The sequence below is a fragment of the Candidatus Methylacidiphilales bacterium genome (genome assembly GCA_033875315.1).
GTDB lineage: Bacteria > Verrucomicrobiota > Verrucomicrobiia > Methylacidiphilales > CAZTYG01 > JANRJG01.
Genome location: JANRJG010000012.1, coordinates 1 through 57443, shown reverse-complemented (window position 1 = coordinate 57443; position 57443 = coordinate 1). Strand labels below are relative to the sequence as shown.

Annotated in this window: 54 protein-coding genes and 1 pseudogene (1 of these 55 running past the window's edge); 24 read left to right on the top strand and 31 right to left on the bottom strand. The window is 62.0% G+C overall.

Annotation, left to right across the window (positions count from 1 at the left end; genetic code table 11):
• From accD to SFU85_04425, 3 genes are all read right to left on the bottom strand, one after another.
• On the bottom strand, positions 1-688 hold the 5' portion of the coding sequence (gene accD / locus SFU85_04435; protein ID MDX6766019.1) for an acetyl-CoA carboxylase, carboxyltransferase subunit beta. The gene continues 164 nt to the left of window position 1, outside the view; 688 of the gene's 852 nt are visible here — the first part of the coding sequence; the start codon lies at positions 686-688; its stop codon lies off the left edge, out of view.
• 204 nt (positions 689-892) lie between these two features.
• Positions 893-1384 carry a hypothetical protein gene (locus SFU85_04430; protein ID MDX6766018.1) on the bottom strand — a complete coding sequence of 164 codons (492 nt, stop codon included), beginning with the start codon at positions 1382-1384 and terminating at the stop codon, positions 893-895.
• Positions 1381-2241: a CPBP family intramembrane glutamic endopeptidase gene (locus SFU85_04425; GenBank protein ID MDX6766017.1), complete on the bottom strand. Its 861-nt coding sequence runs from the start codon at positions 2239-2241 to the stop codon at positions 1381-1383. Before SFU85_04425 ends, SFU85_04430 begins: the two co-directional genes overlap by 4 nt.
• A gap of 149 nt (positions 2242-2390) precedes the next feature.
• Here SFU85_04425 and SFU85_04420 point away from each other — a divergent pair, with 149 nt between their 5' ends.
• A complete protein-coding gene (locus SFU85_04420; GenBank protein ID MDX6766016.1) occupies positions 2391-3362 on the top strand; it encodes an acetyl-CoA carboxylase carboxyltransferase subunit alpha in 972 nt (323 codons plus the stop codon).
• Between the two features lie 15 nt (positions 3363-3377).
• On the opposite strand, the gene SFU85_04415 is transcribed toward SFU85_04420, so the two are convergent.
• Positions 3378-3623, bottom strand: a complete 246-nt coding sequence (locus SFU85_04415; protein MDX6766015.1) for a hypothetical protein — start codon at positions 3621-3623, stop codon at positions 3378-3380.
• Complete coding sequence (locus tag SFU85_04410; GenBank protein ID MDX6766014.1) at positions 3623-4159, bottom strand: UvrB/UvrC motif-containing protein; 537 nt, start codon at positions 4157-4159, stop codon at positions 3623-3625. Before SFU85_04410 ends, SFU85_04415 begins: the two co-directional genes overlap by 1 nt.
• A gap of 80 nt (positions 4160-4239) precedes the next feature.
• On the opposite strand from SFU85_04410, the gene rpmG reads away from it, so the two are divergent.
• Positions 4240-4404, top strand: coding sequence for a 50S ribosomal protein L33 (gene rpmG / locus SFU85_04405; protein MDX6766013.1), 165 nt, complete (start codon positions 4240-4242; stop codon positions 4402-4404).
• A gap of 252 nt (positions 4405-4656) precedes the next feature.
• Here the strand turns inward: rpmG and SFU85_04400 are convergent, their stop codons facing one another.
• The 4 genes from SFU85_04400 to SFU85_04385 all read right to left on the bottom strand — a co-directional run bounded on the left by SFU85_04400 (position 4657) and on the right by SFU85_04385 (position 7929).
• Complete coding sequence (locus SFU85_04400) at positions 4657-5703, bottom strand: LacI family DNA-binding transcriptional regulator (GenBank protein ID MDX6766012.1); 1047 nt, start codon at positions 5701-5703, stop codon at positions 4657-4659.
• A gap of 14 nt (positions 5704-5717) precedes the next feature.
• A complete protein-coding gene (locus SFU85_04395) occupies positions 5718-6182 on the bottom strand; it encodes a PTS sugar transporter subunit IIA (protein MDX6766011.1) in 465 nt (154 codons plus the stop codon).
• 92 nt (positions 6183-6274) lie between these two features.
• Positions 6275-7141, bottom strand: coding sequence for an NAD(+)/NADH kinase (locus SFU85_04390; protein ID MDX6766010.1), 867 nt, complete (start codon positions 7139-7141; stop codon positions 6275-6277).
• A complete protein-coding gene (locus SFU85_04385; protein MDX6766009.1) occupies positions 7138-7929 on the bottom strand; it encodes a TlyA family RNA methyltransferase in 792 nt (263 codons plus the stop codon). The genes SFU85_04390 and SFU85_04385 overlap by 4 nt, the downstream gene beginning before the upstream one ends.
• A 153-nt stretch (positions 7930-8082) precedes the next feature.
• On the opposite strand from SFU85_04385, the gene gltB reads away from it, so the two are divergent.
• The 4 genes from gltB (at position 8083) to SFU85_04365 (ending at position 14344) form a co-directional block, all read left to right on the top strand.
• The gene (gltB, locus tag SFU85_04380) at positions 8083-12621 is read left to right on the top strand and encodes a glutamate synthase large subunit (GenBank protein ID MDX6766008.1); all 4539 of its coding nucleotides are present in this window, start codon (positions 8083-8085) and stop codon (positions 12619-12621) included.
• 42 nt (positions 12622-12663) lie between these two features.
• Complete coding sequence (locus tag SFU85_04375; GenBank protein MDX6766007.1) at positions 12664-13068, top strand: ACT domain-containing protein; 405 nt, start codon at positions 12664-12666, stop codon at positions 13066-13068.
• Between the two features lie 193 nt (positions 13069-13261).
• Positions 13262-13516, top strand: a complete 255-nt coding sequence (locus tag SFU85_04370; GenBank protein ID MDX6766006.1) for a hypothetical protein — start codon at positions 13262-13264, stop codon at positions 13514-13516.
• Between the two features lie 144 nt (positions 13517-13660).
• Positions 13661-14344: a lipid-binding SYLF domain-containing protein gene (locus tag SFU85_04365; protein MDX6766005.1), complete on the top strand. Its 684-nt coding sequence runs from the start codon at positions 13661-13663 to the stop codon at positions 14342-14344.
• Positions 14345-14842: 498 nt separating this feature from the next.
• Here the strand turns inward: SFU85_04365 and SFU85_04360 are convergent, their stop codons facing one another.
• Complete coding sequence (locus tag SFU85_04360; protein ID MDX6766004.1) at positions 14843-15838, bottom strand: L-threonylcarbamoyladenylate synthase; 996 nt, start codon at positions 15836-15838, stop codon at positions 14843-14845.
• A gap of 178 nt (positions 15839-16016) precedes the next feature.
• Between SFU85_04360 and nadC the strand changes: the two genes are divergently transcribed.
• The 3 genes from nadC (at position 16017) to SFU85_04345 (ending at position 19254) form a co-directional block, all read left to right on the top strand.
• Positions 16017-16880 (top strand): carboxylating nicotinate-nucleotide diphosphorylase, encoded by an 864-nt coding sequence (gene nadC, locus SFU85_04355; GenBank protein ID MDX6766003.1) that lies wholly within the window; start codon positions 16017-16019, stop codon positions 16878-16880.
• Entirely contained in the window at positions 16877-18178 is a 1302-nt protein-coding gene (locus tag SFU85_04350; protein ID MDX6766002.1) for a dicarboxylate/amino acid:cation symporter, read from the top strand. Before nadC ends, SFU85_04350 begins: the two co-directional genes overlap by 4 nt.
• Positions 18179-18429: 251 nt before the next feature.
• Positions 18430-19254 (top strand): glycoside hydrolase family protein, encoded by an 825-nt coding sequence (locus SFU85_04345; GenBank protein MDX6766001.1) that lies wholly within the window; start codon positions 18430-18432, stop codon positions 19252-19254.
• A gap of 402 nt (positions 19255-19656) precedes the next feature.
• Here the strand turns inward: SFU85_04345 and thrS are convergent, their stop codons facing one another.
• Positions 19657-21483 (bottom strand): threonine--tRNA ligase, encoded by a 1827-nt coding sequence (thrS, locus tag SFU85_04340; GenBank protein ID MDX6766000.1) that lies wholly within the window; start codon positions 21481-21483, stop codon positions 19657-19659.
• 50 nt (positions 21484-21533) lie between these two features.
• Positions 21534-23012 (bottom strand): cysteine--tRNA ligase, encoded by a 1479-nt coding sequence (gene cysS, locus SFU85_04335; protein ID MDX6765999.1) that lies wholly within the window; start codon positions 23010-23012, stop codon positions 21534-21536.
• 24 nt (positions 23013-23036) lie between these two features.
• Between cysS and hemB the strand changes: the two genes are divergently transcribed.
• The 3 genes from hemB to odhB all read left to right on the top strand — a co-directional run bounded on the left by hemB (position 23037) and on the right by odhB (position 28262).
• A complete protein-coding gene (gene hemB, locus SFU85_04330; protein MDX6765998.1) occupies positions 23037-24035 on the top strand; it encodes a porphobilinogen synthase in 999 nt (332 codons plus the stop codon).
• A 130-nt stretch (positions 24036-24165) separates the two neighbouring features.
• Positions 24166-26988 carry a 2-oxoglutarate dehydrogenase E1 component gene (locus tag SFU85_04325; protein ID MDX6765997.1) on the top strand — a complete coding sequence of 941 codons (2823 nt, stop codon included), beginning with the start codon at positions 24166-24168 and terminating at the stop codon, positions 26986-26988.
• 38 nt (positions 26989-27026) lie between these two features.
• On the top strand, positions 27027-28262 hold the full coding sequence (odhB, locus tag SFU85_04320) for a 2-oxoglutarate dehydrogenase complex dihydrolipoyllysine-residue succinyltransferase (protein ID MDX6765996.1): 1236 nt from the start codon (positions 27027-27029) through the stop codon (positions 28260-28262).
• A 243-nt stretch (positions 28263-28505) separates the two neighbouring features.
• Here odhB and rlmN read toward each other — a convergent pair whose 3' ends face one another.
• Positions 28506-29549 (bottom strand): 23S rRNA (adenine(2503)-C(2))-methyltransferase RlmN, encoded by a 1044-nt coding sequence (rlmN, locus tag SFU85_04315; GenBank protein MDX6765995.1) that lies wholly within the window; start codon positions 29547-29549, stop codon positions 28506-28508.
• A gap of 118 nt (positions 29550-29667) precedes the next feature.
• On the opposite strand from rlmN, the gene SFU85_04310 reads away from it, so the two are divergent.
• The 4 genes from SFU85_04310 (at position 29668) to SFU85_04295 (ending at position 33717) form a co-directional block, all read left to right on the top strand.
• Positions 29668-30540, top strand: coding sequence for an RluA family pseudouridine synthase (locus SFU85_04310; GenBank protein MDX6765994.1), 873 nt, complete (start codon positions 29668-29670; stop codon positions 30538-30540).
• Between the two features lie 41 nt (positions 30541-30581).
• Positions 30582-31013, top strand: coding sequence for a hypothetical protein (locus SFU85_04305; protein ID MDX6765993.1), 432 nt, complete (start codon positions 30582-30584; stop codon positions 31011-31013).
• Between the two features lie 100 nt (positions 31014-31113).
• Entirely contained in the window at positions 31114-31599 is a 486-nt protein-coding gene (locus SFU85_04300) for a YajQ family cyclic di-GMP-binding protein (GenBank protein ID MDX6765992.1), read from the top strand.
• An 18-nt stretch (positions 31600-31617) separates the two neighbouring features.
• A complete protein-coding gene (locus tag SFU85_04295) occupies positions 31618-33717 on the top strand; it encodes an adenylate/guanylate cyclase domain-containing protein (GenBank protein ID MDX6765991.1) in 2100 nt (699 codons plus the stop codon).
• Positions 33718-33951: 234 nt separating this feature from the next.
• On the opposite strand, the gene SFU85_04290 is transcribed toward SFU85_04295, so the two are convergent.
• The 7 genes and pseudogenes from SFU85_04290 to ffh all read right to left on the bottom strand — a co-directional run bounded on the left by SFU85_04290 (position 33952) and on the right by ffh (position 38276).
• Positions 33952-34371: a YraN family protein gene (locus SFU85_04290; protein MDX6765990.1), complete on the bottom strand. Its 420-nt coding sequence runs from the start codon at positions 34369-34371 to the stop codon at positions 33952-33954.
• Positions 34331-34966 carry a ribonuclease HII gene (locus SFU85_04285; protein ID MDX6765989.1) on the bottom strand — a complete coding sequence of 212 codons (636 nt, stop codon included), beginning with the start codon at positions 34964-34966 and terminating at the stop codon, positions 34331-34333. Before SFU85_04285 ends, SFU85_04290 begins: the two co-directional genes overlap by 41 nt.
• Before the next feature lie 423 nt (positions 34967-35389).
• Positions 35390-35698 (bottom strand): annotated as a pseudogene (rplS, locus tag SFU85_04280) (50S ribosomal protein L19).
• Position 35699: 1 nt separating this feature from the next.
• A complete protein-coding gene (gene trmD, locus SFU85_04275; GenBank protein MDX6765988.1) occupies positions 35700-36398 on the bottom strand; it encodes a tRNA (guanosine(37)-N1)-methyltransferase TrmD in 699 nt (232 codons plus the stop codon).
• A gap of 11 nt (positions 36399-36409) precedes the next feature.
• On the bottom strand, positions 36410-36652 hold the full coding sequence (locus SFU85_04270) for a KH domain-containing protein (GenBank protein ID MDX6765987.1): 243 nt from the start codon (positions 36650-36652) through the stop codon (positions 36410-36412).
• Positions 36653-36675: 23 nt separating this feature from the next.
• Positions 36676-36924 carry a 30S ribosomal protein S16 gene (gene rpsP, locus SFU85_04265; GenBank protein MDX6765986.1) on the bottom strand — a complete coding sequence of 83 codons (249 nt, stop codon included), beginning with the start codon at positions 36922-36924 and terminating at the stop codon, positions 36676-36678.
• A 32-nt stretch (positions 36925-36956) separates the two neighbouring features.
• Positions 36957-38276 (bottom strand): signal recognition particle protein, encoded by a 1320-nt coding sequence (gene ffh / locus SFU85_04260; GenBank protein MDX6765985.1) that lies wholly within the window; start codon positions 38274-38276, stop codon positions 36957-36959.
• 98 nt (positions 38277-38374) lie between these two features.
• Between ffh and SFU85_04255 the strand changes: the two genes are divergently transcribed.
• From SFU85_04255 to dcd, 7 genes are all read left to right on the top strand, one after another.
• Entirely contained in the window at positions 38375-39592 is a 1218-nt protein-coding gene (locus tag SFU85_04255; protein MDX6765984.1) for an LptF/LptG family permease, read from the top strand.
• 83 nt (positions 39593-39675) lie between these two features.
• Positions 39676-42417, top strand: coding sequence for a valine--tRNA ligase (locus SFU85_04250; GenBank protein ID MDX6765983.1), 2742 nt, complete (start codon positions 39676-39678; stop codon positions 42415-42417).
• 306 nt (positions 42418-42723) lie between these two features.
• Complete coding sequence (locus tag SFU85_04245) at positions 42724-43098, top strand: hypothetical protein (GenBank protein MDX6765982.1); 375 nt, start codon at positions 42724-42726, stop codon at positions 43096-43098.
• Positions 43099-43399: 301 nt separating this feature from the next.
• Positions 43400-44233 carry a hypothetical protein gene (locus SFU85_04240; protein ID MDX6765981.1) on the top strand — a complete coding sequence of 278 codons (834 nt, stop codon included), beginning with the start codon at positions 43400-43402 and terminating at the stop codon, positions 44231-44233.
• A 79-nt stretch (positions 44234-44312) separates the two neighbouring features.
• Positions 44313-45761, top strand: coding sequence for an exosortase/archaeosortase family protein (locus SFU85_04235; GenBank protein ID MDX6765980.1), 1449 nt, complete (start codon positions 44313-44315; stop codon positions 45759-45761).
• Positions 45758-46123, top strand: a complete 366-nt coding sequence (locus tag SFU85_04230; protein ID MDX6765979.1) for a hypothetical protein — start codon at positions 45758-45760, stop codon at positions 46121-46123. Before SFU85_04235 ends, SFU85_04230 begins: the two co-directional genes overlap by 4 nt.
• A gap of 248 nt (positions 46124-46371) precedes the next feature.
• Positions 46372-46956 (top strand): dCTP deaminase, encoded by a 585-nt coding sequence (dcd, locus tag SFU85_04225; GenBank protein MDX6765978.1) that lies wholly within the window; start codon positions 46372-46374, stop codon positions 46954-46956.
• A 460-nt stretch (positions 46957-47416) separates the two neighbouring features.
• On the opposite strand, the gene SFU85_04220 is transcribed toward dcd, so the two are convergent.
• From SFU85_04220 to SFU85_04180, 9 genes are all read right to left on the bottom strand, one after another.
• The gene (locus SFU85_04220; protein MDX6765977.1) at positions 47417-48436 is read right to left on the bottom strand and encodes a hypothetical protein; all 1020 of its coding nucleotides are present in this window, start codon (positions 48434-48436) and stop codon (positions 47417-47419) included.
• 3 nt (positions 48437-48439) lie between these two features.
• Positions 48440-49510, bottom strand: a complete 1071-nt coding sequence (locus SFU85_04215) for a GTP-binding protein (protein MDX6765976.1) — start codon at positions 49508-49510, stop codon at positions 48440-48442.
• Positions 49511-49591: 81 nt separating this feature from the next.
• The gene (locus tag SFU85_04210) at positions 49592-50155 is read right to left on the bottom strand and encodes a DUF3299 domain-containing protein (protein ID MDX6765975.1); all 564 of its coding nucleotides are present in this window, start codon (positions 50153-50155) and stop codon (positions 49592-49594) included.
• Positions 50156-50221: 66 nt separating this feature from the next.
• A complete protein-coding gene (locus tag SFU85_04205; GenBank protein ID MDX6765974.1) occupies positions 50222-50839 on the bottom strand; it encodes a DUF3299 domain-containing protein in 618 nt (205 codons plus the stop codon).
• 18 nt (positions 50840-50857) lie between these two features.
• On the bottom strand, positions 50858-52123 hold the full coding sequence (locus SFU85_04200) for an FtsX-like permease family protein (GenBank protein ID MDX6765973.1): 1266 nt from the start codon (positions 52121-52123) through the stop codon (positions 50858-50860).
• Positions 52120-52848, bottom strand: a complete 729-nt coding sequence (locus tag SFU85_04195) for an ATP-binding cassette domain-containing protein (protein MDX6765972.1) — start codon at positions 52846-52848, stop codon at positions 52120-52122. Before SFU85_04195 ends, SFU85_04200 begins: the two co-directional genes overlap by 4 nt.
• Before the next feature lies 1 nt (position 52849).
• Positions 52850-53359 (bottom strand): DUF2796 domain-containing protein, encoded by a 510-nt coding sequence (locus SFU85_04190; GenBank protein MDX6765971.1) that lies wholly within the window; start codon positions 53357-53359, stop codon positions 52850-52852.
• A gap of 89 nt (positions 53360-53448) precedes the next feature.
• Positions 53449-54222, bottom strand: coding sequence for a ZIP family metal transporter (locus SFU85_04185; GenBank protein MDX6765970.1), 774 nt, complete (start codon positions 54220-54222; stop codon positions 53449-53451).
• A 29-nt stretch (positions 54223-54251) separates the two neighbouring features.
• On the bottom strand, positions 54252-54671 hold the full coding sequence (locus SFU85_04180) for a Fur family transcriptional regulator (protein ID MDX6765969.1): 420 nt from the start codon (positions 54669-54671) through the stop codon (positions 54252-54254).
• Positions 54672-54854: 183 nt separating this feature from the next.
• Here SFU85_04180 and SFU85_04175 point away from each other — a divergent pair, with 183 nt between their 5' ends.
• The gene (locus SFU85_04175) at positions 54855-55538 is read left to right on the top strand and encodes a DUF1826 domain-containing protein (protein ID MDX6765968.1); all 684 of its coding nucleotides are present in this window, start codon (positions 54855-54857) and stop codon (positions 55536-55538) included.
• Between the two features lie 72 nt (positions 55539-55610).
• Here SFU85_04175 and SFU85_04170 read toward each other — a convergent pair whose 3' ends face one another.
• Both SFU85_04170 and SFU85_04165 read right to left on the bottom strand, forming a co-directional pair.
• On the bottom strand, positions 55611-56795 hold the full coding sequence (locus tag SFU85_04170; GenBank protein MDX6765967.1) for a class I SAM-dependent methyltransferase: 1185 nt from the start codon (positions 56793-56795) through the stop codon (positions 55611-55613).
• A gap of 6 nt (positions 56796-56801) precedes the next feature.
• On the bottom strand, positions 56802-57443 hold a 642-nt coding region (locus tag SFU85_04165; GenBank protein MDX6765966.1), incomplete at its 5' end, for a tyrosine recombinase XerC.

The following is a 57443-nucleotide window of genomic DNA, read 5'->3' as shown; positions in this document are numbered from 1 at the left end:
CGATCATGGCCTTGGGCTCGGCGATGATGAGGTCGCCCAGCGACGCATAGCTGGCCATGACGCCGGCCATGGTGGGGTTGGTTAACACCGAAATGAAAGGTTGCCCCCGCTGGGCCAGCCGGGCCAGGGCGGCGCTGGTTTTGGCCAGTTGCATCAGGCTGAACATGCCCTCATACATCCGGGCCCCGCCGGAGGCGGAAAAGACGACCACTGGAAGTTTTTGCTCCGCCCCCCGCTCGATGGCGCGGGTGATCTTTTCCCCCACCACCGAACCCATGCTGCCGCCCAGAAAATTGAAATCCATCGCCGCGACCGAAACCTGGCGGCCGTCGATGCGGCAGTTGCCGGAGACCACGGCCTCATTGAGACCGGTTTTTTTGCGGTAATTCTTCAACCGCTCGGGGTAGCTGGTGACACCGGTGAATTTGAGGATGTCGACACTGGAAAGCGCGGCGTCGGTCTCCTCGAAGCTGTCCGGATCGGCCACACTGAGCAGGCGGGCCCGGGCCGAGAGGGTCATGTGGTGCTCGCACTTGGGACAAACCATGAGGTTGTCCTCCAGTTCCTTGTTGAACAGGACCTCGCCGCAACTGGGGCACTTGGTCCAGAGACCCTGGGGGATTTCTTTCTTTTTGGTCCGGACCGGTGGGCGGTTGGTTCCGTAGGCGGGCTTGTCAAAAATGGCCATAGTGGGTCGTCTGCTTTTGCTTTGTATCAGCCTCGGGCCACCGTGAGGGCCGCCACGTGTGCCGCCCCCGCATCCACCAGGACACGGGCACAGGCGTTGACCGTGGCACCGGTCGTCAAGACATCGTCCAAAAGTAGCAGCCGCCTTCCCCGGGCGTCAAACCCGCTCTTGAGCCGAAACGCCCCCCGCAGGTTTTTCAAGCGTTCACTGCGCCTGAGCCGGGCCTGGTTCGAGGTGACCTTGATGCGCTCCAAGGCCCGGAAAAACCGGCAGTCCCGTGCGCCTCCCCAGTTGACGGGCCAATTCGTGGGCCTGGTTGAATTCCCGCTCCCGTTCGCGTTCAGGGTGGAGGGGCACGGGCACCAGGCCATCCCATCCACCCGCTTCATCGGCATAAAAGCGCCGGTAACCCTCCTCCATCCAACCGGCCAGTTGCCGCAGCCGGTGGAATTCGCCCCGGTACTTGAAACCGTGAACCGCCTCGCGCACCGGTCCCTCGGAGAGATAGCCCGCGCGGGCGCGCGAGATGGCCCAGGTCTGCCCGCGGCAGTTGGTACAATCAAATGCCCCGGTCGGGGTCATCGGGAAGGGCTCCCCGCAGCGCTGGCAGAACGGTTCCTCAACGGGCCGGGGTTCCCCCTCCACCGGCAGGGCCGGGTAGACCAGCCCGATCAGTCCTTCCAGCCAATCTTTCACCGTCTGCGTGCCAGGGGGGAAAGTTGCAGGGCCAGGAACACCGCCAGGAACACCGCGGCCCACAACCCACCTAGTAGATCACTCGTAAACCACAGGGTGTCCCCTCCCCGGTGGTCGCTCAACCCATGGACGCTCTTGATGGCAAAGACCCAACCGGCGTGCAGGCCCACCGCCGCCCAGAGGTGCCCGGCCCGCCAGGCCGTGGCACACAGGACCAACCCGGCCAGGAAAAGACCCAGGCCGCGACGACACACCGATTCCGGGTCGGCCAGACTCGCCGCCCAGTGCCGCCACATCTCCCACACCGTCCACCAGTCCGGAGTTCCGCCGGGCGGGCGCACATCGATGAAGAAGTGCATGGCCGCGAAGACCAGCGATCCGGCGACGGCGACCCAGGGAAGCATTCGCCCGGGAGTGAAAGAAAGCACCGCGAGGAAAAAAATTCCGCGGAAAATCGTTTCCTCAAAGAACCCGATGGAAACGGCCGAAAAGAGGTGGCCCAGGGATTTGGCAACATGCAGTTCCGGATGCCAGACCCGGTGCCCCCAGGCCGCCGACCAGAGGGCCAGTGCACCGACCAAGGCCAGGCCGAGCAGGAAAGACCACAAGGCCGTGCGCAGGGTCCCCGGTTTCCACTGGAACCCCAGCGCGGTCCAACCGCGGATCTTCCAATAGCGCCAAAGGGGTATCAGGAGCAGAAATGCCCCGACCATCAACACGCGGCTGAAGACCCTCCGGAACGAAACATCCCCGTGACCCATGGCATCCAAAGCCAGCCAAACGGGATAGGTGACCAGATTACTCCAGAGGAAAAGAGCCAGCAGGGCCGCCATGGTCCCGGTTAGAAAACGCTTCACCCGCGCATCTTTGCCGCTCCGCCCCCGCGTATCAATACGTGAATTCCGGCCGGGCAGGCCTGGAAGAGCTGCCGCAGGCGGATTTAAGCCGGGCGCTGAATTGGCTTGCCGCTCCGGCGGGCCGACATGACAATGACACATTCAAGACCATGTCCCAAGTCGTCAAAAAAATCACTCCACTGGAATTCGAGAAGCCCATCGTGGAACTCGAGAAAATGCTGGAGGAAATCAAGAGCCACACCCACGAACACCGCATGGATTTCGGGGCCGATGTGGAACGCCTCACCCGCAAACTCGACCAAACCCGCCGCGACGTCTACACCAACCTCACCCCTTGGCAGCGGGTGCAGATCGTCCGCCATCCCCAGCGCCCCTTCGCCCTCGACCACCTCGCCTACATGTGCTCGGAATTCGTCGAACTCCACGGCGACCGCCGCTACGGCGATGACCGGGCGCTCGTCGGCGGGCTGGCCACCCTCGATGGGGAAAAAGTCGTGGTCATTGCGCAACAAAAAGGCCGCGACACCCGGGAAAACCTCATGCGCAATTTCGGCTGCGCCCACCCGGAAGGCTACCGCAAGGCCCTCCGCCTGATGCAACTGGCGCACAAATTCCATCTCCCCATTGTCTGCCTTATCGACACCCCCGGCGCCTACCCCGGCGTCGCCTCGGAGGAACGCCATGTGGCCGAGGCCATCGCGGTCAACATCCGCGACATGTTCACCTTCGAGGTCCCGATCGTGGCCGCCGTCATCGGTGAAGGCGGCAGCGGCGGGGCCCTCGGCATCGGGGTGGCCGACCGGGTGGTGATCCTGGAGAACGCCTACTACTCCGTCATTTCCCCCGAGGGCTGCGCCAGCATCCTGTGGAAGGACCGGGCCTATGCGCCCCAGGCCGCCTCCGCGCTCAAGCTCTCCGCCGCCGATCTGCTGGAAATGGGATTGGTGGACGAGGTCGTTCCCGAACCCGAGGGAGGGGCCCACCGCGATTGGGAAGCCACGTCCAACGCGCTCAAGGCCACCTTGGTAAAACACCTGGCCGTGCTCAAAAAACTTTCGCCCAAGCAACTCCTCGACAAGCGCTACGAGCGCTACCGGGCGTACGGCCAGTTCGAGGAATGATGAGCGCAGTCCGGCCTATTGCCGTTCGTACGTGCCGCGGTCCACTTTCTTGTAAACCTTGAATCCGGCCGACTTGGCCTCGCTGGTGGAGGGTTTGCGCAGGACCTTGGGCGTGTAAATCTGTCCGGGACATTTGCGCACGGCTTTGCGGCAGAGGGGGCAGGCCAGCAGCTCGGGGGCATCCAGCGGGCGGCGCAATTCAAAGGAACCCTTGCAGATCTTGCAGGACCCCTCGACCAATTCGTATTGGTACAACGGCATCAGGCCTGCTCTTCGAGGACTTTCAATTGGTCGCGCAGCAGCGCGGCTTCCTCGAATCGTTCGTCATCGACGGCTTTCTTGAGCAGATCGGCGAGGTTTTTCTTGCGCAACCCCACCTGGGCCGCGGGGACCTTGCCGGAGTGCTGCAACCCCTTCTGGCAGTCGTTGAGCACATCGCCCAGCATCTCGGCGAAAACGGCATAACAATTCGGACAACCCAGGCGTCCGGTCTTGCGGAGGTCCTCGCTGCTGAAACCGCAAACCGTGCAGGCCTGGCCGCGGGAGCTTCCGGCCATGAGCAGGGATTTGGCGGAAATTTCCTCTTCCTCCGCGGGTTCGAGCATCTTGGCCGGGTCGGGCATTCCCTTGGATGCGGCCAGTTTGGAAACGGCCTCCCAGACATCGAAATCGATCAGGTCGGCCTGGTGGATTTCCGGGATGCAGGACTCACAGACATGGACCTCGATGGCTTTGCCGTTCACCACCTTGGTCAGGTGGCAGGTGGCCTCGCTGTTTTTGCAAAACGTGCACTGCATCCCTCCTTGATACCAGCTTGCGCGGACGAATGCAAACAGGGTTGACGCGCCGCCCCCGGCCCGCTTTACTTTCCGGCCCTATGCGCGACAAAGTGATCCTGGAATGCACCGAGGCCAAAGCCGCGGGCGTGCCCGCCTCCCGATACTTCACCACCCGGAACAAGAAGCAGATGACGGAAAAGGTGGAAAAGAAGAAGTACAACCCCTTCCTCAAGAAGCACACCGTCCACCGCGAAACCAAATAAGGCCGGTTTCCTTCTTTATTCGGGCGGCAGGTGGAGCGTGGCCTTTCTGAACGGCTTGCCTTTTCTTTATACTTGCTCTTTATACTTGCCGACCCGCTGATCGTCCTTCTCCTTGGGCGTATCTTGCTCCCTTAAGCCTTAGCCTTCAATTAGCTTTTAGTTTTCCGCTGAGTGCGGCTTCAGCGCCGGATCAAGCCCCCATCGATTCCCCGGTTGCCGATCCGCAGTTTTGGACCGGGTTCAGCGTGGGACCTATTCTTTGACCCGTGCAGCCAGAGGGACTTTCGGTGCGCTGCTGCTCTCGCGCACAATCAATTCCACCGGCAACACTTTCCCCTTCAGCGTCTCACCCCGCGTCTTGGCCCCGAGCCAGAGGTTGAACGCCGTCCGGCCCAGATCCACCTGGGGATGACGGATCGTCGTCAGCGGTGAAGCCAGGTTGGCCGCCAGCAATCCATCGCCGAACCCAACCAAGGACACATCATCCGGCACCCGGTAGCCCTGCCGGCGCAGGATTTCAAATGCGCCCACCGCCACCGCATCGCTGGCACAGACCACGGCGGAGAAGGACACTTCTTCGGCCAGCACCCGGGTCATGGCCTGCTTGCCCGATTCGATATCCAACCCGGCCAGAAAGGCATGGCTGTCGCGGTAAGGCAGTCCGGCTTCCTGCAGGCCCCGCTGGAACCCGACCAAATGCTCGGCCGCCGCGCTGACCGTGGGCGGCCCGGCCAAATACACGATGTCACGGTGGCCGAGTTCCACCAGATGCCGCACCGCCAACATGCCGCCTTTCAGACAATCCACCACCACCCAGGTCGCCTGTTCGTACTGCCCGGCATCCGGCGGGTAATGGTCCAGGAACACCAATGGGATGCGGAATTTGCGCGCCGCCTCCAAAACCGCGGAGCGCTGCTGGTTGCGGGTGAGCGAAAAGACAAAGAGGACTTCCACCTGCCGCTCCGACATCCGCGTCACGGCCTGCATTTCCTGTTCGAAAAGGTTCTGCGACGACGCCACCAGGAGCTCGAACCCGCGCGCGGTCGCCTCCAACTCCAGGCCATGCATGATGTTGCAACCGTAGGGCTCGTTGAGCGAGGGCAGGATCAACCCGATCATTCCGGAAGTTCCACCGCGCAGGCTGCGGGCGGTGCGATTGGGAATGTACCCCAGGCGGTCGGCCTCGCGCCTGACCCGTTCCTTGGTGGCCGCGGCAATGTCGGGAGCATCACGCAGGGCCTTGGATACGGCCATGACCGACAGGTCGAGGTTGGCGGCGATGTGCTTGAGCGTGACCATGCCGACTCCGCCAATCAGAGCCGGGACTCGGCCTCGGCGACATGGGCAATGAATTCCTCACCTGACTTTGCCGCCAGTAATTTGTGCCGGAGGTTTTCCTCCTTGAGCAGGCGGGCCAGGGCCCCGACAGTCGCCAGATAATCGGTCACCATCCGCTTGGGCGTGCCGATGATGAAAATCAAACGCGCGGTTTGTTCGCCGTTTTCAAACTTCACGCCCTCGAGGCTGCGGCCGGCCAGGATGACCAGGTTTTTCACATGGTCGGTGCGGGCATGGGGGAAAGCGATCTCGTTGCCCAGGCAGGTGGATTCCTGTTTCTCCCGCAGCATGAGTTCCTTGAAGAACCCGTCCACGTCGAGCATGTCGGCCTGGCCCCGGGTCATCTCCGTCATTTCACGCAGGGCGGCCTGGTGCGAGGTCTCCTTGAGGTTGAGGGCCACCAGGTAGGGCTTCAAGGTATCGGAAATTCTCTTGGACATAAGACAAACGAGCCGCGAACCCTACGGCATGATCCGGCAATCATCAATGGTTTTTGCTTCGCCCGCCGCCTGGAACCCGTCGGACCCGGGATTCATACGCTGCTCCCGCTCCAACCCAGTTTCCGGCGAAGCACTGTATAGAAATCATTCCCGGCCAGATGCACCAAAGGCACCGGGTTCGGATCTCGCCGGATCTCCACTTCATCCCCGGAAACCAGATCCAGACACCTGGTACCATCCAGACTCAACACCAGAGCCGGGGACCGGGCCGGCACCCGCACCCGGACGTCATCGCGGGCATCCAGGATGACCGGCCGGTTCGTCAATGCGTGTGCACATACCGGGGTGATGACCATCACGGATGCTGTCGGACTGACCACCGGACCTCCAGCCGAGAGCGAGTAAGCCGTTGATCCCGTCGGCGTCGCCAGCAACAATCCGTCGCACATATAATCGCTCAGCAGGCGACCGCTGACTTCCACATCCAGCCGGATCATATGAGCGTGGTGACCCCGGAAAATCACCGCCTCGTTCAAGGCCCAGCCGCGCGAAAAGGTCTTTCCTCCCCGGATGACTTTCACCGCCAGGGTCATGCGGCGGCTGATTTGGTAATCCCCCGCCAGGACGCGGGACATGTCGGTGACGACCGATCGGCTGGCAATTGAAGTGAGGAAACCCAGCGAACCCGCATTGATTCCCAAAAGCGGCACCCCCGAGCCCCGGCTTCGACGCGCGGCCTGGAGCAGTGTGCCGTCCCCACCCACTGCCACCAACAGATCGTCGCCCGCCTGGGTGAACGGGGTCTCGCGCGACACCGCCCCTTCCTCGACCGCCTCGCCCCAGCGGCTCTCAACACCCAGTCGCCGGAAAAGCCGTTTCAACCGAGTGGCCACGGTTCGCGCCCCCGATTTCGCCGGGTTGACCATCACGGCCACACGATGCACCGGATGTAGACTCATCCACGCACCTTATCCGTGGCGGGCGGCGATACCAGCCCAGAAACGACCGCTTGGAAGGCGCCCCTTCCGGCCACCAGCAAAAATTCCTCATTCCCGTCGCCCCCGGTGATCGGCGAAGGCTCGACCCCGAAGATTTTCCAGCCGGGTTGCGCGTTGACCCACGCTTGCACACCCTCCACCGCCTGCCAGCGCAGTTGCGGGTCGCGCACCACCCCGCCCTTGCCAATCGCCGCCCGTCCGCACTCGAATTGCGGTTTGACCAACAAAACCACCCCGGCATCAGGTCCGGCCCATGGCCACAGCGACGGCAAAACCAAACCCAGGGAAATGAAGGAAACATCCACCACGATCAACCCGAAGGTGCCGGTCCATGGGGCCGGTGGGGTCTCGCGGATGTTGATTTTCTCATAGACCACCACCCGGGGGTCGGCGCGGAGAGCCGGATCGAACTGACCATGTCCGACATCCACGGATACCACCTGCGCCGCCCCGGCTTGCAGCAGACAGTCGGTGAATCCGCCCGTGGACGCCCCCACATCCAGACATCGCAGTCCCTGGACCGGGATTTCAAAACGGTCCAGTGCGGCCTGAAGCTTGACCCCACCCCGGCTGACGAAGCGCACCCGCGCGGTCGTCTCGATGACATCCGATGCCACCACCTTGTGTGCGGGACGCAGGCAGGTCACCCCGTTCACCTGGACCTTGCCCGATTCCACCGACTCACGGGCCAGGGCCCTGCTGCGGGCCAGACCGCGCGCCACCAACTCGGTATCCAGACGCGCTCCCATCCTCATGGCCAATCCCATCCACCGATCCTGCCACAGGGCCGGGCCAGCGTCAAAACTGTCGCCTGGATGCTGACAATACCCATTCCGATTACTTTCCGCATCTGGGATGGCAAAACTCTTGCTTCCACGCACAGAGTTATTACGTTGGAAATCATGCACTCGTCCCGTATTGATGCCTACCCGGAGGCCCAAGGCCTTTACCGCCCGGAACACGAACACGATAGTTGCGGTGTCGGTTTCGTCGCCAGCATCAAAGGACTCAAATCCCACGACATTCTCAAGAAAGCCCTCACCTGCGTCGGCAACCTCGCCCACCGCGGCGCGGTCGACGCCGATGCCAAGTCCGGAGACGGCGCGGGCGTTCTGACCCAGATCCCCCACGCCCTCTTCCGGCGCGAGCTGGAGAAAATGGGACACAAGCTTTTCGACGACAAAGATCTCGCCGTCGGGATGTTCTTCCTTCCCCGGTCGAGCGAATACGATGCCGCCCGTTGCCGCAAGACGGCCGAGGAAGTCCTTTCCGCCCGCGGCCTGCTTCCCGTCGGCTGGCGCAAGGTCCCGGTCAATCCCAAGATCATGGGCGACAAAGCCGCCTCCACCGCACCCACCATCGAGCAATTGCTCATCATCCGCCCCGACGCGGCCAGCCTCTCCGACGACCAATTCGAGCGCACGCTCTACCTCTGCCGCAAGGAAATCGAGAAACGCGCCCTGGCCGACCAGATCGCCAACCTCTACATCCCCTCCCTCTCCTCGCGCACCATCGTTTACAAGGGCATGTTCACCGCCAGCCAGCTGGAAAGGTTCTACAAGGACCTCTCCGATCCGGTTTACGTCACCGCCCTCGCGCTGTACCACCAGCGCTACAGCACCAACACCTTCCCCACCTGGGGCCTGGCCCACCCTTTCCGCATGCTCGCCCACAACGGCGAAATCAACACGGTCCGCGGCAATCGCAACTGGGTCACCGCCCGCGAGGCCGACCTGTCCTCCCCCATTTGGGGCAATGATGTCGGCCTCCTCCGCCCCGTCATCCAGCGCAACGGCAGCGATTCGTCCAGCGCCGACAACGCGCTGGAACTCCTGGTCCATTCCGGCCGCAGCCTCCTCCACGCCCTCATGATGATGGTGCCGGCCGCCTTCCGCTCGGAAAAACAACTCTCCGCCGACGTCAAGGGATTCTACGAATTCCACGAACTCATGGCCGAACCCTGGGACGGACCCGCCGCCCTCGCCGTCAGTGACGGCCGCATGGTCGTGGCCTGCCTCGACCGCAACGGTCTGCGCCCCGCCCGCTACCAAGTCAGCACCGACGGCCTCATCCTCATGGGCTCCGAGGTCGGCCTCGGCCAACTGGCTCCCGAAACCATCACCGAGGCCGGCCGCCTCGCCCCGGGCGAGATGATCGCCATCGACACCACCAACGGACGTCTCCTCCGCAATGAGGAAATCAAATCCCTGGTGGCCTCCGCCCAACCCTACGCTTCCTGGGTCAAGGACGGCCTCAAGTCCCTTTCCGATATCGCCCCCGCCGCGGCCCAATCCCTCTCCCCACGGGGACTCGAACCCTCCGCCCTCCTCAGCGAATCCTACAGCTTCGCCTACACCGAGGAAGAAATCGCCACCATCCTCAAACCCATGGTTGAAAAGGGCGAGGAACCCCTCGGTTCCATGGGCGACGACACCCCCCTCGCCGTCCTCTCCCAGCGCCCCCGCATCCTCGCCCATTACTTTCGCCAACTCTTCGCCCAGGTCACCAATCCCCCGATCGATCCCATCCGGGAAAAGCTCGTCATGGACACCATGGCCTTCCTCGGACCGAAGAAGAACTGGCTCGATGCATCCCCCGATTACGCGCACCAGCTCCGCATCGACTCCCCCGTCCTGACCAATGGCGAGCTCGAAACCATCCGCCAGTTGGGCGACGCCCACCTCCGCAGCGAGACCCTCTCGCTCCTCGTCCCCGTCGAAGGCTCCGGCGGGTCTTTCGAGGCCCCCGTCGAACGCCTTCTCCAACAAGTTGATGCCGCCATCGACGCCGGTGTGTCCCTCCTCATCCTGAGCGACCGCGGCACCTCCCCCACCCACAGCTCCCTGCCCATGCTGCTGGCGGTCGGCGCCGTGCACCACCACCTCATCCGCTCCGGCCGGCGCATGCGGGTATCCCTGCTCTGTGACACCGCCGAAGCCCGGGACGTCCACCAGTTCGCCACCCTCATCGGCTACGGAGCCTCCGCCATCAACCCCTACCTCGTCTGGGACAACATCGCCGCCCTCCGCAACGCCGGAAACTTCGAGGGGAAATCCGAGGCCGATCTGGTCAAGAACTACCGCTCCGCCATCAACAAGGGCCTGCTCAAAATCATGTCCAAGATGGGCATCAGCAAGCTTTCCAGCTACCACGGTGCGCAGATTTTCGAGGCCATCGGTCTCCACCCCGATCTCATCGCCCGCTACTTCACCGGCACCACCTCCTTCGTCGGTGGCATCGGCCTGGCTGAAATCGCCCGGGAAACGTTCCGCCGCCACGCCCTCGGCCTCGAGGAAACCGCCGCTGGCAAGCCCCCCCAGGGCGGCTTCTACCGCTACCGCCGCGACGGCGAAATGCATGTCGTCACCCCCCCGGTGTTGCAAAGCCTCCACGCCTTCACCGGCATCAAGGGCGCCGACAAGGCCAACAAACCCGAGGACTACCAGACCTTCGTCAAGGCCGTGGAGCTGAACCGCCCCGTCGCCATCCGCGATCTTCTGCGCCTCAAGCCCCGGAACCCCATCCCGCTCGACGAAGTCGAACCCGTCGAGGAAATCCGCGCCCGCTTCACCACCGCCGGCATGTCCCTCGGCGCCATCTCCCCGGAATCGCACGAGATGCTCGCGGTGGCCATGAACCGCATCGGCGGCAAATCCAACTCCGGCGAAGGCGGCGAGGACCGCATCCGTTTCAGTCCGTTGGAAAACGGCGACTCCAAGAACTCCCGCATCAAACAGGTCGCCTCCGGACGCTTCGGCGTCACCGCCGAATACCTCGCTTCGGCCACGGAAATCGAAATCAAGATCGCGCAGGGCGCCAAGCCCGGCGAAGGCGGCCAGATTCCCGGCCACAAGGTCTCCGCCATCATCGCCAAGCTCCGCCACAGCACCCCGGGTGTCATGCTCATCTCGCCCCCGCCGCACCATGACATTTACTCGATCGAGGACCTGGCCCAGCTCATCTACGACCTCAAGCAGGTCAACCCCCGGGCCAAGGTCTGCGTCAAACTGGTGGCAGAGGCCGGCGTCGGCACCGTCGCCGCCGGGGTGGCCAAGGCCCACGCCGACATCATTCTCGTTTCCGGCCACGACGGCGGCACCGGGGCCTCCCCGCTGTCCTCGGTCAAATTCGCCGGCAGCCCCTGGGAACTCGGCGTCGCCGAAACCCAGCAAGTCCTCCTCCTCAACGACCTCCGCAACCGCATCACCCTCCGCACCGACGGCGGCATGCGCACCGGGCGCGACATCATCGTGGCCGCCCTGCTCGGGGCCGAGGAATTCAACTTCGGAACCGCCGCCCTCCTCGCCTTGGGCTGTGTCTACGTCCGCCAGTGCCACCTCAACACCTGCCCCGTCGGGATCGCCACCCAGGACGAAAAACTCCGGGCCAAGTTCAAGGGCACGGCCGACGGCGTCGTCAACTACCTCAATGCCGTTGCCCGCGAAGTCCGGGAAATCATGGCCGCGCTCGGCGTGCGCAAGCTCAACGACCTCATCGGCCGGACCGAGTTCCTCGAACAAATCTCCCTGCCCGACCATCCCAAGGCCAACACCCTCGACCTCTCCAACCTCCTCCACATCCCGGACATCGATCCCCTCGCCATCCGCTACCACACCTGGGAGCGCAATGACAAGGCGGACGACATCACCCTCGATGAATCCATCCTCCAGGACGTCAAGAGCACCCTCCAGACCCAGAAGCCCATCACCCTCAAGTACAAGGTCCGCAACGTCCACCGCTGCATCGGCACCAGCCTGAGCGGCGAGATCGCCTACCGCTTCGGCGACTCCGGCCTGCCCGACCGCACCATCAACCTGGAACTGACCGGCTCGGCCGGACAGTCCTTCGGCGTCTTCCTCGTCAAGGGCATCCGCCTCAAACTCATCGGCGAAGCCAATGACTACGTCGGCAAGGGCATGAACGGCGGCGAAATCATCCTGGTTCCCTCCAAGAAGGTCCAATACGACCCCTCCCGCAACATCATCTGCGGCAACACCTGCCTCTACGGCGCCACCGGGGGCAAACTCTTCGCCTACGGCAGTGCCGGCGAACGCTTCGCCGTCCGCAACTCCGGCGCCACCGCGGTGGTCGAGGGCGTCGGCGACCACGGCTGCGAATACATGACCAACGGCACGATTGTCGTTCTCGGCCCCACGGGCAAGAACTTCGGCGCCGGCATGTCCGGGGGCCGCGCCTTCCTGCTCGACGAGTCCGGCCAGACCGCCGGACTGGTCAACACGGACATGGTTGCCGTTGAACCCCTGGCCGATGCCACCGAGGAAGCCTTCCTCAAAGGCCTCATCAGCGAACACGCCGAAGCCACGGAAAGTGCCAAGGCCCGCGGCCTCCTGGCCGATTGGGAACAGACCAAGGCCAAATTCCGCGTCATCCGACCCCACCCCGCCGCCGTCGCCCTGACCCCGGTCGCCGCCAAACCCTGATTCATCCCCCCATTCATTCGTTTACGGCCCCAAAGCTGCTCCATGCCCCCTATGCAAGTCGCCACCCAGCTCGCCCTCTTCCTGGCCAACAAGCCCGGCACCCTGGCCGAGGTCTGCTCGGTCCTCTCCAAGGCCAAGATCAATATCTACGCCATCAGCACCTCCGACACCATCGACCACTCCGTCGTCCGGCTCGTCGTCGACCACCCCCAGAAGGCCATCCGCGCCTTCGAGGATCACAACACCTTGGTGGTGGAAAATGAAGTCATCATGATCGAGGGCGCCAACAAACCGGGCAGCCTGGCCAGCATCTCGCGCAAGCTCAGCGAGGCCAAAATCAACATCGAATACGCCTACTGCGCCACCAACCCGACTTCCGACACCGGGCTCCTCATCCTCCGGCCCGCCAATGTGGCCAAAGCCCTCAAGGTCCTCAACACCAAGTAGCACGCTTTCCATTCAATCGGCAACAATTCCCCCTCGTTCTCTCCATCCATGTGAGAACGAGAATGAGAAAGAGTGCGAGTACGATTTGCTGATGAAACGCGCTCTGCCCTCCACCCTCCCGTAGCGAAGCGAAGGCGGACGCCCTCCCTCCACCAAGGATTGCTTTAAGGCCCGGGGATGCTATTCATCAGGAATGCCCTCGTTAACCCCCGAACAACAGGACGCCATCGATCGCGCCCTCTTCGCCGGCCATAAAATCGAGGCCATCAAGATCTACCGCGACCACGTTCACTGCGACCTCAAAGACGCCAAGGACACGATGGACCAGCGCGAAAGAGAGCTCCGCTTGTCCCAGCCTTCGCGCTTCGAACCGGCCAAGGCCGGCTGCCTCGGACTCCTCTTCCTTTCCGGAATCACCTCCTGTTCCCTGGTCTGGCTCCTCACCTGACAGGCCTGATATCAAAAATGACTACTCAACAGATTTTGTCGGGCGGCAATCCATTCCGTCTGTTCCGTTGAATCTCGTCTGAGACCCCTTTTATTCCCGATACTCCCGATAAACCCATATCACCCCGAAAACACCAACATTCCCATGAACCATCTCCTGAAAATCACCGCCCTTCTGGGCCTCATCACCACTTCCGCCGTTCAGGCGGCCGACCTGCCCTCCACCGTCGAACAGTCCCATGAGATCCTCCTGGGTCGCCAATCCTCCGCCTCCCCCATCCCCCAGAAGGAACTGGATGAAGCCAAGGGTGTCGCCATCATCGACATCACCAAGGGCGGCTTCGTCGTCGGCGGCATCGGCGGCGACGGCGTGGTGCTCGTCAAAATCAAGTCCGGCCTCGGTGGCTTCCTCGGCGCCCGCAATTGGAGCGCTCCCATCCCCATCGGCTTCAGCGGCGGATCCTTCGGCGCCCAAATCGGCGGGTCCAACACCAAGGCCATCGTCCTGCTCAACAGCGACCGAGCGGTCGAACGCTTCACCAAGCCCGGCAAGGTCGGCTGGAGTGCCAGCGCCACCGGTACCGTCGGCGGCGACCACCGGAGCGAACAAGAGGGCGGCCTGCTCAACGATTCCGATATCAAGATCTTCCAATCCACCGAAGGCCTCTACGGAGGTGCGGTCTTCGGCGGCTCTTCCCTCTCCATCAACAACAAGGCCATCTCCCGCACCTACGGCTCCGGAAAAGGCGTCCGCGACATCCTCGAAGGCGGCGTCTCCGCGCCTCCCTACGCCAAAAAACTCGTCGAAGTCCTCAACGGCAAACGCTGAGTTTGTGGTCTGATTGACTTTTTTTTTACCCTATTGCATAGACTGTGCGACAGGGTCAACGATAGGCGAGGCTCCTGGCTCCCCCGTAGGTGTTCTGGGCCGAGCCGGTTCGATGTCTTGCTTCCAAGGGCGGCTCAGCGGGAGCTTCGCCCTCCCGTAAGGCACCTGTTCGACTACCCACCCCTTTTCCTGTCTTTCTATAGCCTGACAAAAAACGCCCTCCCCCTCTGCGCGAGGAAGCGTCTTCATCCTTCTCACTGTAGCCGGGGAATCCCTTCCCCGGTGCCCCCTTCCAAGGCAACTCTCGCGCAGAGGCGCTGAGACGCGGAGGATGAGAGATAGTGAACGTCAATCAACTTGAAACTTGATACTCCTGTCCGCCATAGCCTTGGCGAAGGCGGATAAGACTGAAAAACTCTGCCCCCCCTCTCTGCGCCTCCGCGACTCCGCGCGAGTTAAACTGCCTTTATCCGCCAAGGCTTGTCCCAAGGTCCAATTTCAGCGCGGCTCTTCCACCCAGACTCCCTCGCGTTCCACCAATCGCCCGGCACTGGCCTTGGCCAGGCGATCCTGGATCGCCCGCCCCAGACCCGCCGTGGGAACCGCTTCGGCGATGATCCGTCGCACTCCGGATCCGTCCAGTTCGCGCAGGAGGGCGAACAACCGCGAAGCCGCTTCCGCAGGTTCCTGGTGAGGGGTCAACACCGCAACCGGTCCCGCGTGGGCCGGGGCCTCATGCCAGACCAACAGCGCCGAATCACGGTCAAACGGCCCCCGATCTTTCAGTCTACCCTCCACCAACCACAGCGGCGTGCGCGGCGCGTAGTGGTGGGCCAGCAATCCCGGGGCCTTGATCGCCTCCCCCGCCGTGGCCAGTTCCAATGGCCCGGTCACTTCCTCAATCTCCTCCTGGGCAATCGCCCCATGACGCAACAAAACCGGACGGGTTCCCGTGCAATCGATGATGGTCGATTCAATCCCCCGGATACAGGCCCCGCCATCCAGCACCAGTGCCAGGTCGTTCCCTAACTCCGTTTCCACCGCCTCCGCCGTGGTCGGACTGAGCCGCCCGAAGGGATTGGCACTGGGGGCGGCCAGCGGGCCGCCAAACGCACGCAGCACCTGCTGCGCGACCGGGTGCGCCGGACAGCGAACCGCTACCGTGTCCATGCCCGAGGTGACCAAATCCGGCACCTCCGGACGTCGCGGCAGGACCAAAGTCAGCGGCCCGGGCCAGAATCGCGCCATGAGTTTCAGCGCCAGGGGCGGAACGTCCGCCGCCACCCGTTCCAATCCGGCCGCATCCGGCACATGCAGGATCAGGGGGTCAAAGGTGGGCCGCTGCTTGATTTCAAAGATGCGCGCCACCGCCTGCGGGTTGAATCCGTCGCCGGCCAGGCCGTAGACCGTTTCCGTCGGCAACCCGATGCATGCCCCCGCCCGCAGGGCTGCCACCGCCCGGGCCATCGACGACTCATCCACCGGCAGGATCATCGGAAAAACCTAGAGGACCCCGACCCGCATTCCAAGCCCCGAGCACTTCCTGTTTGATCACCACCTCGTTTTCGCACTCTTACTCCTTCTCGTTCTCTCCCCCTGTCGAGATCTCACCTTTTCACTCCCTCTCCCTGCCGGGTTGCCATTCTACCTCCCGCCTCTTATCCTCGCCCCCATGACCGTCCCCCCGCCCGACAGCGCCATCCTCCGCGAGGCCGCCGCCCGCGGCCTTGGCGAAGACCTGGGCCCGGCCGACATCACCTCCCTCGCCGTCGTCGACCCCGCACGCACCGCCCGGGCCCGCATCTTCGCCAAACAACCCGGAACCCTCTCCGGCCTCGTCGTGGCCGAAACCGTTTTCCGCGAAGTCCACTCCGGTCTCCGCTTGACCGCACGGACGACGGACGGCTCCCCCCTTGCTGCCGGCGACACCGTGCTGGAAATCGCAGGTCCCGCCGCCGCCATCCTCACCGGGGAACGCACCGCCCTCAACTTCCTCCAACACCTCTCCGGTATCGCCACCTTCACCCGCCGCTTCGTCGACGCCACCGCCGGAACGTCTTGCCGCATCCTCGATACCCGCAAGACCCTGCCCGGCCTGCGTGCCCTGGAAAAGTATGCCGTACGCTGCGGTGGCGGTCACAACCACCGCATGGGCCTCTACGATGCCTTCATGATCAAGGACAACCACGTTGCCCTGATGAATGGACCCGGAGGCCTGGCCGAGGCCGTCCGCCGGGCCCGCGCCTTCCAACCCGACGCCCACCTCACCGTCGAGGCCGACACTCTTGAGCAAGTCGGCCTCCTCGCCACGCTCGACCTCGACCTCAACCGTATTCTCCTCGACAACATGGGCACCCCCACCCTCCGCGAAGCCGTAGCCCTAACGGCAGGTCGCTGCGAGTTGGAAGCTTCCGGGAACATGACCCTGGACCGCATCCCCGAGGTGGCCGCCACCGGGGTCGACTTCATTTCCGTCGGAGCCCTGACCCATTCCGCCACCGCCCTCGACTTCAGCCTGGAAATCCTGCCCTCATGAAAAAGCCCACCGCCCCGGCCCATTGGCCCATTGCCCTCGCCATCCTCCTCGGCATCGGCTGCGGCCAATTGACCCGCCTGGGCGTCGGGGGCAGCACCTTTGGTTTTGGCGGCATCGGTGGGATATCCTTGGTCGAAGCCTACGCCTTCCTCGGTTCGCTTTTTCTCCGTGCCCTGCAAATGCTCATCGTTCCCCTGGTCTTTTCGGCGGTGATCAGTGGCGTGGCCGGACTGGCCCGCGATCACTCCTTTTCGCGGCTCGGCTGGCGCACCCTGGCCTACTACCTCGGCACCGGCACCCTGGCCATCGTCACCGGACTGCTCCTGGTCAACCTCCTCGGCCCCGGCCGCGTCGATCCCGCCACCGCCCAGCGCCTGCTCGGTTCCACCGCCGGCGAACAGGTCGTGCAGTCGCTCGGTACGGCTTCGGGCGCCGACTTCGTCACCGTCTTCCTGCGCATGGTCCCGCCCAACCTCTTGGAAGCCGCCCGCGACAACGGCCAGCTCATCGGCCTGATCTTCTTCGGCATGCTCTTCGGCTACTTTTCGACCAAGCTCCCGGAGGAGCTATCCACCCCCGTTCTGGCTTTCGCCCGCGGCGTTTACGAGATCATGATTCTGCTCACCGAGTGGGTTTTGAAGTTTGCCCCGATTGGGGTCTTCGGACTGGTGGCCAAGGTTTCCTCCACCACCACGCCCGCCGATGTGCTCAGCCTGGCCCTATTCGGGGGCACCGTGCTCGCCGCCCTGCTCATCCACGGCCTGGTCACCTTGCCGCTCCTCCTCCGCTTTATCGCCCGCGTCAACCCCTGGGCCCACTATCGCGCCATGGGGCCCGCCCTCCTGACTGCCTTTTCCACCAGTTCCTCCAACGCCGCCCTGCCCGTCTCGATGGATTGCTTGGAGCACCGGTCAGGTGTCAGTCGGAAAACCATCAGCTTCGTCATCCCCATCGGGGCTTCCATCAACACCGATGGCACCGCCCTCTACGAATGTGTGGCCGTGCTCTTCATCGCCCAGCTCGCCGGGGTCGACCTCTCCCTGGCCCAGCAGGCCTTGGTGGTCCTGATGGCCCTGCTGACCGGTTTCGGGATGGCCGGCATCCCCTCGGCCAGCCTGGTCGCCATCATGGTCATCCTCCAGGCCCTCCACTTGCCCGTCGAAGCCGTGGGCGTGCTCTTGGTCTTCGACCGCATCCTCGACATGGCCCGTACGACCCTGAATGTCTTCGGTGACAGCTGTGGCGCCCTGATGATCGCCCGCCTCGAAGGGGAAAAAACGTTCGTCGGTCGGGATTGAGCGAGAAGAGATATTCTATCAGCTTTCGGCTTTCGGCTGTCAGAGATCCCAGATCCTGAATCCTGAATTCATTCAGCCCTCCCCTCCGTAGCGAAGCGCAGGCCGCGCCATAGCTTCTAGCGTGGGCGGGTCCGCCCCCCTTCCTCAGACTCCCTTGATCCTGAATCCGAATTCCTTTTCGTCTACCAGCTTGCATCTTTCCACTCGCCTCAACCGTCAAGTTGCAGCAATCATGACTCGACCATAAATATATGAGCACTTCCGTTCAGAAGCTTCTGCTTGGAGTAGTCTGCTTTCTTTCTATCATCGTGTCGCTAAAGGCAGGCGGTTCTCAAAAACAAGGCATTGGTTTCTGGAGCTTCAAGGGTGCCGGGATTGGCCTGAACGAGCTGGGCGCCTCATGGTGTTATAATTGGCAAAATGAGGCTCCTGCGGATCTCCGAGCCGAAATCGAATTTGTGCCGATGATTTGGGACGAGAAGGACGTTCAGGATTCTGCACTCAAAGAAGCCAAGAAACACGGGACTATACTTTTGGGTTTCAATGAGCCAGATCACTTGAAACAAGCAAATATGTCTGTTGAGCTGGCATTAAAGTTGTGGCCCCAATTGGAGGCAACGGGAATGCGGCTGGGCAGTCCCTCTACTGCTGGCGGCGCTGACAAGAAGGATAGCTGGTTTGGACAGTTCATGAGGCAGAGCATGGAAAGGGGCTATCGGATCGATTTTGTTTGTGTTCATTATTACGAAAGCAATTTTTCGGACCCTATAGAGGGAAGCAAAAAACTCAAAGCATTCCTTGAGAGCGTTTATGGATTGTATAATAAACCCATTTGGCTGACAGAATTTGCTTTATCCAACTGGAAGACCCCCGCTCATCCTGATCAACAGCGGGCCTATATGGAAGCAGTGCTCCCCATGCTTGAAAGCCTGCCGTTTGTCGAACGCTATGCATGGTTTGCATTACCCCCCAACCCGCATGGAGATGAAGGCGCCTTAGCGGGTTCCAATCTCTGTGACAACGAAGGAAAACTCAACTCCCTCGGGAAAACCTATCAAAGGCCAAATCTCCACTGAAGCATCAATGAGTGCATCATCAAAGGCGCATGGGTGCAGCCCTTGAAAATTGAATCAATCCAAGTGGCGTTCCACCCATGGTTCTTGATGGGTTCTATTCCTTGCACGTTGCCAGTTAGCACCTCTTAACAGAGGGACACAGACTCGTCTCGCCATGGACAGACGAAGCCGGATCGTGTTTCTGGGTGCGCAGACCGATGGTCCTAAGGTGGACATGTCGAATTTCCGTTGCAGGAGGGACGGAAACCTGAACGGGGAAAGGATTCCCCCGTCTACAGGAGGGGAGGAAAGATTGTTGATGGATGATTGCGGATTGATGATTTGATCCAGATCCGTCCACTGTTTGATAGCCGATAGCTGACAGCTGATAGCCGACAGCAGATAGCAGATCACCCAAACCAATCAAACCGGAGCCAGCGCTTTGGTGGCCAGTTCGGTTTTGGCCCGCTGCAGGAAGTCGGCAAAGGGCATGGCGCCTTCGTCGCCCTTCCAGCGGGAACGCACCGCCACCTGCCCGGCCTCGGCCTCGCGCTTGCCGATGACCAGCATATAGGGAACCTTGTCGAGCTGGGCCCGGCGGATCTTGGCCCCCATCTTGTCGGGCTGTTCGTCGTTGTGCACCCGGAACCCGGCCGCACGCAATTGCTCCTCCAACTGCCGGGCAAAGGGCAACTGGTCGTCGGTGATCGGGATCAGGCGGATCTGCTCGGGTGAGAGCCAGAGCGGGAAGGCGCCGGAGAAGTGCTCGATGAGCACGCCGCAGAAACGCTCCATCGAACCGAAGGGCGCGCGGTGGATCATGACCGGGCGGTGCTTGTGGTTGTCGGCCCCGATGTAGTTCAAATCGAAGCGTACGGGCAGGTTGTAGTCCACCTGCACGGTGCCGAGCTGCCATTCGCGGCCGATGACGTCCTTGACCACGAAGTCGATCTTGGGCCCGTAGAACGCGGCCTCGCCCGCCTCCTCCGAGTAGGGCACGCCCAAGGTCTTGGCGGCCTCGCGGCAGGCGGCCTCGGCCTTGTCCCAACTGGCCGGATCTCCGGTGAATTTGCTCGAGTCCGGGTCGCGCAAACCGATGCGCACGCGGTAATCCCCGATGCCCAGGGTGGCCAGGACGGTCTTGACCAAGGAGAGACATCCCTGGATTTCCTGCGAGACCTGTTCCTCGGTGCAGAAGATGTGCGCGTCGTCCTGGGTGAAGCCGCGCACCCGGGTCATGCCGCCGAGTTCGCCCGATTGTTCCCAGCGGTAGACCGTGCCGAACTCCGCCAGCCGCACCGGCAGGTCACGGTAGGAACGCGGTTGGGAATCGAAAATCTTGATGTGGAACGGGCAGTTCATCGGCTTGAGCAGGTAGCCGTCGACTTCGCCCTTATCGAGGAGGTTCGTCAGTTCGGAACAGTGGCATCCGTCGTCGCTCAGTTTTTGGAGGGTGTCTTTTTCCACCAGCGGGGGGAATTGCGAATCCCGGTAATAGGGGAAGTGCCCGGAGGTGCGGAAGAGTCCCAGCTTGCCGATGTGCGGGGTGAAGACCTGGGAATAGCCCTGCTTGTTCAGTTCCCCGGAGATGAACTGCTGCAATTCGTTGCGGATGATCCCGCCCTTGGGCGTCCAGAGGACCAGCCCCTGCCCCACGGCCTCGTCGATGTGGAACAACTGGAGTTCGCGGCCCAGCCGGCGGTGGTCCCGTTGTTTGGCCTGTTCCTGCTGCTCCAGGTAGGCCGCCAGTTCGTCCTTGCTGGGAAAGGCGGTGCCGTAGATGCGCTGGAGCTGCTTGTTCTTTTCATCACCACGATGATAGGCACCGGCCACGGACAGCAATTTGAAGGCCTTGAGCTTGCTGGTGTAATTGACATGGGTGCCGGCGCAGAGGTCGAGGAATTCGCCGTTCTTGTAGAAGGAAATGGCCTCGCCTTCCGGGATGTCGGCCAGGCGTCCGAGTTTGTAGCGTTCCTGTCCGAAGGCCTTGATTTTGGCCACCGCTTCTTCGCGCGAACACTCCAGGCGCTCGAAGCGCTGGTTCTCGCCCGCGATCTTCTTCATTTCCACCTCGAGCTTTTCCAGGTCCTCGGCGGTGAATTTGTGGTCGAGGTCGATGTCGTAGTAAAAGCCCTGGTCGGTGGGGGGGCCGATGTCCAATTGGGCCTGGGGGAAGAGGCGAAGGACCGCCGTCGCCAGCACATGGGAGCAGGAGTGGCGCAGTTCTTCCAAAGGGGACATGGTTTTCATAGATGACAAAAGTTTAGAGGGGACCGGTGACAGAGGTCAATGCGCCCTCTTCAAGCTATCCTGGCCAGTGTGTAGCCCTCTTTCCCGTCCTTGGCCGCCCAACCCCTCGCCTTGAGTTCATCGCGCAACCGGTCGGACTCGGCCCAATTTTTGGACAAGCGCGCCGCCCACCGGGCCTCGGCCAGGCTTTTCACCTCCGAGGGAATTTCGATCTGCGCCGAAACCGGGGCCTGATCGAGGCGGATGCCGGTGGCCCCCAAGAAAGTGGAGAATGCCTCCGCGTCGTCCGCCTGCAATGTGTCCAATACGGAAAACAACGCCCCCAGTGCCTTGGGCGTATTCAAGTCGTCCGCCAGGGCCTCGAATACGGGGGCCATCCGCCCGCCGATCACCGGAGTCGCGGACTCTCCGGCGCTACCGATCCGCGCCGCAGCACGCGCCATTTGTCCGAGGGCACTCCGCGCCGCGGTGAAGGTGTCCCAGGTGAAATTCAACGGCTTGCCGTAATGCCCCGAAAGCAGGACGTATCGCAGTTCGGCCGCGGTGAACCCCCTGGCCTGTACATCGGCCAGGGTGAAGAGATTGCCCAGGCTCTTGCTCATCTTCTGCTTGTCGACCGTGAGATGGGCCCCATGGAACCAGTGCCGGACAAACCCGCAACCGGTTGCGCAAACGCTCTGGGCGATTTCATTCTCGTGGTGGGGAAAAATCAGGTCGATGCCGCCCGAGTGCAGGTCGATGTCGCAACCCAGATACTCCCGCGCCATGGCGCTGCATTCCAGGTGCCAGCCGGGACGACCGTCGCCCCAGGGACTGGGCCAGAAATTCGGTCCATCCTCCGTCTTGCGCGCCTTCCAAAGAACGAAATCCGCGGCCGTCTCCCGTTGGTATTCGTCCGCATCCTCCACCGCCCCACTTACGCCCGCGTTCGCATTCACACTGGCCGCACCCGAGGCCCCGGTGATGACCTCGCGTTCCTTCAGACGGGACAAGCTGCCGTAGTCGGGAAACGATTCCACTTTGAAGTAGACCGATCCCTGGGAGACGTACGCATGGCCCTTGGCCACCAAATCTTGAATCATGCGGATCTGGTGGGGGATATGGCCCACCGCACTGGGTTCGACATGTGGGGCCAACAAATTCAGCGCCGCACAATCCGCATGGAAACGGTCGCGCCAGTGCGACGTGAATTCCGTCAACGTCCGTCCCTCGGCCTGGCTCTGGCGGATGGTCTTGTCGTCCAGGTCCGTCAGGTTGCGCACATGGGTCGTGCGGTGCCCGAACACCTCCAGCGTGCGACGCAGCACATCCTGCATGATGAAGGTCCGGAAATTCCCGATGTGGGCGGGTCCATAGACCGTGGGACCGCAGCAATAGATGCGCACACTCTTTCCGTCGGAAGCTTCCACCTTCCGCGCGGTCCGCGATGCCGTGTCGTACAAAACCAAGTCCTTCATCGAAGGGAGGAAACTAGCGGGAACGCCCCACAGCGACAACCGCCATTTGCAATAGCGCTTGGCCCTGCGCATGGATCATGGTTTATTGGTCCACCCATGGACGCCGCCTTCCCGCCCCGCCGCCGCTTCCGTCGCCTCCGCCTCAAGCCCGCCGTACGCGACCTCGTACGCGAAACCCGCCTCGGGGTGGAGGACCTCATCGCCCCCGTCTTCGTCAAACCCTCCGGTCCCCCCGAACCCATCGCCTCCCTTCCGGGGATGGCCCGGCTCAATCCGGAAGATGCGGTCTCCGAATGCCGCGACCTGGAACAACTCGGCCTCCGCGCCGTCGCCCTCTTCCCCTGCGTCCCACCGGAACTCAAAGACCATGAGGCCAGCCGGGCCATCCAGCCGGATCAGTTTTTCCACCAAGCCCTCCGCCAAATCCGCTCCGCCCTCCCCGGTCTGGTGATGATCGCCGATGTGGCCCTCGACCCCTACACCCCGCACGGCCACGACGGCGTCCTGAACGCGGCGGGACAGGTCGACAACGACCGCACGGTCGGAATCCTCGCCCGCATGGCCGTCCTGCAGGCCGGACTCGGTGTCGACTGGGTCGCCCCCTCCGACATGATGGACGGACGCGTCGCCGCGATCCGTTCCGCCCTCGACCAGGCCGGCCACCCCGACACCGCCATCCTGGCCTATGCGGCCAAGTTTGCCTCCGCCTACTACGGTCCCTTCCGTGATGCCGTCGGCAGCAAAAAAAACGGCGATGGCATCGACAAACGCACCTATCAGATTGAACCCGCCAATCGGCGCCAGGCCGTGGCCGACGCCCTCCTTGATGAGGCCGAAGGAGCCGACCTCCTCATGGTCAAACCCGCCGGGCTCTACCTGGATGTCCTGCACGCACTCCGCAGCCGCACTGATCTCCCCCTCGTGGCCTACCAAGTCTCCGGAGAATACGCCCAACTGCACGCCGCGGCGGAGAAAGGGTGGCTGGATCTGGAGCGCACCCGCGACGAATCCCTCCTCGCCATCAAGCGATCCGGAGCCGACCTCATCATCACCTATTTTGCGAAAAGCCTGGCCCTTCAGGGCGCATTTCGCTGACTCCCGTCAGGCACAGTAGCCAAACTAATCCCACCAAGTCGATATTGATAAACCATTGAATATCAGGTATTTATTTTAACCAAGGGCATTTGACATTCCACGTTTGAGGGCTTAATCTTCTGCACACCTGATGCACGACTTCAATCTGAGCGACAGCGACCGCCCGGCCCTCGATCGTCTGGCCCGGCGCAATCCCTCCCCCGATCCCCAGGCCCGCGGCGGTCTGGCCAGTGGGGCCAATGCCGGCCTCTTGGAGGATATTTACGAGCAGTGGCGAGTGGCACCCGAACAAGTGGACACCGCATGGCGGGCCTTCTTCGAGGGCTTCGAACTCGGCTGCCAACAAGAAGTCGGGGCCGCCACCTCTGGATCCCCGGCGCCCACATCCACTTCCGGCACCGACTCCGACCGCATCTACCGTCTCAAGCAGGCCCGCATCTACAACCTGCTTTTCGCCTACCGCACGCTGGGTCACCACCTCGCCAGCCTCGACCCTCTGGAGATCGCCAAGCCGGTCGATACCGAGCTGGACCTCAAGCACTTCAACCTGAGCGAGGCCGACTTGGATACGAAATTCGATTGCGGCCGTCTGGCCGGAGGCGGCGACCGCACCCTGCGCGAAATCCTCTCCATCCTCAAAGCCACCTACTGCGGCACGATCGGCGTCGAATACATGCACATCCAGAATTTTGCCATCCGGCGCTGGATCCGTGACCGCATCGAAAATTCCCGCAACCAGCCCAACTTCACCAGCCAGATCAAGCGACGCATCCTCAACCGTGTCCTCGCGGCCGAACTCTTCGAGAAATTCCTCCATACGCGGTATGTCGGCCAGAAACGCTTCGGCCTGGAGGGCGGCGAAACCCTCATCCCGATGCTCGACGCCATCGTCGAACGCTGCCCCAAACACGGCGTCCGCCGCATCGTCATGGGTATGGCCCATCGCGGCCGCCTCAACGTCCTGGCCAACATCCTCAACAAAGCCTACAAGGCCCTCTTCTCCGGTTTCGCGGAAAACTACGTCCCCGATTCCGTGCAAGGCGATGGCGACGTCAAGTACCACCTTGGCTACGAGGCCCAGGTGGCCGCATCCTCCGGCGACACCGTTGACATCTCCCTCGCCCCCAACCCCAGCCACTTGGAAGCCGTCAACACCGTCGTCCTTGGCAAGGCCCGGGCCTGGCAGCGCATCCTCAACGACACCCAGGAACGATCCAAGGTGCTGCCCATCCTCATCCACGGCGACGCCGCCTTCATCGGTCAGGGCATCGTCCAGGAAACCCTCAACCTGGCCCAGCTCGACGGCTACAAGACCGGCGGCACCATCCACCTGGTCATCAACAACCAGATCGGCTTCACCACCGTCCCGAAGGACGCCCGCTCGCCCATCTACTGCACGTCCATCGCCAAGATGAACGGCATCCCCATTTTCCACGTCAACGGTGACGACCCCATCGCCGCCGTGCACGTCATGGAGATCGCCTTCGAATACCGCCAGACCTTCAAGCGAGACATCGTCATCGACCTCTGCTGCTACCGCCGCCACGGACACAACGAAGGCGACGAACCCAACTTCACCCAGCCCACGCTTTACCAGGAAATCGACGCCCAACCCCGCGTGAGCGAGATCCTGATCCCCAAGCTCGTCACCAATGGCGACATCACCGAAGCGCGGGCCCAGGAATACATCCAAAAATTCCAAGACCAGTTCGAAACCGCCCTGAACGAGTCCAAGGCGGCCACCCGTGACATCAAGCCGCGCATGCGTCCGCCACTCGCCACCCCGGAAATCCTCGATCCGGTGGACACCACCGTGACGCCCGAACGGTTGCTCAAGGTGGGCCAGGCCGTCACAGCCGAGCCCCAAAATTTCAAGATCAACGCCAAGATCGCCAAGGTCCAGCAATCGCGCCGGGCCATGGCCGAGGGCCGCGAAAAGGTGGACTGGGCCTTTGCTGAAATCCTTTCCTTCGGCACCCTCCTCGACCAGGGAATCCCGGTTCGCCTCTCCGGCCAGGACGTCCGCCGGGGCACCTTCAGCCAGCGCCACGCGGTCCTGTACGACCTCGAAACCCGGGACCGTTACATCCCCCTGATGAATATTTCCCCGACGCAGGAGCGCTTCTGCGTCTACAACAGCCCGCTCTCCGAAGCGGGCGTCCTTGGATTTGACTTCGGCTACTCCCTCGACTACCCCAACATGCTCTGCATCTGGGAAGCCCAGTTCGGCGACTTCGCCAACGGCGCCCAGGTCATGATCGACCAGTTCATCAGCAGTTGCGAATCCAAGTGGGGCGTCACCTCCGGCATCACCCTGATGCTGCCCCATGGCTACCACGGCCAGGGCCCGGAACACTCCAGCGCCCGGCTTGAACGCTTCCTCCAGCTCTGCGCCGAGGACAACATCCAGGTCGCCTACTGCTCCACTGCCGCCAACCACTTCCACATCCTCCGCCGCCAGGCCCTGCGCAAGATCCACAAGCCCCTCATCCTGATGACCCCCAAGGGCGCCCTGCGCGACAAGCGCGTCGCCTCGGACATCGCCCTGTTCTCCGGTGGATCGTTCCAGGAAATCCTCCCCGATCCCAACCCCCCGAAAAAGGCCTCCCGCGTCATCCTCTGCACCGGCAAGGTCTATTACGACCTCGAAGCGGGACGCGAAGCCCGCAAGGCGGACGACGTGGCCATCGTTCGCATCGAGCAACTCTACCCCCTGCATACCGACAAACTCAAAGCCGCCACCGCCGCCTACGCGGACGCCAGAATCGTCTGGTGCCAGGAAGAATCACAGAACATGGGGGCCTGGACTTTCATCGAACCCCGCCTGCGCGCCCTCTTCGGCCGCGACATCGTCTACGCCGGACGCGACGCCTCCGCCAGCCCCGCCACCGGTTCGCTTGCCATCCACGAACTCGAACAACAGGACCTCGTCCGACAAGCCTTCGAAAACTGATCCATCCGCCATTCCCCATCCGCTATACACCTTTTTGTATGCCCATCACTGTCAAAGTCCCCTCCGTCGGCGAATCCATCACCTCCGGCGTCCTCGGCGCCTGGAAAAAGAAATCCGGCGATTACGTCAAGTCCGGTGAGGTGCTTTTTGAATTCGAAACCGAAAAAGTCACCACCGAAGTCTACGCCGATACCGCCGGCACGATCAAAACCCTGGTCAACGACGGCGCCGAAATCCAAGTGGGCCAGGTCGTGGCAGAAATCGATGAGAGCGCCAAGGCTCCGGCGGCAGGAACAGCCTCCGCCCCCCAATCAGAAATCAAAAATCAGAAATCAGAAATCGCTGTGGATCTCTCCCCCGCCGTCCGCCGGCTGGTCGAAGAAAACAAACTGGATGCCGCAAAAATCCCCGCCACCGGAAAAGACGGCCGTTTGATCAAGGAAGATGTCCTGAATTACATCCAATCCCAGCTTCAGGCCGCCGCCATCACCCCCGCGCCGCAACCCAGGAGCCAGACCCTCATTCCGCGCGAAACCGTCTCCATCGCCGCCTCCGCCACCGCCGCCAGCCCGACCGGGCGCACCTCGCGGCGGAAGATGAGCCAGCTGCGCAAGAAAATCGCCGATCGTCTGGTCAGCGCCCAGCGCCAGGCCGCGCTCCTGACGACATTCAACGAAGTCGACATGTCCGGCGTCATGACCCTGCGGAAAAAATTCCAGGACCGCTTCGTTGAAAAACACGGCGTCAAACTCGGCTTCATGTCGTTCTTTGTCAAAGCCACCGTCTACGCCCTCCAACAGGTCCCCAACATCAACGCCCGGATTGAAGGCGACGAGATTGTCCAAAACCATTTCTACGACATCGGGATCGCCATCTCGACCGAGAAGGGACTCTTCGTCCCCGTTCTGCGCAACGTTGATCAAATGTCGCTGGCCGACATCGAGAAAGCCATCATCGACTACGCCAAAAAAGCCAAGGCCGGACAGATCGCCATGAGCGACCTCGAAGGCGGGGTGTTTTCCATCACCAACGGGGGCACCTTCGGCTCCATGCTCTCCACGCCCATCGTCAATCCGCCCCAGAGCGCCATCCTGGGCATGCACAACATTGTCGACCGTCCCGTGGCCATCGATGGCCGGGTGGAAATCCGTCCGATCATGTATGCCGCCCTCACCTACGACCACCGCCTGGTCGATGGCAAAGAAGCGGTGACCTTCCTGGTCCGCATCAAGGAAGCGATCGAAACCCCCGCCCTCGCCCTTCTCGAAGTTTGAGCGGTTGAGCGGTCGGGGAGAACGAGGCCCTCCCAGTCTAGAGTGCATTGCGTTTGATTGGCGTGGTGCCAACTCTTTTCTCTTACTCGCTTTCGTGCTCGTTCGCTCTCATTCAAAGAGCACGCGAACCAGATAAAGTATGAGAACGAGCAGCAGATCAAACGCAAAATGCTCCTAGCACTTTGGACGCCAGGCCCATCCGTCGGAACCGGCGCCGGCAGTCCGCCTCCATCCATCCCTCCATCACCCACACGCCGCCTTCAACTGCCCGCAACCCGCGGCCACGTCGATCCCCCGCCGTTGCCGGACGGTACTCGGCAAACCGGCATCGGCCAGCACCCGTTGGAAAGCCCGCGCCGCCGACAGTCCAGCCGGGGCCTCCCGGTAGCCCTCGGTCGGGTTCAACGGGATCAGGTTCACATGGCAATCCAAACCGGCCAGCAATGACGCCAACTCCCGCGCCTGCTCCGGCGAATCGTTACGGCCGTCGATCAGTGTCCACTCCACGAAGATCCTCCGTTTGGTTAGTTTGGCATACGTGCGGCAGGCCCGCATCAATTCGTCCAGAGGCCATTTCCGTGCCACCGGCACCAGGGCCGCCCGGGCTTCCTGTGTGGCCCCGTGCAGGCTCACCGCCAGATGGTAGGGCCTCCCCTCCTCCGCCAAACGCAGTATCCCAGGCACATGGCCGACCGTGCTCACGGTGATCCGCGAGGCCCCCAGGTTCAGGCCGCGCGAGTCGGTGATGATCTCCAGGGCCTGCATGACCGCCTCGTAGTTGTGCAACGGTTCACCCATGCCCATGAGCACAACATTGCGCAATCCAATCTTCCCCGACTGTTGCAGCACCCGCTGGTCATGCACCACTTGGAAGACAACCTCTGCAGCCGTGAGGTGGCGGGAAAAACCCATCTGGCCGGTGGCACAGAACACACATCCCATGGCGCAGCCCGCCTGGGTGCTGACACAGGCCGTCGATCGGCCGGGATAGCCCATCAGCACCGTCTCCACCGCATGCCCATCCTCCAGTTTGAGCAGGAACTTCCGTGTTAGGCCATCAATGCTGGAAATCGCCGAGGCCATGCGAATCCGTTCCTCGAAGCCCCGGGCCCGGCACCACGACCGCAAGGGCGCCGGGAAGTCCTTCCGGTCGGCCAGATCTTCCACCGCCGCCAGGTCGCGGTAGAGGGCCCGCCAAAGCACCCGGGCATGCACCGGCTTGATCCCGTCGCTTTCCAAAAGCCGTTCCATCCCGGGAAAGGTACATCCGTATAGTGACAGTCCCATCCAGGCCGATTATCACGGACCGTGCCGAGGCCCGGCAATCGGAATGTGAACACGCGACTGGAATTGTGGACACATTTCGTATCGTGCCCGTTCCTCCGGACTGCTAGAAAACAAGTACATGCCCAAACCCAGCACCGTCACCGAATCCACCACGCTGCTGGACCATGCCTTTGCCGCCTGGCCCGAGGTCAAAAAGAAGCAGATCCGCACCTGGCTCAAATTCCAGGCCCTCACCGTCAACGGCCGGCCCACCTCGCAATTCGACCACCCCCTCGTCCCCGGCGATGTCGTCGCTGTCCGCAGCGACCGTTACGCCGTCCCCAAAACACTCATCGGTGCCGGGATGAAGGCCTGGTTCGAAGACGCCCATCTCCTCGTCATCGACAAACCCCCGGACCTTTTGAGCATCGCCAGCATGGGCGAACAGGAAAAAACCGCCTACTTCCAACTGACCGACTACCTCCGCCAGGGCAAATCCCAGGGCCGCGAGCGCGTCTGGATCGTCCACCGCCTCGACAAGGAAACCTCCGGCTTGATGGTCTTCGCCAAAACCCCCGAAGCCAAGGATACCCTGCAATCCGGCTGGGACCGGGTGGAGAAGAAATACGAGGCCGTGATCGAGGGCCGTCTGCCGCAAAAAACCGGCACCTTCGACTGCCACCTCGACGAGCGCAACCCCTTCAAGGTCTTCGTCAACCCGCCAACTGATTTCACCCGCCACGCCGTCACGCACTACCAGGTTCTGGCGGAAAAAGGACGGCGCAGCCTGGTTGAACTGACGCTTGAAACCGGAAGACGCCACCAGATCCGGGTCCACTTGTCAGACGCGGGTTGCCCCATCATCGGCGATGAAAAGTACGGATCGAGAACCAACCCCGCCCACCGACTCGGTCTGCACGCCACCTCGTTGAAATTCCCCCATCCCGCCACCGGGGATTGGCTTGCCTTCCAATCACCGATGCCCAAGGAGTTGACCAAGCTGGTCCGTTGATCCCCCCTTGCCATGCGCTTGCCCTGCGCCAGACTGGATCCATGAAACGCCCGCCCTGCCTTTTCCTGTCCGCCTTCCTACTCGGATCACCCCTCTGGCTTTGCGCGCAGACCGCTTCCACCACCGAAGCTGCCCTTCCTCCGGCCTTCTCACCCTTGCTGCGGGAAATCGTCAAAACCAAGACCCCGGCCCAATGGATGACCACCATCCAGAAAGCCAGCCCCACCGCTTGGAAAACCATCCAAAAGCGTGCCCAAGAGCCCGATCCCGTGCCCCTCACTTTGGCCGACTTCCAAGCGCTGCCGGAAAAGGAACAAAAGGCTCTCCTCACCGCATTCACCCCGCTGGTCGCCGAAATCACCGCCAACCTCACCCCGCAGGAGCAAATGGCCATCCTCGTCGCCGCCCCCCAGTTCGAGCCCGACCAAGTCATCGCCCCCATCGTCAACCAGGCCTTGGGTCTCTCCAAATAATCACCGTCATCATCCGGCCGCCCTCCCTTCCGGCCAGCCAACCGGCTGCCCGTTTCCCGTTTCCTTTGACGGCGGGCGCGGGCTCGCCTTTAATCTCCGGATGCCCTCCTTTGATGTTTCCTCCGAAGTCGACATGGCCGAAGTCAAAAACGCCACCCTCCAATTCCGCAAGGAAGTCCTGACCCGCTTCGACTTCAAAGGGGTGAACTGGGAGCTTGAGGAGGAAAAGGACAAGTTCGTCCTCAGCGCCGACGATGAATTCAAATTGAAAACCCTCGACCAAATGCTCATGGGCAAACTGGCCAAGCGCGACATCTGCCTGAAGAACATGGACCACCAGAAAATCGAGACCTCCAGCGTGGGACGCGCCCGGCAGGAAATCAAAATCAAACAGGGCTTCGAGGGCGAAACCGCCAAACAGGTCGTCCAGATCATCAAGGGCTTCGGTCTGAAGGTCCAGGCCCAGATCCAGGAGGGCAAGATCCGCGTCACCGGCAAGAACCGTGACGACCTCCAGGAAGTCATCCAACGGCTCCGAGCCACCGAACTTCCCGTCGGTGTCGGTTTCGGCAATTTCCGCGACTGATCAAGCCAAGGCCCGCCGATGTCCGTCGGAAAAACCCGCGCCCACTCCCTCCGCACCTGCGGGGCCCTCTGTGCCGGTTTTTCGCTCTTCTGGATCGCCCTTTACTACTTTGGCGAAACCACTGTTTCGGAGGATTTCGTCTCCCCGATGACGGGAGCAGAATGGCGCCTGCAAGACGTGAGACTCCGCCAGGGACTCCCGGCTCCCACCGACCCGCGCGTTGTCTTCCTCGGCTTCGACCAACAGAAGGAGGACCGTCCCTTCCCCGAAGAAATGGCGGGCTCGCCCGCGCTCCAGTCCATGAGCAACACCTGGCCCTGGTCCCGCGCCGTCTGGGCCGAGGCCATCGAGCGGCTCGCCTCCGCCGGCGCGGAGGCCATCATCGTCGACCTTCTCTTCCCCAACCCCGGCGTCGGCGATGACATCCTGGCCCAAACCCTCAAGCGCCATGCCGACAAGGTCGTTCTCGGCTACAACATCGTCAACGGCAACGCCCACACCGAATCCGCGCGCATCAACATCTACCCGTCCGAAACGCTCATTGGCGGAGTCATGGAATCCCTGCCCATTCTCGGCTACGTCAATTTTTACCCGGATGCCGACGACGTCATCCGTCGCGTCACCTACCGCCAATGGGACCCCACCCTCGGGCCCAACGGTTCTTTGGTCGAATCACTGGCGGCCAAGGCGCTGCACAAGGCCGGGCTGTCCCATCTGATTCCCGCCTGGGACGGGGGACAATACCGTTTCCGCTATGCGGGCGGGCCCAACACCGGGTTCCCTTACCGTCCCATTTACGAGATCTTCGTCCCATCGATCTGGCAGAACAACTACGACAACGGGGCCTTTTTCAAAGGCAAGATGGTGCTCATCGGACCGGCCGCCAACTGGACACAGGACCTCCAACAAACCCCCTATCTCTCCAAAATGTTCGGACCCGAGGTCCACGCCAACGCCCTCAACGCCGCCCTCACGGGCTCCTTCATCCGCGAACCTTCCCCGGTCTGGAATCTGGGACTCATCGCCGCCTGCGGTCTGGCCGCATTCCTCCTCATGGCCCTGGTCGGTGCGCCCGTCCTGCGCGTGCTCGGCCTGGCCCTCATCAGCACCGCTTTCCTCTTCTTCATCCAATGGCTCTACAGCCAACACGGCTGGATGATCATCGCCATCGCCCCCATCCTCTGTTTCAACACCTCCGGTGCCGCCTGCCTCTTCCACCAGTTCCTCATGGACCGCCTCGACCGCGCCCGCACCCGTGCGAATTTCGAAAAATACGTCTCGGCCAATGTCGTCGCCAGCATGCTCGACCGGGCCGAGGAATTCGACGAGATCCGCAAGGGCACCCGCCTCCCCTGCACCATGCTTTTCTCCGACCTCCGCGGCTTCACCACCCTGACCGAAAGCGCCGACTCCAAGGCCCTCGTCGTCCAACTCAATGAATACTTCACCGAGATGGTTGAAGCCGTCTTCCGCCACGACGGCACCCTGGACAAATTCATCGGCGATGCCGTCATGGCGGTCTGGGGCAATGTCACCAGCGCGGGCAAGGAGAACGATGCCCGCAATGCCGTCTTCACCGCGCTCGATATGCTCGATTCCCTCGACAAGCTCAACGCCAAATGGACAGCCGAGGGCAAGGGCGAATTCCACATCGGCATCGGGCTGAACCACGGCGAGGTCATCGCGGCCGACATGGGGTCGACCCGCAAGAAGGAATTCACCGTCATCGGCGATGCCGTGAATATGGCCTCACGTCTGGAGGGCGCGACCAAGGAGTACGGCCTCACCCTCATCCTCGGCCAATCCGTGGCAGATCTGGTTCGGGGCGCCTTCCCCCTGCAAACCGTGGACCTCATCCGCCTGAAGGGCAAAACCATCGCCGCCGACACCTTCACCATCCTGCGCCAGAATCCCGACCTCGAAGCGCTGGCCGTCTACGAACACGCCATTCGGGACTACCGTGCCGGACGGTTCACCGAAGCGTGCGACGCCTTGCAACAAATCCTGCCGCGTTGGAAGCACAACCAGTTGCCCCATCTCTACTTGGAACGTTGCCAGGAACTCCTCGCCCACCCTCCCGCAAGTTGGGATGGCGTCTTTGTCATGAAGACCAAGTGATCGGGTAGGACTTTGTGACAAAAAACCGTTGATCTCGCGCAGAGACGCAAGGAGCGCTGAGGAGGAACGGGGCACGGGAGGCTCCAGGTGCGTTTTGCGTTTAATCTGCTCATCGTTCTCGTACTCTTTCTCCTTCTCGTTCTCTCGTGGATGGAGATCACGAGCACGAGCGCGAGTAAGAGAAAGGAGTGGAAACTGCGGCCAATTCAATAGAAAAGGCTCCAAGGAATCGCCTCACCCCGGAAACTCACCCGGATTCGGCACTTTGAAGGCATGGGCGATCAACCGGCACTCCATCCGACCGTCATCTCCGAGGTCCACTTCAACCACATCAAAGCGGACGGGAATGTCATCGCGCTTCAATTCCTGCAGATAAGCATGGCCCGCGCGGATCAGTTTGCGTTGCTTCGAGGGCGTGACTGCCGCCGCCGGACTGGACCAGGCATCGGTGGCCCGGGCCTTGACCTCGACGAACACCAGGGTGTCTTGATGGCGGCATACCAGGTCGATCTCGCCCCATCTGGTGGTGTAATTCCGGACCAGGATGCGGTAACCCTGCCGGCGCAGGAACCGCGCCGCTGCGGCCTCGCCCCGGGCCCCGCGCCCGGACCGGTCACTCCGGGCGGGCAGGGTGGCATTGCGCCACGGGAGCAAAGGAGCGGCGGTGTTCCGGACAAGGCCCCAGAGCCGCGAGAGCACGGAGGTGTGCGGCGGTGCCGTAGCCCTTGTGCTGTGCGAATCCGTATCCGGGGTATTCCCTTTCAATCCGCTCCATGATACGGTCGCGGCTTTCCTTGGCAAGGATGGAGGCAGCGGCAATGGAGGGAACCCGGGCGTCGCCGGAAACCACCGCCCGGCCGGGCCGGCCTGAATCGGGCAGGATGTTGCCATCCACGAGCAGGAAATCCACTTTGCGCGACAGCCCTTCAACCGCGCGCCGCATGGCCAGCAATGCCGCTTGCAGGATGTTGATCCGGTCGATTTCTTCCACCGAGGCCGTGCCGACCGCCCATTCTATGCCGGGCAGCGACTGCAATTCGTCAAACAACCGGCTCCGCGCTTTGCGCGTCAGCTTCTTGGAATCGTTGAGTCCAGGCGGACAGCTTCCCAGAGAGGGGAAGAGGAGTGCGGCTGCCACCACCGGGCCGGCCAGACAACCACGCCCGGCCTCATCCACCCCGGCGATCCGGGTAAAACCCGCGGCCTGGGCTTCGATCTCAAAATCCCAGGAAAGTCCTATCTTGGCCATGGTTGTTTTTATACCAAATCCTATTGAATCAGCGACAGAATCAGCGGGAGGGCGAGGCTCCTGGCTCCCCCGTAGGCGTTCGGGGCCAAGCCGTTTTGAGGTCATTTTTCCAAGGGCGGCTCAGCTGGAACTTCGCCCTCCCATAAGGCAGTTTTGGCACTTTTTCGCCTACTCCATTTGGTTTGAGTATGACGCCAAAGCGGAGGCCGTCCCCCCATTCACCAATTCATCCAAACACAAAAAGCCCGGAGCGTCGCGCCCCGGGCTTTTGTGGGATCGTGCCCGCCTGCTAGAGAGGGCGGAAGATCATTATTCCGCGGCCGCAGCGGCCTTGGCTTCGGCTTTCGCCTCGGACTTGGCTTTGGCCTTGGCGGCCTTGCTGTCGCGCACCGCACCCTCATCGGCCTTGACCGTCAGGGCGCCCTTCTTGCCGCGCAGGAAATACAACTTGGCCCGGCGGGCGGTGCCGGAGGTCTCGACGACAATCTTCTCAATGAAGGGCGAGTGCAACGGGAACACGCGCTCGACACCTTCACCGTAGCTGATGCGGCGCACGGTGAAGCTTTCGTTGATGCCGCGGCCTTTGCGGCCGATGACCACCCCGGCATAGACCTGGGTACGTTCCTTGTCGCCTTCTTTGACCCGGGTGGACACTTTGACCCAGTCGCCGACCTTGAAGTCGACCTTTTTCGCCTTGAGCTGTTCGCTCTCGATTTTTTCAATCAGTTTCATCTCATTCACCTTTCTCGTTTCGCTGTTCCAATAAATCCATTCTACGTTCACGCGTCCGGCGTTCGGCCTGCTCGTGGCGCCATGTGGCGATGGCCGCATGGTTGCCGGTGAGCAGGATCTCCGGCACCTTCTTGCCCCGGAATTCCACCGGGCGCGTATACTGCGGACCTTCCAAAAGGTCCGCGGAAAAACTTTCCGTCTCCGCCGACTCTTCGTTGCCCAGGACCCCGGGCAACAACCGCACCACCGCGTCGATCACCACCAGGGCCGGCAGGGTGCCGTTGGTCAGCACATAATCGCCGATGGATATCTCCTCGTCGATCCAGCCTTCCCTCACCCTTTCGTCGATCCCTTCGTAGTGGCCGCTGACCAGGACCAACCGTGGCAAGGCGGCCAGTTCCACCGCCTTGGCCTGGTCGAAGACCTTCCCCTCGGGGGTCAGGTAAATGACCCGGGCGGGTTCCGCCTCCAACGTCCGGACGGCCTCGATGGCCGACACCAGGGGCTCGCACATCATCACCATCCCGGGGCCGCCGCCGTAGGGCCGGTCGTCCACCGTGCGATGCCGGTCGTGCGCCTGGTCACGGATGTTGTGGACACGGATGACGGCCTGTCCTGCTTTCTGCGCCCGCTGGAGGATGCTGGTCCGCAGCGGACCCTCCATCATTTCGGGGAAAAGCGTCAGGACGTCGATCTTCAAGACCTTGACCTTCAGGCCGCGGCCTCGTCCACCACCTCGAGCTGCACCCGCCGGTTGTCCCGGGAGGCTGCGGCCTGCATGAGGCTGCGGATCGCGCCGATGGTCTTGCCGTGCTTGCCGATGACCCGGCCGATATCCGCCGGGTTCAGGCGCACGACGTAGGTCGTCACTCCGTTGTTCTCCACCTCCTGGACATCCACTTCGTCCGCATAGCTCACCATCGAAGAGACCACGAATTCCACGAAGTATTTCATCGCCGGGGTCTCGCTTCGCTGGGTTAGGCGGCTTTCTTGCGCGTCTTTTTGATCAAGCTGGTGACGGTTTCCGAGGGCTTGGCCCCTTGCTTGATCCAGTACTCCACACGCTCCAGCTTGAGCGGGGATTCCTGGTTCTTGCCCTGCGGGTCGTACGAACCCACGGCCTCGATGAACTTGCCATCGCGGGGGCTGCGCTTGTCCGCCACCACCACACGGTAGTACGGGCGGTTCTTGGCGCCTTCTCGTCTCAGTCGAATGACTACTGCCATAATCGTTTTCCTCTTCCTGTCTGTGCGGCGGTTCAGCGGCCCCGGAACAGTTTTTTGAGCTGTTCCTCAGGCCTCCCGCTGCGGGTCACTTTGCCCATCATTTTCTTCATGGTCCGAAAACGATGGAGCAGCTGGTTGACTTCCGTCACGGAAGTTCCGCTGCCCGAGGCAATTCGCAGTCGGCGTCGCGCGTTGATCAGGTCCGGTTTGCGTCTCTCCTGCTTGGTCATGGACCCCAGGATCGCCTCCGTCCGTTTCAACCCGTTTTCGTCGACTGCGGAATGTGGGATGCTACCCATGCCGGGTATCATGCCAAGAAGATTCTGTAGCGGACCCAATTTCCGCATCATCCGCATTTGGTCCTGGAAGTCCTGCAGGTCGAAAGATTCCTTCTTCATCTTCTCCTGCATCCGCGAAACGTCTTCCACGTCGACCGTTTCCTGGACTTTCTGCGCCAACCCATAAAGATCCCCCATGCCCAGGAGCCGACGGACCAGTCGCTCGGCCTCAAAAGCCTCAAAATCCCCTGTCTTTTCCCCGGTTCCTAAAAACTTGATCGGGCAACCTGTAACTTCCTGTAACGAAAAAGCCGATCCCCCACGGGCATCGCCGTCGAATTTCGAGAGTACCAAGCCGGTCAGACGGGCCCGCGCCATGAAACCTTTGGCCACTTCGACAGCGGCCTGGCCCAAGGCCGCGTCCGCGACCAACAATGATTCTTGAGGTTCGATGACCCGGATGGCGGACGCCAACTCGGCCAGGAGATCGTCGTTGATTTCCATCCGCCCGGCCAAGTCGAAGATGGTCACGGTGGCCCCCAAACGGAGAGATTCCTCCCTCGCCCAGGCCAGATGGGCCGCAAGATCCCGGCCCGGCTGCGGCCGCAGGACGGTGGCTCCGATTCTTGTACCAAGGATCCCCAATTGGTCGGCGGCCGCCGGTCGTTGCAAGTCCGCCGCCACCAAGACCACCCGCTCCCGTTCCTGCACCAGAAACTGGGCCAATTTGGCCGCGGTGGTGGTTTTGCCCGCCCCGTTCAACCCGCACAGCGCCACGCGCAGCGGACGCACCGGGGCCAATCCCGCATCCTCCCGCGTGAACAAAGCCAACAATTCGTCGTGGACGATTTTGACGAACCAATCCCCCGGCCGGATGCTTTGCCGCACTTCTTCGCCCAGGGCCTTTTCCTTGACCCTCTCGCAGAACTGCCGGGCCACCTGGTAATTCACATCCGCGGCCAGCAACGCCATGCGGACATCGCGCAGGGCCTCGGCCACATTGCTTTCGTTCAGCGTACCATAGCCACGAAGCGTCTTGAAGACGGACTGGAGTTTATCGGCAAGGGCATTCATTTTTGCTTGTCGCCCCCTGCGGATGGACACTTGCAATTCTGGGTCCGGACCGGAAGATGGGCAGAGGGCCCAATTTAGGGAGCCCCGCGCCACCTGTCATGAAATTAATCGACCGCCACATCCTCACCAGCCTGGTCGCCCCCCTCTTCTTTTGCCTGGTCGCCTTCTACTGCCTCTTCATCGTCATCGACCTCTTCGATACCCTACCGGATGCGATCAAGAACAAAGCCGGCTGGGGCGCCTTGGCCCAGTTCTACCTCATCCCCGCCCCGATGATTTTCCAGTCGGTCGCCCCGGCGGCGTACTTCCTCGCCGTCACCACCGTTCTGGTGGCCTGGTCCTCCACCCGCGAACTGGTGGCCGTCCTGACCGCCGGGACCAGCCTGGCCCGGGTCTCCATCCCCTTCTTCCTCATCGGGCTCGGGGTCATGGTGGTCCAGTATTTCCTCTTCATCGAATGGTCCCCCAAGACCGACGCCTGGCGTATCGAGATGGCGAGAAAGATGCAGAAAAACCAGTCCTCCTCCCAGGTTTTCCGCTCCGTGATTTACAAAAACAGCGCCAGCGGCGCCCTATGGTTCGCCCAGGAAATCGACCTGAGGAACAAAACGGTCAAACAGGCGGAAATTCTCCTGCCCGACGACCTGGGCCGCGACCGTTTGAAGATTTTTGCCGCCCGCGGCGAATACAAAGACGGCTACTGGGACTTCGCCGGGGTGCGAAAAGTTGAATTCAACCGCGATGGCTCCTCCCTCCCACCCCAGGACCTGCCCACGCTACAGACCCCCTTCCTCAATGAAACGCCGCGACAACTGGTCGCCGTCATGAGCCCGGCCAGCGGCATGACCTGGCCGGAGCTGCGCGAATTCTTGAAAACCGCGCCCTCCGGCTCGACCGGCAAAAACGCCCCCTACCGCACGGAGAACCTCTACCGGCTGGCCTATCCCCTGGTCTGCCCCATCCTCTGCCTCTTTGCCTTCGGCCTGGCGGTCAACTTTGACCGTCGCAACAAGGCCACCGCCGTCTTCCAGTGTCTGCTCGTCCTCGGCGGCCTGATCCTCTGCTTGGAATTCTTCAAGGCCATGGGCAATGCCAAGCGGCTCAACCCCTGGATGGCGGCATGGAGTCCGGTCTTCCTTTTCGGCACTGCCGGGCTCTGGCTCTTTGCCGAACGCGTCGGCTGGCTGTGGGATCTGCGCCATTTCATCCATCAAGGCCAGACACCCCTCCCCATTTCCAACGCCAACTCCCATTCAGGCTCTGATCCGACCCCAAGTTCGCCTTCCACCCCGGACGATGTCTTTCCCTCGGGATAAGCGCCTTCCGCGTCGGCCCCACCATCAGCGTACGCTTCACACCGTTCTTGCGGTGTGCGATGGGCAGGCTAATTTTGCCCTCCATGCCCGAACTCGCCAAAGCCTATGAACCCGGCCCCGTGGAGGAAAAACTCTACGCCCGTTGGCTCGCCCATGGCTCATTCCGCGCCGATCCCGCCTCGACCAAGCCGGCCTACTCCATCGTCATCCCGCCGCCCAACGTCACCGGCGTCCTCACACTGGGCCACGTCCTCAACAACACCCTCCAGGACATCCTCTGCCGCAAGGCCCGACTTGAAGGCAAGGAAGTCCTCTGGCTCCCCGGCACCGACCACGCCGGTCTCGCCACCCAGACCGCGGTCGAAAAAGCCCTGCGCAAGCCCGACGAACTCCCCCCCGGCGTCCGCGCCACCCTCGAATCGCTCCCCCGCGTCTGGGACCAGTCGAAAAACAAAGCCAAAGTCCCCCTGACCCGCCACCACATCCCCCGCGAGGACCTGCTTGAACTGGTCTGGTCGTGGACCCGCGACCGCGGGGGCGTCATCATCCAGCAACTGAAGAAACTCGGTTGCTCCTGCGATTGGGAACGCCAGCGCTTCACCATGGACGACGACTACCACCGCGCCGTCCAGCAGGCCTTCGTCGACCTCTACAACCGCGGCTACATCTACCGCGGCAAGCGGATGGTCAACTGGTGTCCCGCCTCCCTCACCGCCATCTCCGATGAGGAAGTCATCGCCACCCCGCAAAAAGGAAAACTCTACACGATGCGTTATGAAGTGGTCGAAGAACCCGGCCGCTTCCTCGAAATCGCCACCACCCGTCCGGAAACCCTCATGGGCGACACCGCCGTGGCCGTCAACCCCAAGGACGAACGCTACACCGCCCTCATCGGCAAGCACGTCTGGCGCCCCTTCCCCAAGGCCCAAATCCCCATCGTCGCCGACGACCACGTCGATTTCGCCTTCGGCACCGGCGTGCTGAAGGTCACACCGGCCCACGACAAAGCCGACTTCGACATCGGCCTGCGCCACCACCTCCCGATCATCGATGTGTTGCATGCGGATGGGCGGATCAACTGCCCCGACGTGCCCGAACTCGACGGACTCGACCGATTCGAGGCCCGGAAAAAAGCCGCGGAGATGCTCGCCGCCCTCGGCCAATTGGTGAAGGAAGATCCCTACGAAAACAACGTCGGTTTCAGCGAGCGCGGCCAGGTTCCCATCGAGCCCCGGCTCTCCGAGCAGTGGTTCCTTGATTACAAAAAGATGTTGGGCGGAAGGATGATCGATGAGGCCCTGCGCGTGGTGCGCGAGCGCCAGATCCGCTTCTTTCCCGAGCGCTGGGAAAAAGTTTACGCCCACTGGCTGGAAAACATCCAGGACTGGTGCCTCTCCCGCCAGGTCATCTGGGGCCACCGCATCCCCGTTTGGTATCACACGGGCCTCCACCAGAAACCTGAAACTGGAAACCTGAAACTGGAATCAATCTGCCAGATCGATTCTCCGGGCGAAGGCTGGGAACAGGATCCCGACTGCCTCGACACCTGGGCTTCTTCCTGGCTCTGGGCCTACGCCACGATGGACCCGGCGATCCAGAAAAAATTCTATCCCACATCCGCTCTTGTCACCGGCCCCGACATCATCTTCCTCTGGGTCGCCCGCATGATCATCGCCGGCCTGGAGTTCGAACCCTCCGGCACCGACGACGTGCAGAAAAACATTGCTTTCAAGGATGTTTACTTCACCGGCCTGATCCGCGACGCCAAGGGTCGCAAGATGAGCAAGTCGCTCGGCAATTCTCCCGACCCGCTCGATCTCATCGCCAAATACGGGGCCGACGGCCTCCGCTTCGGCCTCATGCGCATCGCCCCCCAGGGACAGGACATCCGCTTCGATGAGAAGCAGGTCGAGGAAGGCCGCAACTTCTGCAACAAGCTCTGGAACGCCTGCCGCTTCCGGACGATGCAGGGCCCGGTCGATCCCCAGGCCGATCCCTATTCCGCGCGGCACGAACTCTCACCCTTCGCCGAAGACATCTTGGCCAAGCTCGACCGATTGATCCTCGAAGTGGACAAGGGCTTCGCAGAATATCAATTCAGTGCCGTAGCCTCCGCGCTTTATGCCTTTGTCTGGGACGACTTCTGCTCGCGTTACCTCGAAGCGGCAAAAGGCGACTTCAACAACCCCGATTCCCCCACCCGCTCCGGAACCCTGGCCACCATCGATTTCGTCCTCCACCGCGTGCTCAGGCTGCTCCACCCCTACGCCCCCTTCATCACGGAAGAGCTGTGGCTGGAACTCGGTTTCAGCAACGAAACCATCCAATACGCAGTCTGGCCGAGCGCAAAAACGCGGGATGTGAAATGCGAAAATGTGGAATTGGCCAATGCTGTTTATAACACGGTCGACGCCGGTCGAAGCCTCCGCGGCGAATTCGGCATTCCCTCCAGCCAAAAAATCGCCTTCAAAATGGTTTTCACCGACGTCCGTCCTCTGTCCTCTGTCATCGGTATTCTGGAGAGCCTCCTCAACGCATCATCCTTGGAGGCGATCTCCGCCCCCATCAAGGCCCCGATGCTGATCACCCCCTTGGGCGAACTCTATCTCCCGCTCGCAGGCCTGATCGACGTGGAAAAAGAAAAAGCCCGCCTGGATAAGGAAATCACCAAGGCAAAAGCCGATCTGGAGCGCGAGGAAAAGAAACTGGCCAACACCCAGATGGTGGAAAAAGCCCCGGTGGAAAAAGTCACCGAGTGGCGCGCCCTGGCCCAGGACGCCAAAGACCGTCTGGTTAAACTCGAAGCCCAATTCAAGAGCCTATGAGGGTGACCATTTAGAATTAGGCCCGCGAAACACGGGAATGCGCGCGAGTTCATTGAGGCTTGAGAGAAAGACCTGATCGAAGTCTCCACTTTCGGAAACTGAATCCCGTCGGTATTCCGTTTGAACCATGCAAAATTTCATTCTGATTTCGCGTGTTTCGCGGGCAGCCAACCACCGTGATTCGCCAAGGAAGCGATGGATGCTTCGTCGTTCTTCTTGAATAACCCTACCGTGCGGGGCAGATTGAACAGGTCCGTCCACCACACGGTTCATTCTGACGAGCATCAAAAGCAAACGAGAATCCCCATGAAAATCCCCGCCCTCCTGACCGTCCTGCTCCTTGGAAGCCTCCTCGCCGTCGCCCGTGCCGCAGAACCTGCTCCAGAGGCCCTCGCCGCTTCCACCAAACTCCTTGGAGCCATCACTGCCGGTGACTACGCGGCCTTTGTCGCCGATGGGGATGCCGCATTCAAGCAACTACCCCAAGCCGCCTTCGCTTCCGTGGCGGCCCAGCTCGGACCCAAATTCAAAGCCGGCGTGACCCCGACGTACCTCGGCGATCTCAAGCAGAAGGGATTCGACGTCACTTTGTGGCGTCTCCGCTTCGCCGACGGAAGCGACGACGCCCTCGCCACCCTCAGCCTCAAGAACGGCAAGGTCGGCGGTTACTGGATCAAGTAAAAGGGCCGGGCCCATCCAAGCCTGCCGGTGGGAATGATATCTGGGTTTGCTGATGGTCCCTCATACGGCCTGAACCGCAGGACTCGTCGAGGCAATACCTGGGACGCGGGAAGGCCGTCGCCTGGTCAAAACAATCAATACTGACGTGGCCCTCACTCAAAAGTTCTATTCTAGCCTCATTTTTCTTTAGTAGCTCAATATCAATAGTTTATTCAAATTTATACATAATCCAATCATCTACATCCAAGCTCGTAGTGTAAAATTAACTTGCATTAATCGGCGTTCAATTCAGATTGAACACATGCAGCACAAAACTGTAAACCAAGTTTGCACTCTCATCGTCGCCTGCCTTTTGAGCATGACGACCTTTGCATCGGCCCAGAACACGATTGTCACCGTCACCGAAAATCCTTCGGCCACCAGCACTTCGCTGATTGGAACCAACATCTTCACCTTCAACAACTTGCCCATCGGACTCAACTACAATGTTTCATGGGATGGGGTGGGTAAATTCGACCAACTCAACGTCATCAAGGCCAACCAATACGGTGGGGCGCCTGACGCGGCCAATCCGGGAGGCTCCCCTTACGCCGTTCAAGGCATCGGCAGTATCAAGACCACGACCTTCACCCTCAATGTGCCCAATTCCTACTTCGGCCTCTGGTGGTCGGCGGGCGATGCCTCCAACCAGCTCAGCTTCTACAAAAACAACACGCTCGTGGCCCAATACACCACCGCCTCCCTGTTGAGCGGTTTGGATCGCAGCTACTTCGGCAACCCGCTCAATCGCAAGCTCAACTCGGGCGAGGCTTACGCCTTCATCAACTTCTACGGCGACGCCTCCACCAGTTGGGACCAGATCGTGCTCTCCAACGTCACATCTTCGGGCTTCGAGTCCGACAACTTCACCACGCGCCAGTTCAGTTTCAATCCGAAGGTCGACGCTCCGGAGTCCTTGGGCAAAATCGTGGCCTCGATCCAAAAGGGCACCACCACCAAAGTCTCGAACGTTCCCACCACCTGGGTCTGGACAGACAAGACGAGCGTACCCGCCGCCCCTGTGCCCCCGCAGGCCGCGTTGGGCCTCTTCGCTCTGGCTTTCGCCCTGCGTGGACGTCTTTACCGCACCGCCTGAACCCGGAGTCGACGTTCCCCCGCGCTCGCATCGCACACCGTTCTTGCGGTGTGCGATCCGGTGACTAGGGTCGGGTTTGATGCAAAAAGTTTCCGGCCCGCGTTGGTCCGGGCGCCACCTCCCCTTGGTGGCGTTGTTGGCGGCAATTGCCTTCGTCTCCACCCGCAACATCACGGTCGATGCTTTCGGGGCACTTTGCAAAGGCCCCGTCCTGTTGCTGCTTTCGCTCACGGGCCAACCTGCGGTCGATGATGGCCATGGGTTTGCCTGGGGTGCATTGAACATCCCTTGGACCCGGGATTGCGCGGGGCTCAACCTGCTCCTGGTGTTGCTGGCCCTTTTCCTCTGGACCCGCCGCCAGCACCTGGAAGGCCGGTCGTTCTGGATCGGTCTGGCCAGCCTGCTTCCCCTGGCTGTTCTGGCCAATGTCCTGCGCATCCTCACCCTGATCGGATACCGCTGGTTGTTCTTCCCGGAAATTGAGCCCCCGCAACTGCATTACTTCATTGGTTTCCTCTGGTTGGTCCCCTTCGCCCTCCTGCTCAACCGCCTTGGAAAGACCGGACCCCTCCCCAACTCCACACTCGAACTGACCCAGGCCGCCGCGGCCATGGCCCTCATCGCACCCCTGCTGAATGCGGCCGGACACTGGCCCGCCGCTGCTGCCGTGATGATCGGCCTGGCCCATGGGCGGCCGGTACGGCAACTCGATGCCGTTCACACCGCCCTCACCGCGTTCTGGGTGGCCGCAGCCGGGGCGATTGCCTGGTGCGGGATCGAATCGTTGTGGTTTCCCTGGATCGTGGCCTGTCCTCTGGTCATCGAGCGACGCTGGCTGGCTTCGGCCTCCGGTTGGGCCTGTCTGGCAGCCAGTTGCCCCCTGCTCATCCTGGCACCCTGGGGAGAAGCGGCCGCATGGGGACTGCTCGTCTTCTCGCTCGCCTGGGAAAGGTTCCACCCGGTTGTGCTGATCGGGCAAAATCCGGGCCTTCATCCCTCCACGCGCCTGGCGCGGCTGGCCGCCCTGCCCCTGCTGACCCTGCCTTTCGTGGCTCCCCTGCTCTCCAACGCCTTCTTGGACCTGCCCCACCCCCCAGCTTCCGCCGAGCGACGCGAATTGCCGGGCGAGGGTTATGAACTCCACCTCCCGGACCAGGCCCCCGGGATGGGACTGCTCTGGTTCGAACCCCGGGGCAGCGACCGGCACCACGCTCTGGAAGTCTGCCTCAAGTACCGCGGGATCAACCTCCGTCCTACCGGCACATCCGGCATCCAAACCGACGGCCAATCCTGGTTCCGGGAATTCTTCCTGGTCGATGGTGCCTTGATCCCCTCCCATTCCGAGTACCTCAAGTCGACGCTCGGATTCCGCAAATCCCCCGGCATCCACCTGATCTGGGTCGGCAGCCGGGAAAAGTTCGCCCTCGAATCCTTCGACCAGGCCAGTCTGGCCTCCTCCCAGAGACTCATTCTGGAAATGTCCTCACAATCCACCAACCAACCCAAACCGAGCTTGTCCAGGCCATGAAAACGTTGCGCGCCCTCCACCTCTACCTCGGCTGCCTTTTCGCCCCCCTGCTCCTGTTTTTTGCCGTTTCCGGCATTTGGCAAACTTACCGCTGGGAACGACCCAGCTTCGGCAAGAACAATGCCCTCACCCTGCTCTCCACGTTGCACACCGGCCACGCCCTGAAGACCGGCCAGCCCAACACCCTCTCCTCTGTCTACATGCAGGGGCTGGTCACCGCCATGTCGCTGTGCTTCGTCGCTACTGTCATCATCGGGCTGGTGATGGCCTTCCGCTACGGCCGCCGACGCACCGCCCTCCTCTGTCTGTCCGGCGGCATCCTCCTCCCGCTCCTGCTGATCGGGCTGGTGTGGTTCAACTGATTCCCCGCCACTTTTGGTACCCGTGCGCGGTAACCGGGATGATACAGATGAATAACGACCAAAACTCCAAATCTCCAAGGAGTTACGTTTGGTTTTGCGCAGAAAGCCAGCTCACCTGAGGGAGCCAAACCTATTCACTTTCTGCCTCCTGTTTCAATCTTGGTGTCTTGGTGGTTTATTTCTGAATCCGGTGCCGGGCTCGCTTTGGGATTGGCCTTTGACGGGAACACTGCATAAAGACGCGCACCATGATCCTCAGCGACCACCAAATCAGTACCCTGGCCCGCAAGGGCATGATCCGTCCCTTCGAACCCCAATTGATCCGCCGCGATCCCGATTCCCGGCCTGTGCTGTCGTATGGCTGTTCGAGTTACGGCTACGACCTCCGCCTTTCCGCGCGGGAATTCCAGGTCTTCCGCCATGTGCCCGGCACGGTCATCGACCCCAAGCATTTCAATCCCCGCAATCTCGAGAAGGTTTCCCTGCATGAGGACAAGCAGGGGCAATACTTCATCCTGCCGGCCCGGAGTTATGGCTTGGGAGTTGCGGTGGAAAAACTGACCCTGCCCCCGAACGTCACCGCCATTTGTGTCGGCAAGAGCACCTACGCCCGCTGCGGCATCATCGCCAACGTCACCCCCGCCGAGGCCGGATGGAGCGGGCACCTGACCCTCGAGTTTTCCAACTCCTCCGCCGCCGACTGCCGGATCTACGCCAACGAAGGCATTGTGCAGATACTCTTCTTCACCGCCGAAGAATGCGCCGTCTCCTACAAAACCCGCGCCGGGAAATACCAGGACCAGAAACAGCGAATTACCCTGCCGAAGGTGTGAGTTTTTATTCAAATAAGCCGCCCAAAAACAGCTGGATCAACAACCATGAAACGCTGGCACAAAATCACATGTTTTTGCACGTTGATCATTTTGGGATTGGGAATACACCGTCTGAGCACCCCTTTAGTCTGCGTAAACCCGGCCCCTCTCACGGTGAGATCCATGCCATCACGACCCAACTTTGGACCTATGAGTTATAGGCTAACGACTTCCTACTACCGGACATCCGGGGTCGGCGATGTTCAACCCGGTCACAATTACGGCCGCGTCCTCCGGTAAGAAGAAAAGTCCCCTCATCTACGTTTGAATGTGCGCGGTGGCCAAGGCATCGCGGTCCGTATCGTCGGGGTTTTCGAAGGGGGATTCATTCAGGGTTGCGTTTGTGGGAGTTGACTGACCGTCGCTCGAAAGGCGGAACGCCAAGAAATCTGCGACATATTTCCTAACAACCAAAGAAACTTCAAAAGACCGCCACCGAGCCCTGGGCGGTACCGACGGCGATGCGGTCCTGCACCGGCGACCAGGCCAGGGTGCTGATTTCCTGGTCAAGAACGGCCGCACCGAGGATCTCGTCCTCTCCATCGCCGTTCCAAAGGATGAGGCGCCCGGCCTTGCAACCGGAAACGAGGTGGTGGTTGCGGGGATGAAAAGCCATGGCGGTGACGAGGTCGGCATGGGCCATGAAAGGCTTGCCCTGGCGGCCATCGGGACCGGGACCGGAACAATCCCACAGAATGATGTCCATACCCCCGGCCGTGGCCAACCACTTGCTGTCGGCCGTCCATGATTGCAGGCGGACTTTTCCAGGATACCCCTGCATGTGCAGATGGTCACCGCTCGCTGCCTCCCAAATATGCACGGAGTGTTCCTGGCTGCCCGCGGTGACCCAACGACCATCCGGGCTCCAGGTGCAGGACCAGAGGGCGGCCGGCCAGTCGTAGCGGCGGATCTCCCTCCCGCTCTTCGGATCCCAGACGCGCAGACCACCGTGGGTGGCTCCCAGCAACATACCGCCCGGCGGATACCAGGCCAGGTCTTCGATGCTGGTCTTGCCATCGGTGATGTCACGCAGCGGCACACCATCCTTGCCGGTCAAAACCACCGATTTGCCCCAGGCCACGGCCATAAGCGGGGATTCCGGCCCCGTGCTCCACAGCATGCGCAAGGGCCAGCCCTTGGCGGGTTTGAGGTCGACCGCGCCCTTGCCACCTTCAGCGGTCCAACTGCGCAGGCGCCCGTCCTGGGCGGCGGAGAAGAACAGCGCACCGTCCGGCGACCACGTGAGCGACTGCACTCCCAGGTCATGGGCTTGGATTTTTTCAATCAAGGAACCATCGCCGGCAAACAAATCGATCCCACCCGCGCCGTTGGCCACGGCCAACTTGGCGGCATCGGGCGACCAGGCCAGTGCGGTGATGAAGTCGTCGGATTTGGCCGACCAACGGGGGCCCAGGCGGCGGGTCTTTACCGGTTCCGTCATGGGTCAGGCCAGGCAGGATTTGAAACCGCGGTTGAGGGCATCACGGTCCAGTTCGCGTCCGATGAACACGAGGATGTTTTTCCGGGTCTCTCCCGCCTTCCACTCACGATCGGGCTGGGCCTGGAGGATCATGTGAACCCCCTGGAAGACCACCCGCTTGGATTGGCCCCGGACCGCGATGACCCCTTTCATGCGGAAGATGTTGACCCCCTGCTCCTGCAGCAGTTTGCCCAACCACTCGTTGAGCTTCTTGCCATCCACTTCCCCCACCGCTTCGATCCCGACTGATTTGACGGATTCATCATGCACATGATCATGGCTGTGGCCATGTCCGTGGTCGTGGTCATGATCGCAGTGGCCATGTTCGTGGTCGCAGTGGCTGTGATCGTGCCCGTCGTGCGCATCGTGGTTGTGTTCCTTTTCTTCCCCCAGGAAGTGCGGTTCCATTTCCAGGATGCGGTCGAGGTCGAAGCCGTGGACATCGAGCACTTTGTCCAAAGGCACATTGGCATTTTCACAGCGGTGCACCCTGGCCAGCCGGTTCATCGTGCGGATACGGGCTTCAAGGGAATCGATTTCGGAGGACGGCACCAAATCGGTCTTGTTGAGCAGTACCACGTCGGCAAAGGCGATCTGTTCCTTGACTTCGCGGCTGTCGCCGATGTGGAGGTTGACGTGCTTGGCGTCGACGAGGGTGACCACGGCATCCACCTTGAGCACGGCCTTCATTTCGTCGTCCATGAAGAAGGTCTGGATGACGGGTCCGGGATCGGCCAGGCCGGTCGTCTCGATGAGGATGCGGTCGAATTTGTCGCGCCGCTTGAGCAAGCCGTGGAGGATGCGGATGAGGTCGCCCCGCACGGTGCAGCAGATGCAGCCGTTGTTCATCTCGATGATCTGCTCCTGCCCCTGTTCGCGCAGCAGGATGTCGTTGTCCACGCCCTCTTCGCCGAACTCGTTCTCGATCACGGCGATGCGGTGGCCGTGATCCTCGGAAAGAATGCGGTTTAACAGCGTGGTTTTTCCAGCGCCGAGAAAGCCGGTGAGGATGGTGACGGGAACTTGGCTTGCCATTGTGATCTTTCGAGATGGACGCTCGTCATCGACGGCGCGGGAGAATAACAGAAATGATTACGGCAGTGAGGGGGCACGGTTCTAGCGCTTCCGGTTGAAGGGGGCCACCGTGTCCGCATTGAGTCGGTAGCCTGCGCTGCCCATGTTGGTTTTCGAGCGACCGCTTTCGATCGCACCGCTGATCCAGACCGGTTCCGCGGCGGTCGCTTCAGGGACCGGTTTGGCCGGAAACACATGGATAATCTGGTTTGCCGGTGGTGGCGGCAGGTGGATACACGCGCCGAAGTAGGGCATCAGCAGGAATTCGTGAATCAGGTTGCCGCGCCGCTCCAGCGGGACCACAAAGCCTGCGATGCGCACGCGCGTGTTGTCGAGGGCGGAGTTAAGCGGGGCGTTGTCCCACATCTCCTGCATGCGCGCCATCGCCTCCATGGCGCGCGGATCACCGTCCTTGAGCGTGGCGAAATCCAGGCCTTTCAACTCAGCGGCCGGATCCCATCCCTTGGGCAAGAGGGCGTCCCACTCGACAGTACGATACGTCGGCCCTGGTTTGGCGTCCGCCGGTGCAGCGGGCAGTCGTTCGCCAAGCCGGTAGCCGGGTTTGGCTTGTTGTGCTGCCGCTCCCTGGATGAGCGGCAAGGTCATTGCAAGGGCGAGTACGAGTCGCTTGCCAAAGGACGGTCGTCGGGACGTAATCATTTTTGGTATGCCTCATTGGCGCTTGTAGGGTTCAACCTGTTCCGCATGGATGTGATAGCCGGCGCTTCCCATGGCGGTGTCGGCGCGCCGGACCACCAGTTCCCCGCTGATCCAGACAGGGTCCATTGCCACGCCCTCGTGGGGTTTTGACGTGCGCACATGGATGATCTGGTTCGAAGGCGGCGGCGGCGTATGGATGCAGGCGCCGAAATACGGGACCAGCAGGAACTCATCGATCAGCATGCCACGTCTCTCGAGCGGAACGACGAATCCGGGGATGCGCACGCGCTTGCGATCAAGCTGCGAGTTGATCGGGGCCTGTTGCCAAAGCGCTTGAACTTTGGCCAGAGCATCTGCGGCGCTTGCGTCCCCATCGCGTAGTGCGCCGAGATCAAGTCCCTTGAATGCGGCTGCCGGGTCCCAGCCCGCGGGTAGCAGTTCTTCCCAGGTGATCTCCCGATACTTCGCGTCCGGGGCGGGAGCTTGTCGCGCGGTGATCGGATCCCCTATCCGCCAGGCCGCGGGACCATGGCGTGCCTCGCGGCCGGCGAGATTGAACAAATCAAGCGCGAACCAGGCAAGTCCCGCGCAGAAAACCACGATCGCTCCAGCCCGAACACCTGTTTTCACCGGATCACCTTTCGCGCGTCAGATTCGCGGTGCCAAGCCATCAGCCAGGGCCATCCGGTACGCCCGATACCCCGGCACCAGGCTTGCCGCAAGGCCGATGGCAACGATCGCAAGCAGCATGGTCAGTTCAGCGCCATCGGGAAGGCGCGCCCGCAGTACGACGCCGTAACGGGTTAGCGCGAGCTCACCCAGCAGCGGCGCTGCAGCGGTCAGCAAAAAGAGACCCAGAATCACTCCGCCGAGGGTGATCAGTAGCCCCTCGACGGCAAGCAATGCGAAGACATCGCTGGGTGCCGCGCCAACCGAGCGCAACACTGCGAGCTCGCGGCGCCGTTCGCCCAACCCCGCCAGTACCACTGCCACCAGGCCGATGAATGCCACCGCCGCGACCAGCGCCGAGACCCCTGTCAGGGTGCGCTCGACAGTCCCGATCATTTGCCAGAGGTCGTCGAGCGCCACTCCCGGCATCACCGCCATCAGCGGCTCGGTTCGAGAGGCGTTGATGCGACGCTGGGCGGCGAACACATCGGACCGGTTGTGCAGGCCTACCAAGGCGGCGGTAATCGATTTTGGAGTGAGATTGAACTTGCGCGCAAATTCCGCGGGAATCGACAGGCCGGGCACCGGGGCGCCGCCCTGCCAGTTGAGATGGATGGCCTCGATGGCTTCGAGGCTCACATGAACCGTGCGGTCTACAGGCGTACCGGTGCGGGTGAGGATGCCGACCACTGTGAAGGGTTTGTCGCCGTGCTCGGCCAGGTCGGCATCACCCGCCCCATGGGATAGGGTGATGCGATCGCCCAACCGATAGCCGGTGGCAGCCGCCACGTCCGCGCCGATGACGGTATCGAAAAGCTGCTCGAAGCGCTTGCCCTGCGCCAATTTCAAGGGCAATCGGTCGCCATGGCGGAAATGATCGAAGTAGGCACCTGTCGTGCCCAGCACCGCGAAACCGCGATGGGAATCCCCAAGCGAAAGGGGCACCGTCCAGGCCACTGCCGGATCGCCAGCCAGCGCAAGATAGCTTGGCCAGCCCATGTTGTTGGTTGCTGCACCGATTCGAAACACTGCGTAGAGCAGCAATTCCACCGGGTCGGCGCGAGCTCCCACGATGAGGTCGGTACCGGATACCGCCTCGGCGAAGCTCGCCCGTGCGTCGGTGCGCAGGCGTTCGATGCCGACCAGCAGGACGACACTCAAGGCCACCGATAGCACCATCATGCCCAGGGTCAAGCGGCGGTTCCACGCGCTGCGCGCAGCCAGGACGGGAATGAACGGATTCACGCGCCCTGCTCCTCGGCGTGTGCCCGGTTGATCTCGCCCAACGCCAGCGTGCGCGAGAACGCGTTTTCCAGTCGCCTGTCATGGCTGACGAAAAGCAGACTGCTTCCCGCCTGCGCGCATTGCTCAAGCAGGAGTTCGAGGAAGGCCATCTGGCGCCCGGCGTCGAGCGCGGAAGTGGGTTCGTCCGCGACAATGATTTCGGGCGCACCGATCATTGCGCGCGCGGCGGCGACCCGCTGTTGCTGCCCGATGGAAAGCTCGGTGACGCGCCGCTTCAGGAGGTCGGGTGCGAGGTCGAGCCGGGCCAGCAAGCGGAGGGCTTCAGCCAGTGGTGAGGAAGACTGCAGCAAACAACGCTCCGCACGGCGTCTTGAAAAGCGGCAAGGCAGCAAAACGTTGTCGACGACCGTCAGGTAGGGAACAAGGTTGAATTGCTGGAACAGGAATCCGACGTGGTCGGCGCGGATACGGTCACGCGCGGCCGCACCGGCGTGCTGGAAGTCGGTCCCCAGCACATGAACCCTGCCCTGATCGGCAACGACGACCCCGCCGATCAGATTCAGGAGCGTACTTTTGCCGCTGCCTGACGGGCCGTGCAGGAACAGGCTTTCACCGAGCCCGAGGCAAAGATGCGGGATCTCCAGGCACCAGGGTAGGCCCGGCTTCCAGCGAAAGCGGACGTCCTCGATCAGAACGGCCTGCGATGGCAACGTGGCAGTCGACATCCTAGAGCCGTACGATACGATTCTTTGGGGTCAGACGTTGCGACGCCTGACCTCGCGGCCCGGCAACCTGGACGTCGATCCGTTTCAGGCGTGGCAACTCCCCGAACAGTCGGACCTCGATCTCGCGCAATGCCTCCGGCCGGCCGCAAGTAAAGGTGTAGGCGGCTTCCATGTTGGCGTGTTCCTCGTTTGCAGGAGGTGTAGTGCCGCGCGGTGCATCGTGGCCCGGAGTGCCGGCAAGCACAGGAGCGTTCAGTCGCACCGGCCCGGCGACGCATCCAGCGCCTGCCGAGGGTGCCGCCACTGATTCGCTGCGTCGCAGGCGCACCGCCATGGCGTCGACGGCGCGGCCTTGGCTCGCGTTGGCGGGAGCGGTCTCGAAACCCAACAGGTTGTCCAGCGGCGTGTTCAGGGTAATGGAAAGTTTGTCGCCGGCGATCGACACCTGGATCGTCGCATGTCCATGCACATGGGCTTGGTGTGCAAGCGCGCCGTGTGCGGCGACCTGCATTCCCAGCGCTACAAGGATCGATGCGGATACCTGGGTCCTTGCATGCATCTCATCCCCCCTTCATTGCGCGATACCGCTCGACTGCCAACCTAAACCAGGTGACCCAGGGAGATCGCCAACCCACCGCCGGCCACCAGCGATGATTGCACTGCGATGTCCATCGGACGCCTGCGCTTCTGCATCTGAGGCACCAGATCGGCGGCGGCAATGTAGATGAAGCTCGCCGCTGCAATCGCCAATGCGTACGGCACAAGTCCATTGGCCAGTGGTAGCGCATACCAGCCAAGCAAGCCGCCCAGCACGGCGGTCATGCCGGAGAGCAGGTTCAAGGCCAGCGCAGGCAAGAACCCGAAACCGGATTGCCTGAGGAGCACGAAATCGCCGAGCTCCTGCGGAATTTCATGTGCGATGACGCTGATCGCCACGGTCATGCCGAGTGCCGGGCTCTGCAGAAACGCCGCAGCGATCAGGACCCCATCGACGAAATTGTGGACCCCGTCCCCCAGCAGGATCATGATTGCCGAAGGCGTATGAGCGGATTCACCATCCAGATGATCGTGACGCCAAAGCGCGAGTTTTTCAAGCATGAAAAACCCGAACAGGCCCGCAAGAATGGAAAGTCCCAGGGTATGGGCCGGCAGCAATGTGGCTGCCTCCGGCAGGATGTCCATGAACGCGGCGGTTAGCATCGCCCCCACCGCGAATCCGATCATGTGCGAGCCCAAGCGTGGCGTCATGATGCGCCCGAGCAGCGCCGATGCGCAAACGCTAAGCAGCGTACCGCCGATAGTGGCGCAAAGAATATAGGCAAGGGTCATCGGGGGGGAGGTGCCGCGTTTGGCGGCGCCTGCGAGCCCGATCAATTATACGCAACAAAGTTGCAATAGAGCGCTTAGCCTGCGCAGCGTGCGCAGGTACCCTTGATGTTGAGTTCGATTTCTTCGCTCTTGAAACCCGCAGGCAAGTTCAACTTCGGGGTTGAACCGGTGGGTACGCAGAAAACATCGCCACACGTACGGCACTTGAAATGCGCATGCGGGTCGTCGTGCTTGCCTACGGCGCTGAAACGGAATACCCGTTCATCGTCGGCAATCTTGTGCGCGAGCCCCTCGCTGGTTAGCCAGTCAAGGACCCTGTAGACCGTCACACGGTCGACATGCTCGTTGGCGAGTGCCTGTTCCACGTCGCGATGGGAGAGGGCGCGATTGGCTTGCGTCAGCAGGCTCAGGATCGCGACCCGTGCACCTGTGACCCTGGCGCCGGTTGCGCGCAGGCTCTCTGTCGGAGAGGCAGGTTCAACAGGTTTGGACATGCGGTTTAGTCTAGAGCAAGCATGGTGTGCCTGCAATCAGGATGTCTGGACCTTAGACGAGCGACGGATGTTGAAGCACGTTCGCGGCAAAGCCGGACATCCCTTTAATGCAATACAGTTGCGATAAACGGTTCTGCTCGTTCATAATGCAACATAATTGCGTTTAAAGAAGGGGTAAAGGGCATGCTGGTTGTTGAAGAATCTCGGGAGATCGCGGCGGCCGTTCGATTCCGTTCCCGCGCGATTCGCATGGTTGATTCCCCTGCGGAGCTGATCGACATTTTCGATCCCGAGGTGCAAGTACTGGTATGGCGCCGGAAAGCGGCCAGGTTCGCGGCCTACTGCAGTGCGAGCCCGCCCGCTGGGTCCAGCTTCGGTACCGGGTTTCGGAAAGTGTTTCGCGCGGGGGAATCGCTTGGCAACGAGTTGTCGGAAGCGTTTAGCGGTCGGCCTACGATTGCCCCGGATGTGCTGTGCCTGGCGGAACTGTATGCCGTTCTGCTCGGCTGCGAGGCTATCGGACTGCGCTATGAAGTGGTTGATGGCGCCATGTGCCCGGGCTTTCATGTCGACCGCACCGGCATCCGTCTTCTTTGCACCTACCGCGGGCCCGGGACGCAGTGGATCGACGACTGCCATGCCGATCGCAGCAAACTGGGTCCCGGATCTGGGGGATTGCCTGACCATCTTTCCGGGCTGTTCGGGCCGGGTACGCAGGTTCAAGAAGCGGCGGTGGGCGATGTCGTGCTGCTCAAGGGTTCGCTCTGGCAGGGCAACGCCGGGCGCGGCGCGATCCATCGATCGCCCGCAGTCGATCCGGATCAGGCGCCGCGTATCCTGGTGGCGATGGATGCGGTTTGGATCTGATGTATCTCGGGTGCGCAGCGGTTGTGAACCGCGTCTTGGGCAAAGCACAGGTGGCGTTTGTCTTGACCTGACTCAGTCCCTGCGCAGCACCAGCCCCTTGAGGTACTCCCCTTCGGGAAAAGCCAGCCGGACCGGATGGTCGCCGGCGCCGCCAAGCCTCTGCTCCACCAGCGCGTCTATGCCGGCATCGAGAGCCGCCCCGGCAATGATCTTCTGGAACAGTTCGGCCCCTACACCGCCCGAGCATGAAAAGGTGACCAGGCGCCCCCCGGGCTTGAGCAGCTTGAAGCCGAGCAGGTTGATGTCCTTGTAGGCGCGGGCAGCACGTTCCACGGAAGCCGGCGTTGGCGCGAACTTGGGCGGATCGAGGACGATCAGGTCGAAGCTGCGACCGGTGTTGCGCATCTCGCGCAGCGTGTTGAAGACATCATCCTCGCGCCACTCGGCACGAGCGGGGTCGAAGCCATTGGCCTCAACATTCGCGCGCGCGATTTCAAGCGCCGGGCCGGAGGAATCGATGGACAGCACATGGCCCGCGGCTCCGCCCAGAAGGCCGAGTGAAAAGCCGCCGGTGTAGCAGAAGCAATTGAGGGCTTCCATGCCAGGGCTGGCAGCCGCCAGGTCGCGCACGATGCGCCGGTTCTCGCTCTGGTCCAGGTAAAAGCCGGTCTTGTGGCCGCGGGCGATATCGACCGCCAGGCGGATGCCGTGCTCTTCGATGAAAGTCCGCTCGGGCGGTGTACCGCGCAGGACACCACTGCGTGGCGTCAGCCCCTCGAGTTGCCGCACATCCGCATCCGAGCGTTCGTACAGGTCGGCCAGTCCGGTGGCGGCGAGTAACGCGTCGGCGATCTCCTCGCGCCATTTCTCCGCACCGGTGGAGAGGAATTGCGCCACCAGCGTGTCGCCGTAGCGATCGACGATGAGGCCAGGCAATCCGTCGGATTCGCCATGCACCAGGCGCATGCCGGTTCCGGGCCGATGGCGTGGCCGGCGGGCGATCGCTTCGCCGATGCGCGTGGCAAAGAAGCCGGGGTTGATCGGACGTTGGGCCTCGAAGGTCCAGACCCGCGCGCGGATCTGCGATTTCGGGCTGTAGGCGGCGAGCGCCAGCACGCCGCCACCATGGCTGCGGATACGCACGGTTTCGCCCGCTGCGGGCTCGTGTGAAACCTTGTCGATCGCGCCGGAAAACACCCAGGGGTGATGGCGTGCCAGCGACTTCTCCTTGCCGGCCTTGAGGAAAACATCAATCAAGCGGGTTCACTTTCTTTTCGCGCGGGGATGTGCGGCGTCGTAGACGCGCGCCAGTTGCTGGCAATCGAGATGGGTGTAGATCTGCGTGGTGCTGATGTTGGCGTGGCCGAGCAGTTCCTGGACCGCACGCAAATCGCTCGAGGATTGCAGCATGTGGGTGGCGAACGAATGGCGCAGTACGTGCGGGTGGACATTCGACGGGACGCCGCTGCGCAGGGCCCATTGTTTGAGCCGGGCCTGGACCACGGCCGGGGATATCCGCCGGCCGCGCGCCCCGACGAAAAGCGCCGGTTCCTCAGGCCGCGCGATGGTCCCGCGAATGGCCTGCCAGGCGGCCAGCGCCTGCATGGCCTTGCCACCGACCGGTACTGTCCTGGTCTTGCCGCCCTTGCCGGTGATCGTGACCTCGGCGTTGCCTTGGTCGACCCATCCGGCCGAACCCGCGCCTGCCGCGCGATCGAGGCCAACGACCTCCGCCAGACGCAGCCCCGATGAGTAGAACAACTCGAACATGGCAATGTCGCGCAGGTCCTGCGGATCTCCGGGGTCGGGCGTGGAGCGGTCAAGCAGCATGCCGGCGTGATCGACCGAGAGCGCCTTGGGCTGGCTGCGCGGCGCGCGCGGCGCCCGGATGCCGGCGGCGGGATT

Bases quoted from the DNA above. Each gene is read 5' to 3' on its own strand.
- SFU85_04300 (MDX6765992.1), top strand. From the start codon at position 31,114: ATGCCCTCCTTTGATGTTTCCTCCGAAGTCGACATGGCCGAAGTCAAA.
- rlmN (MDX6765995.1), bottom strand. From the start codon at position 29,549: ATGGGACTGTCACTATACGGATGTACCTTTCCCGGGATGGAACGGCTT.
- SFU85_04285 (MDX6765989.1), bottom strand. From the start codon at position 34,966: ATGGCCAAGATAGGACTTTCCTGGGATTTTGAGATCGAAGCCCAGGCC.
- SFU85_04360 (MDX6766004.1), bottom strand. From the start codon at position 15,838: ATGATCCTGCCGGTGGATGAGTCGTCGATGGCCCGGGCGGTGGCAGCC.
- gltB (MDX6766008.1), top strand. From the start codon at position 8,083: ATGCACTCGTCCCGTATTGATGCCTACCCGGAGGCCCAAGGCCTTTAC.
- thrS (MDX6766000.1), bottom strand. From the start codon at position 21,483: ATGAAAACCATGTCCCCTTTGGAAGAACTGCGCCACTCCTGCTCCCAT.
- nadC (MDX6766003.1), top strand. From the start codon at position 16,017: ATGACCGTCCCCCCGCCCGACAGCGCCATCCTCCGCGAGGCCGCCGCC.
- odhB (MDX6765996.1), top strand. From the start codon at position 27,027: ATGCCCATCACTGTCAAAGTCCCCTCCGTCGGCGAATCCATCACCTCC.
- SFU85_04270 (MDX6765987.1), bottom strand. From the start codon at position 36,652: ATGAAATACTTCGTGGAATTCGTGGTCTCTTCGATGGTGAGCTATGCG.
- SFU85_04350 (MDX6766002.1), top strand. From the start codon at position 16,877: ATGAAAAAGCCCACCGCCCCGGCCCATTGGCCCATTGCCCTCGCCATC.
- SFU85_04325 (MDX6765997.1), top strand. From the start codon at position 24,166: ATGCACGACTTCAATCTGAGCGACAGCGACCGCCCGGCCCTCGATCGT.
- SFU85_04410 (MDX6766014.1), bottom strand. From the start codon at position 4,159: ATGCAGTGCACGTTTTGCAAAAACAGCGAGGCCACCTGCCACCTGACC.
- SFU85_04210 (MDX6765975.1), bottom strand. From the start codon at position 50,155: ATGACCTTGCCGCTCATCCAGGGAGCGGCAGCACAACAAGCCAAACCC.
- SFU85_04310 (MDX6765994.1), top strand. From the start codon at position 29,668: ATGCCCAAACCCAGCACCGTCACCGAATCCACCACGCTGCTGGACCAT.
- SFU85_04245 (MDX6765982.1), top strand. From the start codon at position 42,724: ATGAAAATCCCCGCCCTCCTGACCGTCCTGCTCCTTGGAAGCCTCCTC.
- SFU85_04305 (MDX6765993.1), top strand. From the start codon at position 30,582: ATGAAACGCCCGCCCTGCCTTTTCCTGTCCGCCTTCCTACTCGGATCA.
- SFU85_04345 (MDX6766001.1), top strand. From the start codon at position 18,430: ATGAGCACTTCCGTTCAGAAGCTTCTGCTTGGAGTAGTCTGCTTTCTT.
- SFU85_04240 (MDX6765981.1), top strand. From the start codon at position 43,400: ATGCAGCACAAAACTGTAAACCAAGTTTGCACTCTCATCGTCGCCTGC.
- SFU85_04250 (MDX6765983.1), top strand. From the start codon at position 39,676: ATGCCCGAACTCGCCAAAGCCTATGAACCCGGCCCCGTGGAGGAAAAA.
- rpsP (MDX6765986.1), bottom strand. From the start codon at position 36,924: ATGGCAGTAGTCATTCGACTGAGACGAGAAGGCGCCAAGAACCGCCCG.
- SFU85_04175 (MDX6765968.1), top strand. From the start codon at position 54,855: ATGCTGGTTGTTGAAGAATCTCGGGAGATCGCGGCGGCCGTTCGATTC.
- SFU85_04415 (MDX6766015.1), bottom strand. From the start codon at position 3,623: ATGCCGTTGTACCAATACGAATTGGTCGAGGGGTCCTGCAAGATCTGC.
- SFU85_04420 (MDX6766016.1), top strand. From the start codon at position 2,391: ATGTCCCAAGTCGTCAAAAAAATCACTCCACTGGAATTCGAGAAGCCC.
- SFU85_04370 (MDX6766006.1), top strand. From the start codon at position 13,262: ATGCCCTCGTTAACCCCCGAACAACAGGACGCCATCGATCGCGCCCTC.
- SFU85_04400 (MDX6766012.1), bottom strand. From the start codon at position 5,703: ATGGTCACGCTCAAGCACATCGCCGCCAACCTCGACCTGTCGGTCATG.
- SFU85_04180 (MDX6765969.1), bottom strand. From the start codon at position 54,671: ATGTCCAAACCTGTTGAACCTGCCTCTCCGACAGAGAGCCTGCGCGCA.
- SFU85_04255 (MDX6765984.1), top strand. From the start codon at position 38,375: ATGAAATTAATCGACCGCCACATCCTCACCAGCCTGGTCGCCCCCCTC.
- ffh (MDX6765985.1), bottom strand. From the start codon at position 38,276: ATGAATGCCCTTGCCGATAAACTCCAGTCCGTCTTCAAGACGCTTCGT.
- cysS (MDX6765999.1), bottom strand. From the start codon at position 23,012: ATGCGCAGGGCCAAGCGCTATTGCAAATGGCGGTTGTCGCTGTGGGGC.
- SFU85_04385 (MDX6766009.1), bottom strand. From the start codon at position 7,929: ATGGGAGCGCGTCTGGATACCGAGTTGGTGGCGCGCGGTCTGGCCCGC.
- SFU85_04195 (MDX6765972.1), bottom strand. From the start codon at position 52,848: ATGTCGACTGCCACGTTGCCATCGCAGGCCGTTCTGATCGAGGACGTC.
- SFU85_04220 (MDX6765977.1), bottom strand. From the start codon at position 48,436: ATGACGGAACCGGTAAAGACCCGCCGCCTGGGCCCCCGTTGGTCGGCC.
- SFU85_04190 (MDX6765971.1), bottom strand. From the start codon at position 53,359: ATGCAGGTCGCCGCACACGGCGCGCTTGCACACCAAGCCCATGTGCAT.
- SFU85_04365 (MDX6766005.1), top strand. From the start codon at position 13,661: ATGAACCATCTCCTGAAAATCACCGCCCTTCTGGGCCTCATCACCACT.
- SFU85_04390 (MDX6766010.1), bottom strand. From the start codon at position 7,141: ATGAGTCTACATCCGGTGCATCGTGTGGCCGTGATGGTCAACCCGGCG.
- SFU85_04295 (MDX6765991.1), top strand. From the start codon at position 31,618: ATGTCCGTCGGAAAAACCCGCGCCCACTCCCTCCGCACCTGCGGGGCC.
- SFU85_04215 (MDX6765976.1), bottom strand. From the start codon at position 49,510: ATGGCAAGCCAAGTTCCCGTCACCATCCTCACCGGCTTTCTCGGCGCT.
- SFU85_04230 (MDX6765979.1), top strand. From the start codon at position 45,758: ATGAAAACGTTGCGCGCCCTCCACCTCTACCTCGGCTGCCTTTTCGCC.
- dcd (MDX6765978.1), top strand. From the start codon at position 46,372: ATGATCCTCAGCGACCACCAAATCAGTACCCTGGCCCGCAAGGGCATG.
- SFU85_04375 (MDX6766007.1), top strand. From the start codon at position 12,664: ATGCCCCCTATGCAAGTCGCCACCCAGCTCGCCCTCTTCCTGGCCAAC.
- SFU85_04395 (MDX6766011.1), bottom strand. From the start codon at position 6,182: ATGTCCAAGAGAATTTCCGATACCTTGAAGCCCTACCTGGTGGCCCTC.
- SFU85_04235 (MDX6765980.1), top strand. From the start codon at position 44,313: ATGCAAAAAGTTTCCGGCCCGCGTTGGTCCGGGCGCCACCTCCCCTTG.
- rpmG (MDX6766013.1), top strand. From the start codon at position 4,240: ATGCGCGACAAAGTGATCCTGGAATGCACCGAGGCCAAAGCCGCGGGC.
- hemB (MDX6765998.1), top strand. From the start codon at position 23,037: ATGGACGCCGCCTTCCCGCCCCGCCGCCGCTTCCGTCGCCTCCGCCTC.